We start from the raw sequence: 51,861 nt of genomic DNA on the forward strand, positions 1-51,861 counted from the left end.
TTAGAATTAAGAATCTCGAAATAAACAAAACAAATTAAGATACATATATTATGGAATTAGAATCAATTTTACTCCCAGGAGTACCCGAAAAGCGTCCGTTAGTTATTGCAGGACCGTGTAGTGCAGAGACAGAAGAACAAGTACTTTCAGCAGCCCATAGCTTAGTAGATAAGGGTATAAAAATATTTAGAGCTGGAATATGGAAGCCTAGAACTAAACCCGGTGGTTTCGAAGGTGTAGGTAGTGTTGGTTTAGAGTGGCTCAAGAGAGTAAAAGAAGAAACAGGTCTATACGTAGCAACCGAGATCGCTACGGCCAAACATACAGAAGAGGCTTTAAAAGCAGGCATTGATGTGCTTTGGGTAGGTGCACGCACAACAGCAAATCCATTTGCCGTACAAGAGATTGCCGATGCTCTTCAGGGTGTTGATGTTCCCGTATTGGTTAAGAACCCCGTAAACCCCGATTTAGAATTATGGATTGGTGCACTCGAGAGAATTCATAATGCAGGTATCCGTCGACTAGGAGCTATCCACAGAGGTTTCAGCAGCTACGAGAAGAAAATCTACCGTAATCTACCTCAATGGCATATCCCAATTGAACTAAGACGCCGTATTCCAAACCTTCCTATCCTTTGTGACCCAAGTCATATTGGTGGTAAACGTGAGTTAATTGCTCCAATCAGCCAACAAGCGATGGACTTAAACTTCAACGGACTTATTGTTGAGAGTCATTGCAACCCCGATCAGGCTTGGAGCGATGCTTCACAACAAGTAACCCCTGAGGTACTAGACTTTATCCTGAACATGCTCGTTATTCGCGAAGGAATGAGTCAATCTACCGAGAATTTAAATATCCTACGTAAGCAAATTGACGATTGCGATAACGACTTGATCGAAGTCCTTTCGAAGAGAATGCGAATTGTTCGTGAAATAGGTACTTACAAGAAAGAGCATAACATGACTGTCCTACAAACTGGACGTTACAATGAAATTATTAATAAACGTGGTGAGCAAGGTGCTGCTTGCGACATGGCAGGAGACTTTATTAAGGGGGTATTTGAATCTATTCATGAAGAATCAGTTCGCCAACAAATAGAAATTATTAATCAAAAGTTGCGATGAGAATTTTAATATTGGGAGCGGGAAAGATGGGCTCTTTCTTCAACGATGTGTTGAGTTTTGATCACGAAACAGCAGTATACGAAACGAATCCTCAAAAACTACGTTTTGTATATAACACCTATCGTTTCACCGATTTAGAGGAGATCAGAGCCTTCAAACCCGAACTGGTTATTAATGCTGCAACCGTAAAATATACTATTGAAGCATTTAAACATATCATCCCAGTAATTCCAAAGGAGTGTATCTTGAGTGATATTGCTTCTATCAAAAACGGACTCAAAGATTTCTATAAGGAGTGTGGGTTTCCATTTGTATCGACCCACCCGATGTTTGGCCCTACTTTTGCGAGTTTGTCGAACCTTGGTAACGAGAGTGCGATTATCATTAGCGAAAGTAATCACTTGGGTAAAACCTTTTTCAGAGACCTGTATAGCAAGCTGAAGCTAAACATTTTTGAATACTCTTTTGAAGAGCACGACGAAACTGCAGCTTATTCGCTCTCTATTCCGTTTGTTTCTTCTTTTGTTTTCTCGGCCGTAATGAAACACCAAGAGGCTCCAGGAACAACCTTTAAGAAACATATGGCTATAGCTCGAGGGGTACTTGGAGAAGACGATTTTCTGTTACAGGAGATCTTGTTCAACTCTAAAACACCCAATCAGATAGAGAATATCATCAATGAATTGAAAATATTACAAGAGATAATTCAAGAAAAAGATGCTACCGAAATGGGGAAATACCTAACCAAAATAAGAGAGAAGATTGAATAATCTTCTCTTTTGTTTTATTGACTAATCTTATGGGGTGGATCCAACTAAAACGAGTATTTTTGTCTGACTAATAGAGGAAACATAAAATGATAGACCAAGGAACCATAGACCGTATTATTAATGCAGCTCAAATTGTTGATGTCGTGTCAGAATTTGTAACACTTCGTAAAAGGGGTGTCAACTACATTGGTTTATGCCCTTTCCACGACGAACGGACTCCATCGTTTAGTGTGTCACCATCAAAGCAAATCTGCAAATGTTTTAGTTGCGGTAAAGGTGGAAATGTGGTGCACTTCATCATGGAGCACGAGCAGCTCAACTACTACGAAGCACTCAAGTTCTTGGGTAAGAAATACAATATCGAGATTCAGGAGAAAGAGCTAACACCCGAGCAGATGCAAGCACGAAGTACGCGTGAGAGTATGTTTGTGGTCAACGATTATGCTCGAGATTATTTTTCTAAGATTCTACACGATCACCCTCAAGGTAGAGCTATCGGGCTTGCTTATTTCAAGCAAAGGGGATTCCGCGAAGATATCATAACCAAATTTCAATTGGGTTACTCGACCGAGTCAAACAATGCTTTTGCTAACGAGGCTCAACTGAGAGGATTTAAGAAAGAGTTTATCGTTAAGACTGGATTATGCTACGAAACGGATCAGCACGAACTGCGAGATCGATTTTGGAGCCGTGTTATATTCCCTGTTCATACACTATCAGGAAAGGTTGTTGCCTTTGGAGGACGAACACTCAACACAGAGAATAAGCGAATTGCTAAGTATGTCAATTCACCCGAATCGGATATCTACACTAAGAGTAATGAGCTATACGGTATTTATTTCGCCAAGCAAGCTATCGTAAAAGCTGATAATTGCTTTCTTGTCGAAGGCTACACCGACGTTATCTCTATGCACCAGGCAGGGGTAGAAAACGTAGTATCCTCATCTGGAACAGCTCTCACTACGGGGCAAATCCGACTTATCCATCGCTTTACCGATAACATCACGGTTCTATACGATGGTGATAAAGCGGGTATCCATGCCTCTATAAGGGGGATCGACATGCTTCTCGAAGAGGGCATGAATGTAAAGGTGGTACTACTTCCTGAAGGAGAAGACCCCGACTCTTTTGCCCGAAAACAAAATGCAACGAGTTTCCAAGCCTACATCAAACAACATGAGACCGACTTTATTCGCTTTAAGATTGGCCTACTTATGGATGAAGCAGGTGAAGACCCAATTAAAAAAGCCGAGCTTATTGCCGATATTGTTAAGAGTATTGCTGTAATCCCTGAAGCCATAATCCGCTCGGTATACATTAAAGAGAGCAGTCAACTGCTACATATTTCTGAAACGGTATTGGTGGCAGAAATCACGAAGATTAAGCGTGAGGAGTTGCAAAAGAGAAAAAACCTCTTACGTAGGGAGAAAGACAAACTTGCTCAAGAAACTCCAGAACAAGCAGCAAAGAGGGCATCTTACATACCCAAGATTGGTCAGGAAGGACAAGAGTTCTATCAATTTGAAAGACTCATTGTACAAACCATTGTGCGATACGGTAATCTACCCTTATGCACCGTTGTCAACGAACTAGGCGAAGAGACCGAATTAAGTGTGATAGAATATATAATAAGAGATTTAAGGCAAGACGAAATCGAATTTTATAACCCACTACATCGCTCTCTACTCGAAGAGAGTAAACAGTTTTTACTCAATCAACAGGAAGGTGAGATTAGCAGATTCTTTTTATCTCACCCTAACCCAGATATTAGCCGATTAGCAGCAGATTTGGTGAGTGATAAATATCAACTAAGCAAGTATCACACCAAGGGACAGACTATAATTACAGACGAAGAACGACTCGACGAGCTTGTGCCAATGCTACTAGTCAATTTCAAGAATGCTCTCTTATTGGCTGAGGTCAAGCATATTCTTCAGGCACTAAAAGATCCGGGCATCATGAACGATCCCGAAAAATGCAATGCTGCAATGGAGCAGTATATGGAGCTAAAAGAGATACAGAGTGTGATGGCAAAAAAACTAGGTGATAGAGTAATTATACCACCAAGTTTGTAATTAACGAGTACGGATTAGATTCATAAACTCTTCACGCGTCTTAGCTTGCTGAAAAGCACCTGTAAAGTCGGATGTTGTGGTAATGGAGTTTTGCTTCTCTACACCACGCATTTGCATACACATATGTTTTGCTTCAACGACAACCATAACACCCAAGGGGTTAAGTGCCTCTTGGATACACTCTTTAATCTGAAGGGTCATTCGCTCCTGAACTTGCAAACGATGAGAGAATATATCGACTACACGAGCAATCTTACTAAGCCCTGTGATGTAACCATTAGGAATATAGGCCACATGTGCTGTACCATAAAAAGGAAGCATGTGATGTTCACAAAGTGAAAAGAAATCGATATCCTTCACGATAACCATCTGGCTATAATCCTCTTTAAAACGAGCACTCATCAACACCTCTTTAGGATCCATATGATAACCACGAGTAAGGGTAAGCATAGCTTTGGCTACACGTTCGGGAGTTTTAATTAAGCCTTCACGTTCAGCATCTTCACCCAAAAGGTTTAATATAGCTTTATAATGATCTTTGAGGCTGTCAATATCCGTATCAAACGGCTTGGTAATATCTTGATTTTGCATTTTATCTATTAATCTAATGGTATTTGAATTAATTCACGGACAATCGAAACTTCTCTAAATTTATTAGTCGAGCGCAGTTCTCGAAGTACAGCATCTGCCTCTTCAATACTCCTAAAGTCACCTACTCTACAAATCCAGCGAGGAGATATAAATGAAGTATAAACTGATAGGTCTGGGAAAAACTCAGACACCTTTTGCCCAATCTCCATAGCATGGCTTCTAGCTTCTCGGGTATTATTACCAGCATAGACTTGAATCCGATAACCACTAGAGCGAATCACACTCTTGTCCCCCGTTTGCACTATTTCAGCTGTAGAGCTATTAAGCAGCGCCTCAATCCGTGGATCTTGGAAAACTCGTACTTTTCCTTGCCCTGGCTTATTAGTGGTCAAGTCGTGGACAATATCTTTCTTGTTCTGTCCTACTGCAAATGTAGAATAGAGCAAGAAGCTAGCCAACAGTAATATATTATTTCTCATTACACACAATTCCGTTACTACAACAAATAAAATAAGGCCCTAATCTAAAGAATTAATAATTAGATTAGGGCCTTAAATGGATATTTAATTATGCTTTAAAGCCATCAATAACGCCTTTAAAGTCTTCAGCTTTCAATGAAGCACCACCAATTAATCCACCATCAACGTCTGGATTAGCAAATAGTTCTTTAGCATTAGAAGCCTTACAGCTACCACCGTAAAGGATAGAGCAGTTATCAGCAACTTCTTTACCGAACTTGTCTGCAACTACTGAACGGATATATTTGTGAATTTCTTGAGCTTGCTCACTTGATGCTGTTTTACCAGTACCAATAGCCCAAACTGGCTCATAAGCAAGAACTAATTTTGAAAAGTCTTCTGGCGAAAGGTCGAATAAAGCTTCAGAAATTTGAGCTTTAACCACTTCGTTTTGTTTGTTAGCTTCACGCTCTTCCAATACTTCACCAATACAGAAGATTGGGGTAAGTTTGTTTTCTAGAGCTAGTTTTACTTTATCTTTAAGAGTTTCTGAAGTTTCACCATAGTAAGAACGACGCTCAGAGTGACCCAATATAACATATTTAGCACCAGTTGAAGCAACCATAGCTGCTGAGGTTTCACCAGTATAAGCACCAGAAGCCTTATCAGCACAGTCTTGAGCTCCCACACCAATCTTAGCAGAATCTACTAAAGATGCAACAGAAGCTAAGTGAATAAAAGGAGTACAAATGACAACATCACAGTTCGGTGTTTCATTTGCTAGAATAGCATTTAAATCTTTTGCTAAAGTGATACCCTCTTGTAGAGTATTGTTCATTTTCCAGTTTCCTGCAACAATTTTTTTTCTCATTATTATTTGTATTAAAAGTTAATTTATAAAAGAGTTATTTCGTTTTTCTACGTCTATAAAGCAAGTCTAGCCCGAAGAGCATAAACATCGGTGCAAAATACCAAAATATTACGTAAAGAATCTTTTTAAAGTCACTATGATCAGTGATTTGCCCTAAAGGTAAACGATCTAAAGAATCTGATAGATCATACTCAGTAGGTAAGTTATGATAACTCCACTTCTGAATGATCACCCCATCTTTTAGTAAAATCAAACCAGGGTTAGCGCGAACCATAGTTTTGAGCGTAATCTCATCAGTGAAATAAAATGGATACTCCGCTCCAGTTCGATCACTCCAAGATTCTATATCTTTTTCTTGAGAGGCCGTAAGGCAAACAAAAGGATATTTATGATCTACACTATAATCGTAAATTTCATTAAGCAAGTCTATCTCACCATCATCTGCTTGGGTCAAATCTCCAGCAATCATTAAGAATGAATATCCTGAATTTGCCAAAAAATCTTGTGCAATATCTTCACTAGATTCTAAATCGAGCATATGGAAGTTTTGAATGGGTGGCACATAACCTTTGGATATCAACTTAGTTTGAGTATCTAAATAAGTCCAAGTACTATCTGGGTAATTATTCAAATCAAATAACTTCTCTTGACCATCTTTTTCCATTAGAACATAAGTTTCAAACACAGCTTCTTCAGCCCCATCTGGCATCTCCATAGCCGAGAGCATATGAGTACCAATTTTGAACGGTCTAAAATCAATTATGGGAAGGTATCTATAACTATAGATAAAGAGCCCAGCAACAAATACAGCTGTATACAATGACACAATCCAATGTGTATGATTCGTAAATAATGATAAAATACCTCGGCGACGTCTATACAAAGATATAGACAGACCCAACAATATAATATTCTTAATAAAAGTCTCCCAATTGGTGAGTATTAATGCATCGCCAAAACATCCACAATCCGATATGGGATTTGTTAAGGCCAGTACGAGTGTTAAGGGAGTCATTATAGACATCAGTACCAAAGCCGTAAATGTCGAAATAGTCCGACGAACTCCAACGAAAAGCAACAAGCCTGTTATTAACTCAATAGCTGCCAATAAGACTCCTAGGAGGAGAAGCAAGAAATCAGGAACCCAGAGTGCCCCAAAAGCCAGTGCATAGTCTTGTAGTTTATAAAAAGAACCCCAAGGGTCTATAATCTTAGCAAAACCAGAAAACACAAAAACTGCCGCTAAAACAAAGCGACATAAATTAGTCCATATACTTTTAAATAATTGTATATGCTTATTCTCCATACTCTAGTTTAATTAACCCAAAGATAGCATAATTAATCATATCCATGTAATTAGCATCAATACCTTCTGAAACCAAAGTTTCACCCTCAAGTGCTTCAATCTGTTTGGTACGATGAATTTTCATCAGAATAAGGTCAGTATAAGAAGAGATTCTCATGTTACGCCAAGCTTCATCGTAATCGTGATTCTTTATTTTAAGCAATTCTAAAACAGTATTCACATGCTTATCGTAGAGTTTCAATGCATCAGCTTCGGTTAAGTCATCGGTATCAGCATAACCTAGTTCTAGTTGAATTAAGCCCATAACACCATAATTGACAATTCCGATAAACTCCGACTTAGCACCCTCACCAACAAGATTAACACCTTTGGTTTCGATGCTACGGATGCGATTGACTTTAATAAAAATCTGATCGGTCACAGATGACGGCCTTAAAATGCGCCATGCTGCCCCATAATCGTGAAGCTTGCTTTTGAATAGATCTCTACATTGACCTACTACATATTCAAATTGTTTTAATGTCTCTTCCATTCTCATTTTTTATACCCTACAAATATAATCAATTATAGACGAAAAATAAAGGGTACCCTAGATAATACTAAGGTACCCTTATTAAAGAGATTATATATATAATTTTAATATAGTCTTAATTGTTGACCAGGACGTAAAATCGAGGTTGTCTTAATGCTATTAAGTTGGCATAAAGATTTAATTGAAACGCGTTTAGATGCAGCAATACCAGAAAGCGTATCACCTTTTCTTACGCGGTAGTATGAACCTGCTCCAGCAGATGCAGTACTTGTAGCAGCACGACTAGCTTTACGTTTAAATACAAATGTGTCAGTTACAATATCTTGATTTTCGAAATCAAACATCAGTGCAGGGTTAATTGCAATACCTAAGAATCGAGTTTCAAAATGCAAGTGAGAACCAGTTGATCGACCAGTATTACCACCCAGACCAATTACATCACCTGCTTTAACCACATCACCCTCTTTTACAAGTTGTTTTGATAAGTGACCATAAACAGTTTCAAGACCATTATAGTGACGTATCACCACATATCTACCATAACCTGATCGCTCATATTTTACCATTCTGATTTTACCATCAAAAGCCGAACGAATAGTATCTCCCACATAAACCTTTAGGTCAAGACCGTTGTGCATTCTTCTCCAGCGATAGCCGTACTTAGAAGTCACCTTTCTGCTTTCTGTTGGCATATAAAAGCCAGTTAAATCTACCTCATAGGTATCAGGAACTGGGACTCCACGGTAAGCATGAACAGATGTGTTTGTCCATGTTGGGTATAAACTCAAAGCAGGGAACTCTTCTCTTTCAACATCAATTTGCTTTTGCAAAATCAGTGAATCAATTGTTTTTAGCTTTTTATCAATGGGCGGCTGACGGGCTATTAAGTCTTGTGCATTGGCTGAACTCATACCCATACAGGTAATAAAGACTACAGCTAATAGAGTTTTAATCTGACTACAATTCATTGGTCTATTTTTTGATACTCAATTATGGTTTTAATATCAGTAGTTTATAAGCTACTATCCACACGATCAAGTATTAATATACTTAAAATCTAATTAAGATTTAATTACTATTTCTAATTTATTTACCTCACTCAATTAAACAGTGAGATTTTTTTCGCCTTGCATATTATAAATTAACCGCATAACGAGAGCTAAGTTTTGGGAATTAAATGAATTCAAAGGGTCAAAACACATAATTCCATTACAATACAACTACAATAAAGATGAATTAACAATCATCTAATGGCAAAGATGCAACTTTAAAGATTGAAGTATATTCAAGCATGATAATTCATTAAGACATTCTAATGACTCACGATTAAGTGAACCTAAAACTAGTCGTCTTTAACCTGCTTAATAAGTGAATATACCTATTAAAAAGTTTTTACATCATTTCCAAAGATAATATAAAAAGGGGTATACCAGCAAATAATTGCTATAAATATAGCTCTAAAAAAACATAATATCGACATTTTTAACTTATGGCAGACCAATCGTTCTGATTTTTACGCTGCTTTTGAAGCTCAAGCCAAAGTACCTGATTAACAGGACTGTTTCGATGAGGGTCGGCTTCAATTATCTCTGAGGCAATACCACGAACATACTGAAGAAGCTGCCCATCCTTTCCAATATCGGCAATTTTGAGGTCAAAAGCTACGCCACTTTGTTGAGTACCTTCCAAATCACCTGGCCCACGGAGCTTCAAATCAGCTTCGGCAATTTCAAAACCATCGTTAGTATCAACCATAATTTCGATTCGCTTACGAGTTACCTCTGAGAGCTTATAGCTTGTAACCAGGATACAATAAGATTGATCCGCACCACGCCCAACACGACCTCTAAGCTGATGAAGTTGCGATAAACCAAACCTCTCGGCATTTTCGATTACCATAACTGAAGCATTGGGTACGTTAACACCAACCTCAATAACGGTCGTGGCCACCATAATATGAGCTTGCCCCGAAGCAAATAGGTTCATCTGCGCATCTTTTTCAGCAGGTTTCATTTTGCCGTGAATCTTCACGACCTCATAACCAGGGAAATCTTCTTTAATCCACGCATAACCCTGTTCGAGGTTCTTCAAGTCTATCTTTTCACTCTCTTCGATAAGAGGAAACACAAAATAGATTTGCCTACCCAGGGTAAGCTGATCGTTAATCATCTTATAGAGTGACTTTTTACGATTATCAAAAAGGTGAATGGTTTGAATGGGTTTTCGACCAGGGGGTAATTCATCAATTACTGAAACCTCTAGGTCGCCATAAAGTGTCATGGCCAAGGTTCTCGGAATTGGTGTAGCCGTCATCACCAAAATATGAGGCATACTTTCATTCTTCACCCAAAGTCGAGCACGTTGAGCCACACCAAAACGATGTTGTTCATCTATTACAGCCAACCCAAGCAATTTAAAAACCACCGTATTCTCGAGTAGCGCATGTGTTCCTAAGATAATCTGAACCTCCCCTGAAGCTAGCCCCGACAAAATGCGCTCTCTATCTTTCTTCTTAGTGGAACCTGTCAATAACTCAACACGGATATCCATGCCCTCTAGAAACTCCATGATTGTTTCGTAATGCTGGGTAGCCAAAATTTCGGTAGGAGCCATCATGCATGCCTGATAGTTATTATCTAGAGCAATAAACATACTCATTAGTGCTACCAAAGTTTTACCACTCCCTACATCGCCCTGAAGCAAGCGATTCATCTGAATACCTGAGCCCATATCTTTGCGAATCTCTTTGAGAACTCGCTTTTGAGCACCAGTAAGTTCGAAAGGTAGGTGATTGTGAAAAAAGTCATTGAAGTGATTGCCTACTTTAGAAAATAAGAAACCTCTATATTTAAGTTGTCTCTCCTTACTATAGGTCAAGATATTGAGTTGGATATAAAACAGCTCTTCAAACTTAAGACGGTATTGAGCATTTCGAAGCTCTATGGCATTGGTCGGAAAATGGATGCAACGAAGAGCCTGTTGAAGAGGCATCAACTTATATTTAGCAATAATATAATCTGGCAAGGTTTCAGGAATGGGGTATTGCAGGAGATCGACCGCTGCTTTCATCAGACGTTCAATGGACTGGGAGTTCATTGATGTCCGCTTCATCTTCTCTGTGGTGTTATAGTAGGGTTTTAAGCCTAAAGTAGAGAGCTGAACCTCGGTGGCATCCTCCATATCAGGATGAGCCATGTTGACTTGACCATTGAAAACCGTAGGCTTACCAAAGATGATATAGTCGTGTCTGACTTTAAGGCTGTCTTGAACATACTTTACGCCACGAAACCAGATCAGGTCAATAAAACCAGTCCCATCAGTGAACCGAGCAACCAACCGTTTCTTACGTCCCTCTCCTATGCTACTGATGTTAATAATTTGTCCCTTGAGCTGCACAAAAGGCATACTTCCCGATAGCTCAGCTATCGAGTAAATTCGACTTCGGTCAACATATTTGTAGGGAAAATAATAAATCAGATCTTGAAGAGAATAAATCTTCAATTCCTGATTTAACGTTTTTGCCCGAGCAGGACCTACGCCTGAAAGGAATTTTATATCACGTGTTGATAAGTCTAACATTTACAATAAGGCCTCTCCTATTTTAAGATCAAAAGGGGTTGTTACTTTTATATTTTCTCTGTTACCAGCTATACACTTAACTGAAATGCCTAAAGCCTCAACAACTGAAGCATCGTCGGTAAAACAAGCATTATAAGCTTGCCTATAAGCTTTTTTTAGTACGTCTGCACTAAATACCTGTGGAGTTTGAACCAGTCGGTATTGACTCCGATCTACCGTATGCGAGACATCACCATCAAAATGTCTTAATGTTTCAAAAACATCGATCGTCGGAATTACAGCCTGGTATCTACGCACTAAATCGAAGCAAGATGCAATGACTTCTTGACTTACAAAGGGTCGAACCCCATCATGAACTCCAACCCACGCAATATCAGCAGAGACTTTAGCCAATCCGTTGCTGACAGAGTGAAAACGCGACTCTCCGCCACAGGCTAGTGTAAAAGGCACATCAAATTTATATTCCGAGCAAAGCGTATTCCAATACTTATGCTCTGATTCGGGCAAAACCAAAACAATCTGCAAATGCGGGTCATAGGCATGAAACAAGCTAAGGGTATGCATTAAAATTGGTTTATCACCTAGCACTAAAAACTGCTTGGGCAAGGAAACACCCATACGAGTACCCTTGCCCCCAGCAACTATTATTATAGACTTCTTTTTGTCTAGCATTCTACACACATTCCGAGTTTAATCTCATCAGCAACTTCCTTACCAGCAAGCTTCTGGGCAAGAGCCAACGCAAAAGGCAAAGAGGCAGCAGGACCTTTGCCCGTCAGGATATTCCCGTCAACAACTACCAATTCATTTTTAATCGTTGCACCCTTAAGGTACGACTCAAAACCAGGATAAGCTACAGCTTGTTTGCCTTCAAGAAGTCCGTTTTGACCCAATACCATTGGAGCGGCACAAATTGCTGCAAGTACAGTAGTAGTGTTATTATGTTGTTTTAGCAAATCGACTAAGCCCTGATGTTTTCCTAGAGTCTCTGCTCCAGGCATACCACCAGGTAGAACTAAAGCTTGAACTTGCTCAAATTTACAATCCTCAAAAAGGGCATCTGCAATGACCATAATTTGGTGAGCACCACGAACGATTAAATCGCCCGTAACACTGACAGTTTGCACATTGAGATTGGCACGTCTAAGTACATCAACAGTTGTCAAAGCTTCAGACTCTTCGAATCCATCAGCTAAGAACAAATAAGTAGTTTTCTTCATAGTTATTTCAAATTAAAATAATAGGTTATAGTACCCATCTGATTATCAACTCTATTTATTCTATTAAATTGAGCCTTACGAGCAGCCTCTTCAGCGGCTTTTCTTAGTACAGTATTAGCAGTATTTGTTTGAGGATTTGGAGTGACGGATATCACCTTACCTGCAGGATTCACCGTTATATTCACCACAACTTTAACCTCTTCGGCCATATTGTAAGCAGGAAGAGGTAATTTACCGTCACCGGCTACCGAACGACCACGCAAATCGAAGGTACCATAACCCGATTGTCCACTAACAGAAACCCCTGTAGTCGGCATACCATCGAAAGCATCCTTGACCTTTTGAGTCGATAAGTCTTCACCATCCATTTGGGCACCTTTACCAAAAGCTCCTGCCACACGCAAACGTGCAGCGGCTTCAGCCTCTTTTCTCTCACGCTCTTTGCGTTCAACCTCACGTTTTTTGGCCTCTTCAGCTTCTTTACGTTGACGCTCTATACGCTCTTGCTCTTTTTTCTTGGCATCAAGAGCTTTTTCTTCTGGTGATTTTTCTTTGGGTTTCTTAGCCTCAACTTTCGGCTCTACTTTTGGCTTCTTCTTGGTCTCTTTCTTGGGTTCGATAACCACAGTCTCCTCTTCGACCTGTGTTATAATCTCTTCCTGGGCTTCAGTGGGTAATTGGGGAGCCGGCTCAATCTTAGGTTCTGCTGGCATTACCTCAACGTCAACATAATGTGCCACCTTCTCGCCACCAATAGCATAGTCAACCTCTCCCATAAGGATAGGCACACCACTTTCTTCTTCTGGTTCGGGAATCAAAATCGTCATCCAAACCAGAAAACCTATTAGCAAGGCATGCACAAGCAAAGCCCCAATAGCTCCTATTAATTTACCTTTATCTCTTGTCTTCATTCTTTATCTTCCTTCTGGAGGGCGAGTTGCCAAAACCATCTTGAACTTATTCTCATTTGCGATATTAAGCACCTTAACAATTTCTCGGTAAGGCACAGTTTCATCGGCATAAAGAGCAATATACATTTCTGGTTCCTTCAACGCACTCTCTTGTAAAAAGACAGGTAGATCTATAATATCCAACGCAACCTCTTTTTCGTTACCAAAGGCTGCATAAAAATTAAGATCTTTATCGATAATCACACGAGTCAACGGTTTGGCAGAGGTTTGTTGCTTACCTTGAGGCAGCAAAACCTTAATCGCATTGGGCGACACTACGGTTGATGTAATCATAAAGAAAATCAACAATAGAAAAATGACGTCAGTCATCGAAGCCATACTGAAGGTCGGAGATATTTTTGTTCTTCTTTTTAACATTATCTTCTCTAGTTTCTATTATAACTTAGCCGCAAACCTACTTCGCAGGTTCATTAAGCAAGTCCATGAAAGCCATTGTTTTGGCCTCCATATTATTTACAATACCATCAATTAAGCTAACTAAGTAGTTATAAGCAAACATAGCAATAATACCTACTACAAGACCACCGATAGTGGTAATCATAGCTTCGTAAATACCACCAGAGAGCAATGTTATATCAACATTATTACCAGCGTTGGCCATTTCGTAGAAAGCCTTAACCATACCAGTTACTGTACCTAAGAAACCAATCATTGGTGCACCTCCAGCAATAGTAGCCATGAAGTTTAAGCCTTTCTCAAGTTTAGCAACCTCCATGTTACCTACATTCTCAATGGCAGCTTGAACATCGTTGACCGGTCTACCCAAGCGGGTTATACCTTTTTGAATCATACGAGAAGTTGGCGAATTCTCAACCTCACAATAGTTTAATGCAGCAGGAATGTCTCCTTGAAGAATAGCAGCCTTAACTTTCTCGATAAATTGGGGATCACCTTTACGGGCATTACGAATAACGTAAATACGCTCAAAGAATATATAGAAACAGATTAATGACAAGATTGCCAAAACAATCATTATCCAACCACCCTTAGCGGCCATAGCGAAAAGATTCATAGACTCGGGTTCTACAACTTGTCCCATGGCAGCACCAGACATCAATGTATCTACAGGGTTCACAGCCACTTGGGCTACAGCTAATAAAGTATTCATCATCATTCGGATAAACATTTTTTGTACTCCTGAATGGTTTTCTCTAGTCCCAGATATAAGGCATTGCTAATCAATGCATGTCCAATAGAGACTTCATCCAACCACGGAATGTTGTTATAAAGATAATTTAAATTGTTTAAGTCTAAGTCATGACCAGCGTTAAGCCCCATGCCTAAGCTACGTGTAAGCTTTGCCGCATCAACAAAAGGTTGAACAGCTCGCTCTGGGTTCTTAACATATTTCAGTGCATAAGGTTCTGTATAAAGTTCAACTCTATCGGCCCCAGCTTTGGCAGCATATTCGATAGCCTCTTTCTCTGTGGATACAAAGATCGAAGTACGAATACCAACAGCTTTGAACTCATCTAAAATCTCACTCAAAAAGTCGCAGTGTTTTTTAGTATCCCATCCTGCATTTGAGGTCAGTTGCTCAATAGTATCGGGAACCAAAGTAACCTGATGAGGTTTAACACTAATGACCATATCCACAAATTCACGAGAAGGGAAACCTTCAATATTAAATTCTGTTTTGATAATAGGTCTCAAGTCGTAAACGTCTTGACGCGTAATGTGACGCTCATCAGGGCGTGGATGAATAGTTATGCCGTCAGCACCAAAGCGTTCACAGTCGATAGCAACTTGAACAACGTTGGGCACAATACCACCTCTAGAATTTCGTAGCGTGGCAACTTTGTTTATATTAACACTTAATTTAGTCATATTATTAATCCTTGTTCTTTACGCAAATTTACAAATATAAGTGACAACCCCGTAGAATTAGGAAAAAAAAGAGCACTTTTGCAAGAGTATTCAACATTGTTTTTATATGGAATTCGCAATCATAGGAAATAACTACCAAGCCGAAAAGGCTGTTCATACACAAAGACTGCTTCAGTTTCTTTATCAAAGAGGAGCAACGGTCAAGATAAATCGTAGCTTTTATAACTTTATTTTACCTTATATAGGGAAGCTAGAATTTAAACCCATTCTTTTTGATGAACAGGATTTTACTGCCGATATGGTTGTGAGTATGGGAGGCGACGGAACTTTCTTAAAAGCTGCCCGACTTGTTGGGAATAAGAACATTCCTATCATAGGAATCAATACGGGCCGTTTGGGTTTTTTGGCCGACGTATCGTATAACCATATCGAAGAGACTTTCACTGATATACTACTGGGCAATTATGTACTCGAAAAGCGAAGCTTGTTAAAACTTAAGAGCAATATTCCGAATATAGAATATCCCTACGCCCTAAACGAAATAGCCATCTTAAAGAGAGATCATGCTTCAATGATCACTATTCACACACATATAGACCACTCCTATTTGGCAACTTATCAGTCGGATGGATTAATTGTAGCAACACCTACAGGCTCTACAGCCTACTCATTAAGTGTTGGAGGCCCCATCATTGAGCCAACATCAAAGACCTTAGTCATAAACCCCATTGCACCACACAGTCTTAATGTTCGCCCGTTTATTATTCCTGATGCCGTAACGATTCATTTGAAGATCGAAAGCAGAAGTCACAACTTCTTGATTTCGGTTGATGGGAGGAGTTATAAATGCAACGAAGAAACTGAGGTTTGTATCTCTAGGGCTGAACACTCTACTATAATCGTCAAACGTCAAAACCACCACTTCTACGACACGCTCCGTGAAAAACTCATGTGGGGTGCTGATAAAAGATAAAAAAACTAAGGCAGACATCACTAACTTACGCTAGAGATATCTGCCTTAAACTTAAACCAAGAATTATAATTCTTAATTACTCGATAGAAGCACCCGTATTTTCTACAGTCCACTTCATAACCTTAGCACCAACAACAACATCTGCCTGAGTAGTAGATGGACTAGTACCACCGTCACCGTTTTTATCAGGATCGTATGCATCATTATCATCTACAGTGCCATCACCATTCCAATCGATTTTATCAAAGAAAACCTTATAGATCTTACCTTGCTCATAAAACTTTGAAGCATTTGCATCAATCTCATTACCATTAGCACCACTCATACTAGCAAACTTGACCATATTGAAATAACCAGCTCCTTGCTCAACTGTAGAGTAAGTATCAAGTTTAGGATCATCAGCTGCAGCAGTTGCTGATTTAGTATACTTCTCACCATTGAACTGCAACTCACCATCTGCCTTTTTTGTTAAAGCATAATATTTATCACCATCTTTAATATAAAGAGTCGTCGTTACATCTTCAGAACCTTCTGCTTTCCCTGTAGCTTTGTATACATAAGAATCAACTACCACATTAGAGCTATTAATAGGCAACACTCTATTTCCTTGATCATCTTTAACCACATCGTAAATAACAGCATTCATTCGGAAAGCAATTCTCTTCTCATCACCATTGAATAGGTGATTAGCTACTACTTTACCACCAGTTGTTATATCTGCGTAAAATCCAACATTAGCCAACACACCTAAATTATCTTTCACACGTTTATCAGATGGATTAACCGTGTTGCCTGTAGATTGAGCCATAAATCTATCAACAGCTCCAAAAGTTAACGAATAGTTATTAGGAGTCATCTCAGTCACTTCTACACTCTTTACCAGTTTATCACTAGATTTGACAGCGCCACTCACCTCAACACGTGAAGCTTGAGGTTTTAACTCCATATTATCTAATTTATACTCTGTTTTATTTTTATCAGATGACTTTATAGCAGATGACAAATTAGCATCATCAAAATAATAAATAGCTGCAACATTATCTTTTCCATCAATGCTACTAGACTGAATATCACCCACTTTATAACCCTGAGGAGTAACTACATCTTTACCTGTATAGTTGTTTGCCGAAACTACTACTCTCTCTGTTCCATTCAATGAAATATCTCTAAATATAGCAGCATATTTATCATCAGAACCCGATTTAGAGAGTTCTAATTTGGCTACTTGTGATGTCCCTCTCATTACATAAGCAAAAATATTACTCAAGTTTGGAGCTATATCGTTTGCAACTCCATCCTCAATTACCCCACGACCAACTGCAGTCGGGATAGATACTCTCACTTCTAAATCATTAGAACCGTTAAAACTATTATTTCCGTCAACGTCGTCAGACGAACAAGAAGTAAAACCAGCTACAGCAATTGTAGCAACTAATAAACTAATAAACTTTTAAATTTCATATTTTTATTATTTTATAAATTCAACATATTTAAGAGATACTCAATACAACAGTATTACCTAATTTTCAAAACCAAAACTCTCAATCCTATATCTATAACTTTTTGAACCAAATACACAAAAACCAAACAATCAATAAAACCAACTCTCAAGAGATGCCATTCTAGACATGTATCACACTAACACCAATAAGTCAAAGCATTACGTCTTCATTTCTTTTACAATACAAACATAATACATTTTTTAGATGAGTCACAAATACAAAACAATTAATTTATATTATATAACAATAATTACTCTAATTCAACCTCAACAAAGTGGACAAACAAAGAAAAATAACAACATCCAATAAATCAAGCAGTTACAAGTAATAAGATAGTTCTTAACACTAAATTAATTACACAAAACTCACGAAATAAGCTAATACTAGAGACTTAAAAAAAACGAGACAAAGGGTGTGTATTATTACATTAATATTTCACTATGCCGCACACTTTGAAACACATATTAAGAAAACCCAACATAAAAACTTTATTACTTTTTGGCCTTCACAACAAACTCCATCAACTCGGCACCATCGTAGTGCATTTTTACACGAAACTCTTCAACAAACGCAGAAGTTGCTGTATTATGAATAAAACCTATTTTATATAAATCTTTATTGTCTATACCGCCACTACTCTTCACACGACCTACAAAAACATAATAATCAGCAAATGGCAACGATTCAGAAACCTCCAAAACTGGTATTGAGACTCCATCATGCGTAAAAGTCAAACCTTTTTTCACACCGGCATTAGGCTTGAGCTTTTTTTCCTTTGACTCAAACCCAATATTAGTTTGAATATAAGTACTAAATTCAGAAGACATACCTTTAGGTGCATTCACAAACTTCTTTCCAACACCAAAATACCTATCTTGCCTCACATACCCCTCTCGAATTCGATCATCCCACTCCACAACAAGACTAGTCGAGAGTTCTTGACCTACAGCAGCCTCAGCTTCGGTCTCATAACCCTCACCACTAAGCTTAGTAAAATTTATGGTATAAGACTTGTTTCGAGCGACCTCTATATTTGATATACGTGAAGAGAAATATTTAAATTGACCTGAGGAGTTTCTACATTTCAAAACCACCAACAAATCTTTAGCTTGCTCGGCAGCTACCATATAATCTCCTGTAACATAAGAGTTCGAAGAAGTAGATAAGATAGAATTGGTGCCCACTAGTTTTATGGGTTTAAGTAACGTCGTAGCGGGCTTCACGGGAGTTACTACCGGCTGACCAGACTCGTCAACATTATACGCGCCACTAGCAACTCTTGAGTATCCATAAAGAGAAGCTTCAATAAGCTCATAATTATACCTAGAGGTCAGCGATACTTTAAACTTTGATATTGGCCGAACCAAACTCGCTGTCAAATCGATCAACTGAGCTTTATCTGCATAAAACACGGAGGTTAACAAATTCGACTCTGCTTTTCCATACAGTTGAGCATCCAGCTGAAGTAAGCTATATGATTGAACAAACTTATCGAAATTGCTGATATTCTTCATTCCTGCTTTGACTTCAAGAAGACTTTTTTCAAGATTAGCCACTACCACCACCTTAAATTTATCCACATCTTTAAGGGAGTTTTTGTCAAAAGCCACAAAAAACCTTGTTGAACCTGCGGCTGCACCAGGTTTTCTTTCAATACTCTGCTCTACAGCTCGGAAACTACTTGATTCATCAAACAAAAATACGAATATATCGCGAACCTCTTTATCTTCAATCCCTACAGCTCGAGTTTCAATGGCCTCCTTTTGCTCTTGAGATAAATCGAGATGCAGATTCATTATAATTTTATTCTCATCAGACAAGATATCAGAGTCTGAGCTTAATCCATCTTCGTGGACACAACCCGATAAAACAAATATGTAAAACCACAATTGGTAATCCTACCCAACAACCAAAAAACTTGGCTATATATATTTTTATTGTTTTCATAATACTATACTAACATTCAATTATTCAAGTTACTTATCTACCTCCTGCAACTTTCTCAGGTCGCAGACTCTTCATATTCTGATATATATACAGGGGGACTCTATGGTTATCAAATTCTAGGAAGTCTTTTACACTAAATAAGATCGAACGATCTATTGCTGAAACTGTAATTTTCCATAAGTTCTCCTCTGTACTATCCAAAACCTCCTCAACAAATAATTTAAATTTATCGGTCTCAAAAGACTTCGGAATAGCACCACCATAGATGTAAATTTCTTTCACAACAACACTACTTGCACCAAGATCAAAATCACTAAGCCTATGATAGTGCTCTGTATCAGCATTAAGTGCATCATCCTTCCATTTAAAACCTGGATAACCACCTTGACCTCCAACTTCAATATCCTCTTCAATCCAGTCTACAACGGTTATAGTAGTATTAAGATCTGCTTCACCTTTGAGTGCCTCATCAGGAGTTCGATACCCATCTCCTATAATTTCATTTATACCAATAACTATTCGCTTATTACGAGATAAAGATTCGTATGAGAGCTCTCCATCAATTATTTTACTTCGATTCACTTTATAGTAACGAGTTTTATCCACTCCTTGAAATCCCTCATTATATACACCAACCACAAAAGTAGTTACCGTTTCATCACCATCAATTGAGCGAGCTCCTTTGTTCTCGGGCAGATAGATCATGCGTTTTACAGGGTTCGCAGTTGCTTTTGCCAATTTCACAACATAGGGTACATTCGACACCTTAGGTGAATTGGAAATATTCAAGCGCTCTGCTTCAGGAGCTACAACAAGACCATTTTCTGTGATCCTATACACATAAATACTATTGATTAAATATGCCTTACCATCAAAAATATTAGCATTATCTGGCTGCACTTCGGAACCATCAGAGTTTACCGAATAATTAAATCCGATATCTACTCGAGCTACAGCACGACACAAACTAATATCTACACTTTTAAGCTTTTCAAAATCAGCAACATTCATATCAAGAGCTGCAGATATAGGCAATGACTCCGAATCAAGAGTAGATTGTTTGGTCATATCCCAAATGTACGTTGCTTGGTTAAAGGCTTTGAATTCAATTTCCGATGATATATCAGTCAGGGTTTTATTTTTGAACCCCTCAACATCTAATCTCTTAGGATTGGCAACAAACACCAGCTTAACTCTTTGAGAATCGTGAGGCACATTTACCTTTAAATTAAAATCCGTAGCTTTTTTAATTTGAGAGTAATTTAAGTTCGACACATGGGCCATGTTATAGAACAGCAAGTTATCTGAATCATCGAGCCCTCCTGCATTATCTCTGGGCAGAAAAACCAAAACATACATAGTACTTAGCTTTGACTCAAAGTCAGAAGAGTTATCATTCAGCCCATAAACTCCGCCATCTTGAAGTACATTTACTACTTATCCAAATGATATAAGAAACTTATCCAAACTGATAAACAAACTTATTTATTATAGCATGTATTTGATAAACAAACTTATTTGTTTACATTCGCATATGAGTAAGAAACTATCAAGTCAAACACAAGTTACTTATCCATTACAACGCTAAAAAAAATAAATATGAATAGTAAAAAGAAAGGATTATCAACTCAAACCAAACATGAAACAAATCCTTTTATGATTGAATTAAAAGGTAAAATGTATCTCCAGCCTCGAGCTAATACAATAATAGCTCGAGGAGAATCAATAGTAGACACCTCAACAGGTCAAATAGTAAATGATACTGTTTTAATGGGGAGAAGAAAAGTAGTAGACAAAAGTCAATTTGCCAAGATATATGCTTCCGAGATTGGTAGCTTATTCGATTTATCAAGAAGTGCAATTAATGTTTTTATGTATCTAACCAAAGTAATGGACTATGATCAAAGAGCTTACTTTAATTATTTCAAGGAGTATGCAAAGGTTGGATACAAGTCATTCAATCCATGTTATAAAGGGATATTGGAGTTAATCAATAATCAAATTATCGCACTTGATGTAAGAGAAAATACATACTGGCTCAACCCAACCATCGTTTGTAAAGGAGAGCGATTTGCTATTTATACAGAATATATCACAAAAGAAAAGGCTGAATCTATAGATGCTGAAAAACTGCTGAAAGCCAATCAAAGAGATAATGCTCCAAGCTATGATAATCAGACTCAAAAGAAAATTGATGCTATGAATAAAATTCAAGAAGATAAATATCTATTAGAAGAACAGAAAAGAATAGAGGAATGGGAAAAACGACAAACAGAACTTCCTTTCGATTAAAAGAAAACGAGGAATAGTATTTACTATTCCTCGTTTTTTTAGAGCAAAACAGCTCTCGTATAAAGGTCGTCAAGCGCTCGAGTTGTACCTCTACATTGCTCTATCCTCTTGACCTAACAAAGATACAAAATAGAACCTAACTAATCAATTTTCCATGCTTAAATTTGAGTGATTAATTAATGAGTTTATAGATGGATGAGCGAACGAATGGAGAGGGAAGTAGAGGAGAGAATGGATGAATCGAGAAGAGAATCGAGAAGAGAATGAAGAAGGGAAATGGAAGGGAAATGGATGAATGGGGATTAGGATTTTTTTTTGATATTTAAATTGGTTTCTTTATGAATTCAAATCTAGTTATAGCACACTATAACTAGTAAACTAGTTGTGTGCAAGGGGACACCCCTTGACCCCACATTCTCAAACGATAAATCTTATTGATAATGGCAAAGACAAGCATAAACATTCAACCTGTAAAGGGTGGTAGTGAACAACATAATCATAGAGCTAAAGAGCTTGATTATGTTCGTCCAGAACTTTCTATTAAAAATGAAAGTTGGATATCCGAATCTATTTCGGATAGGTTGAAATTTATAAAAAAGAACACCAAGGAAAAAACAGGAAGATCCCTGCAGAGTAAAGCTACTCCAATTCGTGAAGGAGTAATTGTAATTTCAGAAAAAACAACTCTGAAGGACTTGCAAAAATTTGCTCAAAAAGCCGAAGATAAATTCGGAATAAAGGCAATACAAATTTACACTCACAAGGATGAAGGACACTACAAAGACCAAGAGAAAAAAGAGTGGAAACCAAATCTTCATGCTCACATAGTTTTTGATTGGACTAATCACGAAACAGGAAAAAGCATAAAGCTTAATCGCCAGGACCTGGCACAAATGCAAACCCTATTAGCCGACACCCTCGATATGGATAGGGGAGTTTCTTCAGATAAAGTTCACATACAGTCGCAGCAATTTAAAAATGAAGCCGAATTAAGGCGATTACAAGAACTTTTGCTTGAGAAAGAGGAAAACGTACACAAAGCCAAAGAAGAGCTTAAAAACGTAAAATTAAAAACTAATACAGGCAAAACTATTGATCGTGCAGTAGGCAAACTCTATGAGTTACTTGGGGAACAAAAGGGGAGAAAAAAATAATCGAGCTAGAAAAGAATAATTTAAAGCTCAATCAGGAGCTTCAGGGAGCAAATAAAACAATCAGCAATCTAAGCGAAGAATTGAAAGTAACCAAGCAAGAAGTATCCAAAGTTGTAGAAGAAAATCATACGTACCTAAACGCGTTAAGAGATCTAAGAGTGAAGCTAAATAGCTCTTTAGAGGAAACCGAAAAACAGACTATTGTAGTCTTCAAAGACCTTACAAAGATGTTTAGTGAAGGCTTAAATGTCGAGCCATTCAATAACACCCATATAGCAAGAATATTCAATACAGGTAAAAAACTAAGCCAGGAACAAGAGCATAAAGAACAAGAATCACAAAACAAACGAAGAGGTAGAAGTATCTAACCCTAACTATCATACACTTGTGTATTTTATAATACACGTTGTGGAGTATACTTCTTGCTCAATGTTTATTAAAAAATACTTTTCTAAAAATCGGCTTTTTTGAAGTTTAAATCACTCGTTTTTCGACAAGATATTCTTGATGTATAGATTAATTTTAATAACGGGAGATAGATTAATTAATTTATCTCCCGTTATTAAAATTAAAATCAGACTTGTATTTACTTGTTTTTATTTTGTTTCCTTAATTCCATTATAATAAAACAAACAAATAGTAGAAATTCAACATGAAAAAATAATTCCACCCAATTGCTTGGCATTAGTTGGAACATATTATTTACATACAAAACAGTAAAAACAATTCCACATATAATCATTTGTATTAACATATCATCTACACATTAAAGCTGATACAACCCCCCAACATACAGCAAATCCAATACTAGCACCAAGTGTCATAGGAGCAAATGCAGCTCCAACTCCTCCAGCTACTCCCATTCCTATACCACACCATTCTGATCCAGAAGCTCTTGTTTGAGAGTTGTACAATTTAACTAAATGTATTTGCTCTTTCTTTAAATCTAGCCTAACATCCGCTACAGGTTCATTAGAACTATCTATTAAAGTATATAAATCTCCATTTTTTACAAATGTAAAAAATGTAATTATTACATCTTTAGCTGTACTACAACCTCCTAGTATTTTATTAGGATCGTTTTTATCAAAAACCATATAACAATATATAGAATTACTAGGGGAACTGAATTCTACCATATTTTCAAAATCCCATTGTTCGTCTTTAATAGAGCGAGTAAGCTTATTTTTTGATATAAACTCATTAAATTGAACTCTAACAGACTCATCAATAGATGGACTTGTTTTTATTAAAACATCTTCGATTACAGTATTATCTTTAACTTCTGTTTCATTCATATTCTCATTAGAACAGGAATATAATACAATACAAAATGGTACTACTAGGAAGTAAAAAGATACTTTTTTAAATGATTTAATTAAATTTGTTTTCATATTAACGCAATTTAAAAGATTTATATATTAAATATCTATTAGTGAAATAACATATAAATAAAACATAAAACAAGTATTTTTAAGTTTTATTTTAAAAAAAAGAGATTACAGAAATTTAAAAACTATATATCAGTAAGTTTTTACACTCTCGGCAAAGGTCAAAAGCGTAAAACCTTGGGGGTCTTAGGGGGCAAAGCCACCTAATAGAAAAGTTCTTGTTTTTTCTTACGGTAAACAAGATATAGAATGCCAATTACTAATACACATACCTAACTAATTAATTATCAGTTAATTACAGTACATTTACTACTATAGTCTTATCAACAGTCTCACTCGACCAATTAGGGCTAAACTCATTATTGGAGTTACAACTCGAAAGCAAAGTCAACAAAAACGACACAGACAAAATCAAAGCCGAGAAGCTAAACAGGTTTGTCACCCACCGATTTACTCTAAATAAAGGACACATATATAAATTCATAGATTTCAATTAATAGTTTAGGGAAAGACTCGTGATTAATCAATTACAGAACCCGTATTATCATCTACATCCCAGTTTGGAACAGTTACATTTATACCCAGATTTGAGAATTCAAATAATACTTCGATTTTAATCTCCTGAGTCTTAGACATACTTATTTGAGGATAATGCATAGCAATAAAATCTTTCAGACTCACTTCGTGACGCTCAAGAGTAGAGGTCGTCATAGTCAGCTTACTCTCTAGAAAGCCAGCCTGAGGGCGAAGAACATTGAACTGACCTCGAAATAGGTTTGGCTTGTCACTTTTCTCTAACACGGGGTTAAATCCGACTAAGTCTCCTTCGATTATATTCATATTCATATCAAAACCCTGAACTTGATGACTGATATGTAAAGAAGGCATTTCTGCGAGTCCCTTAACAGTAACATCAAATTTAACGTGAGCAGACTTTAACAGTAAATCAACAGAGTTATTAGAGATCTCTTTGATATGAACATCCCCTCTAGAAAAATAAAGCCGATCACTTGATTTCAGCCCTTTTCCTCCAGACACCTGATTTATCACACCTTGACCAATATTACCAATACCACCCACTTCAGAATAACTAGATAAGTTACCCCACACAACAAAACTATACGTTCCACCAGGGAGATGCTTGAGTTCCATTTTAGTTTTCGACTTGTCGTCTAAAGTAATTTCTCGAGTTTCAAACAAATCTCCTGTCTATTTATCATAGATAAAAACAGTCAAATGGTCAACATACTTAAGAATGACATCTTGATCTCCATTGGCCAGATACTTAAAGTTGACCTTAGTGGTGTTTATGATACAACCCTCAAGGTCTTCGCTTATGCACCCCGTAAGAGAGAGTGACACAAACAGACTAATAAGCATTGTAATATTTTTTAAAATCATAACTAGATTTAATTTAAATTGTCGCGTTAAATAAATTAGAACATTCACACCGTCCCTTTTACATTACCATGTCAACAAAGCGGCATAACGAAATACTAAATACATACTCAAACACTTAATCTTGTAACTATTAAGACATAAAACCCTATTATTAAACTATTCTACCTGTATATAAAAAGGGGTAGAAGATAAAACAATCAAACAAACCCCATCACAGTCGAGGTAGTAGAATAAATAAAGAGCTATAAACTAAGCGTATAGACCTCTAATAATTTCATAATGCAATTATAATACATTTATTTGATATCTGCACAAATATGAAACAATAGACTACATTTATATAACAATCATTAATCTAAAAAGTAGAATTCAAATAAACTAGAAGACGCATAAAGCACTTTAAAAACAAATTAAGAAACTTTTAATACTGAGTACATTTTTTGCAATTACCTACAAGAACAACAAATAGATAAAACACTGTAAATCATAGCGATAAAAACACAGACACATCATAAATCACTTTTAAAACCAACACTCTTATCCGATAAGCTCAAGGCATTAGTTAATCAACTTTAAAAGCATTTTACTATCATAGATACGAAACACCATTACAATTCATTCATTTCAAAACCATTACAATTAATCATCAGCATAATACAAGGAGATAAGAACACAGATAAGACAAGTCAGTAAAAGAACAAATCGTAACAACTTACTCGTTTAATAGCTCCCACCTACTGACTGCAGCCAAACGAGTAAGTCGTTTAATGTTTAGAGTATGTAATCATTCTAATACTGCAAATAGATTAATCACATTTGGATTATTGGGTACTAAGCAGATCAAGCTAAGTAGCCTCCCAAAAAACAACTCAAAAATCAAGTAACAGATCTGATTGGAGATATTACAAATCTCCATAACTGAAAAACATTTTAAGTTGGTAAAAACACAAAAAAGGCCCTAAGTAAACTTAGAGCCTTTTTTATGTCGATTCAGTTATTCTTTACAGATTACATAAATAAATATAATATAACATAGGTATTATCATTATTGTCAGAAATTAATAAAGAGCCTTGACTCAGTTTTTTCCTTACACCAACATACAAGTTCGCAGTCCATTCTTCAAGACGGGTATTCGTATTGAACATTTCACTACTCTTTTCTATGTCACTGTAATATTGAAAATCTTTATCATGAGCCCAGATTCCCTTCATACCATAAGTTAAATTCCATTTTCGACTAAGTTTATGCTCCATATCAGTATATAAATTAAGTCGCGAAATATTTTGCCCAGCATTAACATTGAATGAGTTGAATTGGTCTTGGTTAGATATATTACTCACAAAACTATTACTTCTATTCATGTATGCGGAGTAATCTGCTCCTATACTAAAACCCATTTTAGTTTTATATCCAATAGCTATGTTGTGTAATGCATTGTTTCCTGATTTATTTGTTACGGTGTTTAATAAAGAACCATCAGATTTAGATGTAGACCGAATTGCAGGAGTTATTTCACCATTATAAACAATATGTATAGAGCTGTTTTCAGAGGGTGTATAATCAAATGCAGTTCTTATATTATGCAAATCACCTCTCGCTTTTATTCTCTGAACTTGCTCTATAGATATCAGATCATCACCAATTGTATGCTGTGAATAAATATTTGACTGCTGTGGCGAAAAGAAGTTTTCATAGCTATAAATAGCTTCTGTAGACCATTTAGGAGTAGATATCACCATACTAGCCCCAGTTATCCAAGTATCTTTAAACTGATTAATATAACTATTACGCACTTCTCCTGAATAGGAATTGTCTTTAGTCTGCTCTAGAATAAGATCTATTACTGCTCCACGAACATTATATTGTGGTGGTGCACTATATAAAACATCAGCAAATTTAACTCTTTCAATGGGCATAGAGCTTAGAAGACTCTTTAGTTGAATAGGGCTCATTGAGGTTGGCTTTCCATTTATAATTATGGTTAAAGTTCCTATACCAGCCAACTGCAACATATTGTCTTTCTCATCGACTCCTGGTAATTTACTGATAGCTTCATATACATTGGTTGCAGTTGTTCCATTCGCTATTTGTTTTATATCATAGATTAGTTTTCCTTCTTCAACTTTAACAATAGGACGATATGCCTCTACTACGACTTGATCTAGTTCTAAAATAATAGATTCTAATACAACTTCTCCCACATCAGGATTATCAAAATTCTCTCTTTTGCGTTTATACATAATATGGTCAAACTGCAGAATTACAGGCATTAAAGTGAGATGTATAGGTAGCTCAAATAACCCATCTTCAGTTGAGACAGTTGTTGCTAAGTATTTTGAGTTAGCATCATACATGGTGATAACTATATCAATAGCAGGTAAACCATCCTGGCCTACAACTTTCCCAAAAACTTTATCCATTTGAGCCAATGTCGAAAAGTTTACTACAAACAAGAGTAGCCCAACAAAAAATAATCTCACTTTCAATTTACTTTGCATTAACACTTATTGAATACTATTTAAAACAACTTAACACAACTGTAAATAAAATAATTGTTTATATAAAAACAAACACCTCGCCATATCGTTTTCATTAACTAACATTAACACAGACAGCAATATTAAGTAGTAATTTTCTGTCTTCTGTTAACTAGAAGCTAAGATTGATGAAACAGAAGCTGGGAAATAACTAATCAGTATGCATAAAAAAAAGGCCCTAAAGTAAACTTAGAGCCTTTTTTGTGTCAATTCAATTATTCCTTACAGAACACTAAATTATAATTTCAATCCTGCATTAACTTTACGTACAGCTTCTGCACTTGCTTTGAAAGCAGCTTTTTCTTTATCGTTAAGTGGAAGATTAATAATTTCTTCGATACCGTTGCGACCAAGAATAACAGGTACACCACAGCAAATATCAGTTTCACCATATTCGCCTTCTAGAGCTACAGAACATGGGATCATTTTACGTTGGTTGTGAATGATTGCCTCAGCTACATAAGCACCTGCAGCACCTGGAGCATACCAAGCTGAAGTACCTAGTAGACCAGTAAGAGTTGCACCACCAACCATAGTTGCTTTAGCTACCTCTTCTAATTTTTCTTCTAAAAGGAAGTTTGATACTGGGATACCTTTGTAAGTTGCAAAACGTGTTAGAGGAATCATTGTTGTATCACCATGACCACCAATAACCATACCTTCTACTTCGTTAGCGTTGCATCCCAATGCTTCTGATAAGAAATATTTAAAACGAGAGCTATCTAGTGCACCACCCATACCGATGATACGGTTTTTAGGTAAGCCTAAAGATTTCAATGCTAAATAAGTCATTGTATCCATAGGGTTAGATATAATAACAAGGATAGCGTTTGGAGAAAACTTCAACGCATTTTCTGCTACTGTTTTAACGATACCTGCGTTAACACCTACTAGCTCTTCACGAGTCATACCTGGTTTACGAGGAATTCCTGAAGTAATAACAATAACATCAGAGTTTGCAGTTTTAGCATAATCGTTTGTGCAACCCACTAATCTTGAGTCAAAACCCAAAAGTTGAGCAGTTTGCATCATATCCATTGCTTTTCCTTCCGATACTCCTTCTTTAACGTCAAGCATTACTACTTCATCAGCTACTTCATTGAAAGCTAATACATTGGCACATGTAGCACCTACGTTACCTGCACCTACTACGGTTACTTTTGACATAATATTTTAATTTTATTTGTAAAACTATATTTAAAGATAGTCTTTAAAAACTATTCTTACTTATCTTGTTCAATACAAAAATAACATTAGTTATTTGATTGGGGAATTATTTCCTTAATATTTTTATAAGAAAGTAGCTATACTATATGTTATAAAACACTATTTTTGTGTAGTATAGAAGTTAATAACTAAGAAGATGAAAAAGAGCCCTAAAACACTGATTATTTTGATGGTCATACTTGGCCTAATTATGCTGGTATTTATGTTTCTGTTTGTCTCAGAAAAAAAGACAAACTACGAACTTATTGAAGGCTTTGAACTCGAAAAGCAAGACCTTGAAAATGAATACAGCAGTTTTGCTAAGCAATATGATGAATTACAACTCACCATATCTAACGACTCCTTGGCTGAACTCTTGGAAAGAGAGCAAACAAAAACTCAGCGTTTACTCGAGGAGTTACGTACCGTTAAAAGCAGTAATGCTTTAGAGATTCGTCGACTTAAAAAAGAGCTATCAACACTACGTAAAGTGATGATAAGCTATATCAACCAAATTGACTCTTTAAACAAAGTAACACAAGAGCAAAGAATAGTAATTGATGAGGTTACTAAAAAATACAATACTGCTTCTCGTCAAATTAGTACACTGGCCAAAGAAAAGAAAAAACTGAATCAACAAGTTTCACTAGCTGCTCAACTTGATGCAAGTAATCTCTGGATGAAGGCTAAAAACAGAAGAGATAGAGATGCTAAAAAACTCAAGGACGCTACGAAATTTCATATTGGCTTTACACTAGCCAAAAACATCACGGCAGAAGCTGGAGAGCGTACACTGTTTATCAATATAACCAAACCAGATCAGTCAATACTCACTAAGGATGCTAGCCTAACTTTCGATTATGAAAACAAAAAACTCCCCTATTCAATCAAGAAATATATTGAGTACGATGGAGAAGAACAAAACGTAACGGTATATTGGGACATCGAAGAGTTCTTGTATGCAGGTACCTATAGAATTGATATTTTTGCTAATGGACTTCTGATTGGTAGTAAAAACTTCAATTTTGATAAATAGATTTGATTACTAATATATTCCTACTGCTATATAAATGTTATATTTAGTACCATAAAACTACATCCATGAGAAAGATACAATGTGTATTCATCCTGTTAGCCACTACTATTTGTGGACTATTGAGTAGTACACCAAGTCGGGCTCAAGAATTACTTACATTAGAGGATTGTCGCTCCTTAGCCAAGGAGCATAGCAAACAACTCCACATTTCGTTAGAGAAGATAAATGCCGCTCATTATTCTAAAAAGGCTGCACATACAAAATATCTTCCGCACGTTTCGGCAAAAGGAACTTACCTAAGAAATCAGAAAGAACTTTCTATTCTTAGTGATCGTCAGAAAAATGAAATCAGCAATTTAGGTCCCAATGGACAGGCACGAATCAACCAATTGGCTGATATCATAGGCGAGCAACTCCCCACGCTCAAACCACTAATTCAGTCGCTAGGTCAAGAGGCTTTTACAGAACTCAACCAGTTTAGCGAAGCCCTGATCGAAGGTGTGCGAACTGATACGCGCAACATGTATGTTGGGGCAATCACCCTTACTCAACCCTTGTATATGGGTGGTAAAATACGAGCATACAACAAAATAACAAAGTATGCTGAGAATCTTGCCAAAGAAGCACACAACTTACAGCTACAAGATGTTATATTGAGCGTTGACCAAGCCTATTGGCAAGTCGTATCACTCGTAAACAAAGAAAAATTAGCCTTGAGTTATCTGGAGCTTCTTCAAAAACTAGATAGCGATATCAATCATTTTATCGACGAGGGTATGGCTACTCGTGCCGACGGATTATCCATCCGAGTAAAAGTCAATGAAGGGGAGATGACGCTTACAAAAGTACAAGACGGATTAGCCCTGTCACGAATGCTACTTTGCCAAGTTTGTGGTATAGACATGCAAACCCCCATCAAGCTCGCCGACGAAAACATCACAGATTTACCGGTCAAGAGTTTCTACACAAACTTTGACCTTCAGAGAGCCTATTTTAATAGAACTGAGATAAAAAGCCTAGAGCTAGCAACTCAAATTTACGACCAGAAGATTAAGCTCGCTCGATCAGAGCACCTTCCTCATTTAGCTCTAATTGGCAACTATATGGTAACCAACCCTGCCTTTTACAACGGCTTTGAGAAGAAATTCAGAGGCATGTGGAATATCGGCGTAAGCCTATCAGTACCTATTTGGAGCTGGGGAGAGGGGTATTACAAAACAAAAGTAGCCAAATCGGATGCACAAATTGCTCGCCTAGAACTTGCTGAAGCTAAAGAAAAAATAGAGCTCCAAATCAATCAATCGGCATTTAAAGTTAATGAGGCCAATAAAAAGCTCAAGATGGCATCGAGCAACCTAGATAAAGCCAACGAAAACTTAAGTTATGCGAAGTTCGGCTTCGAAGAAGGAGTTATCCCCGTGAGCAATGTACTCGAAGCTCATACGGCTTGGCTCTCGGCTCAATCGGAAAAAATAGATGCTCAAATCGATATTAAACTTACGGAGATTTACTTCAACAAAGCCTTGGGTAAATTTACGGAATAAACTGGATTCAAAATGGTAACAGAGAAAGAACAAAAAAGTAATATCCTAATTGCACTCCTGGCATTAGTTAGCATTATTGCTATCGTAATTATTGTAGGTTTCTTCATGCTTAAAACGGGTCCCGAGATTATCGAAGGGCAAGCAGAAGTAACAGAATATAGGGTTTCGAGTAAGGTTCCTGGCAGAATCCTTGAGTTTAGAGTAACTGAAGGTCAGAAGGTTCAAGTAGGTGATACACTAGCTATTCTGGAAGCACCCGATGTTTATGCTAAGCTTGAACAAGCTAAGGCAGCAACAGCTGCAGCCGAAGCTCAAAATATAAAAGTAATGATGGGAGCTCGTAAAGAGGTTATTCAATCGGCCTTTGAGATGCTACAAAAAGCTAAGGCGGGCAAAGAGGTTATGGATAAAACCTATACACGTGTCAAGAACTTGCACGAGAAAGGTGTACTCCCCACTCAAAAACTTGACGAGGCTGAAGCTCAGTATCACGCAGCTTTGGCTACCGAAAAAGCTGCTCAATCGCAATATGACATGGCTGTAAATGGGGCACAATGGGAAGATAAAAGCTCAGCAGCCGCACTTGTTCTTCAAGCACAAGGAGCAGTAGCCGAAGTCGAATCATACGTTAACGAGACTTATCTTATTGCGCAGCTAGCAGGCGAAGTCGAAGAGATTTTCCCTCAACTTGGCGAACTCGTTGGTAGCGGTGCACCCATTATGAATGTGGCTATTATGGACGATTTATGGATAACTTTCAATGTTCGTGAAGATCTACTTTCGGGTCTCAATATTGGTCAAGAATTCTCAGCTTTTATACCAGCTCTAGACAAAAAAGAGGTTACACTCAAAGTGACACATATGAAGGATGTTGGCACTTATGCTGCATGGAAAGCAACCAAAACAGCAGGACAATACGACTTAAAAACCTTTCAGGTTAAAACTAGACCAACAGAGCGCATTGAGAATCTACGTGCAGGTATGAGCGTTATCAGCCTAAAAAAACAGTATGACTAAGAATTATCAAATAGGATTAGGAGCCACTATCAGAAGAGAGTTTAAGCGACTTTACAGTCGCCCACTCTATCTCTTTTGCATGATTATAGCACCACTATTTTGTACATTCTTCTTCACCACACTTATGGCCGATGGATTACCGAGTAAACTGCCCATCGGTGCTGTCGATCTAGATCACTCATCAACATCACGCAACTTGCTTAGAAACCTGGATGCATTCCAACAAGTCGATATCATTCAGCAATTCAATTCGGTTCAAGAGGCTAAAAATGCCATGCAACGAAACGAGATTTATGGATTCTTCTATATCCCCGAAGACTTTGCGAGCAATGCACAGAGTCAGCGCCAACCTACACTTTCGTTCTATACTAACGATGCATTTTTAATTGCTGGATCACTACTATTCAAGAACATGAAGACAATGGGTGAAATGGCCTCAGGAAGTGCTACACTTTCGGTATTATTGGCCAAAGGTCTTACCAAGGAACAAGTACAAGCTGTAATTATGCCCATTTCCATTGATAGCCGCCCACTAAACAACCCTTGGTTAAACTATTCGGTATATCTTTCAAATACCATACTTCCAGGGATATTATCGCTGATGGTACTCATGATCACGGTTTTTTCGATTGGCAGTGAGCTCAAAGAAAACTCATCTAGGCAATGGCTTCGCACAGGTAATAAATCTATTTTTACGGCATTATTAGGCAAACTTATCCCTCAGACTGTCATTTGGCTACTGGTAGGCGGCTTTATTTTAGTCTATATGTATGGTTATCTTTCGTACCCTTGTAATAGTGGAATTCTACCCATGTTTCTGGCTATGACCTGTTTGATATTGGCTTCGCAAGGGCTAGCAATCTTTATCTATGGTGTGGCACCAATACTTAGATTGGCCTTGAGTGCAGTTTCACTTTGGGGTGTACTTTCTTTTTCGATTAGTGGATTCTCTTTTCCAATTATGGCAATGGATCCTACCTTGCAAGTAGCTACCGATTTGTTCCCACTTCGTCACTACTTTCTAATTTACGTCAATAGTGCTCTAAACGGCTACTCGATTGGCTATGCTTGGACCAATTATGCAGCCCTACTTATCTTTATGTTACTACCATTACTGGTTTTGAGAAGGCTCAAAAAAGTACTCATCTATTTTAAACATATCGACTAATGAAGGGCATAGGATTTAGAAAGAAAATTTCTGAAGGGATATTCGACCTATTCTACATTTGGAAAGGCGAACTAAAAACTATTTTAAAAGATCAAGCAATCTTAACGTTTTTGGTCGTGCTCCCCATTATGTACCCTCTACTTTATGCTTTTATCTATACCAACGAAGTAGTAAGAGAGGTACCAGCAGTAGTTGTCGATAAGTCGAATACCCCCAACAGCCGAAAATACATTCAGCTGGTTAATGCAACCCCAGATGTAAATATCATAGCGCATTGCACCGATATCCCCCATGCTCAAAAGGTGCTCAAAGAACGAGGAGCTTATGGTATCATCTACATACCCGAAGACTTTAACAAAAACTTATCAACAGGTAAAACCACACAGATTACACTTTTCTGCGATATGAGTGGACTACTTTATTATAAAGCATTGGTAATGGCTAACACAGCTGTTTCCTTGGATTTTAATAAGGATATCCGAATGAAACTATCCAAGAGTACCACGAATAGGCAAGCCGAGATTTCCGCCTCACCTATTAAGTACGAGGATGTAAAGCTATACAACCCTACTAATGGGTTTGCATCCTTCTTGATTCCTGCGGTGCTTATTTTAATTATCCAACAAACTCTATTACTCGGAATAGGTACTGCTGCAGGGACAGCTCGAGAGAAACATCGCTTTAAAGACTTGATACCTGTCAACAAACATTACGATGGTACCTTACGCATAGTTTTCGGTAAGGGATTAGCCTACTTTATGGTTTATATCCTACTTGCACTTTATGTGGTTTGCGTGGTTCCCAAAATATTTACACTACCTCAAATTGGTGCAGCAGGCAATCTCATTCTCTTTATTGTGCCCTACCTTGCTGCTTGTATATTCTTTGCTATGACTTGTTCGGCAGCTATTAGAAACAGGGAGACAAGTATGCTTATATTTGTTTTTACATCCATCCCACTACTATTTATTTCGGGGATATCATGGCCTGGTGCTGCCGTACCCGAATTTTGGAAGTATGTATCTTATATTTTCCCATCAACATTTGGTATCAACGGTTATGTAAGGCTAAGCAGTATGGGAGCCAGCCTAAACGAGGTTGCTTTCGAATATAAGGCACTTTGGATACAAACGGGAGTATACTTTACGAGTACCTGCTTCGTCTATCGACATCAGATTTTGATTGCACGCAAACACATTATTCAAGAGTATAAATCGGCTAAGCAAAGAAGAGCTACCGATAAAGAGTTATAATAGAGAGCACACGACTAAACATAAAAAAAGAGCACATTCAACGATGTTGAATGTGCTCTTCTTGATTTGGGAATGTCCCTAATCTATTTTGTTGTAATCTCTACAATCTTTGTTGGGTCTTGTTTGTCATTACGCTCTTGAACTTGTTGTACAACCTCTTCAGCAATGGCTTTAAAGGCTGCCCCAGTAACAGAGTCTTCGTTTAGCGCAACAGGTTCCCCCTTATCTCCACCCTCACGAATGCTTTGAACTATAGGCACTTGACCTAAAAGCTTTACACCCATTTCTTCAGCTAGTTTCTTTGCTCCGTCTTTGCCAAAGATATAATATTTATTCTCAGGAAGCTCAGCTGGAGTAAACCACGACATATTCTCAACCAATCCAAGAATAGGAACAGCCACCTTATCGTTAGTAAACATATTGATACCCTTTCGAGCATCAGCCAATGCAACATCTTGTGGTGTACTTACCACAACAACACCCGTAAGTGCTAAGGTTTGAACAATAGTCAAGTGAATATCACTAGTTCCTGGAGGCAAGTCGATAAGTAAGTAATCTAAATCACCCCAATTGGCATCTCCAATAAGTTGTTTAAGCGCATTACTAGCCATTCCACCTCTCCATAATGTAGCTTGATCAGGATCCACAAAGAATCCAATTGAAAGAAGCTTAACACCATATTTTTCGATAGGAGCAATAAGTTCTCTTCCGTTAACTTCGACCATCACGGGACGTGCATCTTCTACCTGAAACATTTTGGGCATGGATGGGCCAAAAATATCAGCATCTAGTAATCCCACTTTGTAGCCTAAGTTAGCCAATGCTACAGCTAAGTTGGAAGATACTGTCGATTTACCTACCCCACCTTTACCCGATGAGATACCCACAACATTTTTCACTTGAGGCAACAACTTCCCTATTTCTGGGCGAGGGACCTGCTTACTGTTTACACTAATATTACCTACAATATCAACATCTTTGCCCACATAGGTAAGAATAGCCGCTTCAGCCGATTTAATCACCGACTTAATAAACGGATCAGTGGGTTTTTCGAAGATGATGGAGAGTGATACTTTATTCCCCTCGATTCTAATGTTATCATCAATCATCTCAGCCTCTACCAAGTTCTTTCCATTGCCAGGATAGCGAACATTGGTTAGTGCATCAAGAATTAATTTAGGATATAATGTCATAATACTATTTATTTACTGGTTTGTAAACCGCTACGTTTACTTCTGTTATAACTTCTATAGCTATCTAGTTCAATTTCTACATCGGGCTCAATAAGCTCACCCAAACGAGGCAGTTGAAACTTGATATACTTTATGGTCAAACCTCGATCCAACCATTGTCTCTCATAATAGGTTTGGATACCTAGAATATCATCAACAATATCTGAGTGATAAAGATCATCAGTAACAAAAGCCACTGGAAATTTATTCTCCTCAATCATATAGTTGGTGTAGGTAAATAGAAAGTCGCTATCTGTTTTGAGATGAATCAGTCCATTGTCTTTAAGAAATTTACGGTAACGCTCCATAAAGAACGTAGAAGTTAAACGCTTTGTTGCCTTCTTCATCTGAGGGTCCGAAAAGGTTAACCATATTTCACTAACCTCATTCTCACCAAAGAAGCGATCGATAATCTCTATATTCGTCCGTAAGAAAGCCACATTAACCATTCCTCTTTCGAGTGAATCGGTAGCACCAGTCCACATTCTAGAACCTTTAATATCTACACCAATGAAGTTTTTATCGGGGAACTTTTCGCCAAGACCTACAGTATATTCACCTCTCCCACAACCAAGTTCAAGGACTATAGGGTTGTCATTCTTGAAAAACTCTTGATTCCATTTACCTTTCATCTCGAAAGGAACCTCCTCTGAGTACCTAAAAGGATATTCAAAAACATGCGGATATGAAGCCATATCCGCAAACTTTTCTAATTTATTTTTAGCCATTTCAATCTAAACTCTTTGTTTTAAGTCGAAGTTAATCAATAAAAGTGATCCAACCGTATTTATCGGCTTCGTCACCATACTGGATAGCTCGTAGCTTATTATATAGCTTAGTACTAACTGGACCAGCCTCACCATTTTTACTGATGACATAAGATTTATTTAAGTCCAGATCGTCTACTCTTTCAACAGGACTAATAACAGCAGCTGTACCACAAGCTCCAGCCTCATCAAATGTAGCTAATTCATCCTCCAGAACAGGACGTTCTTCAACAGTCAGACCAATTTCTCGTGCAAGTGTCATCAAGCTATTGTTTGTTATTGAAGGGAGTATTGAGTCTGATTTAGGAGTAATGTAAGAGTTTCCTCTGATTCCGAAGAAATTGGCAGGACCGCACTCATCCAAGTATTTTTTCTCTTTTGCATCTAAGAATAGAACCGCAGAGTAACCTAATGATTTAGCATGCTCACCAGCAAGAAGAGCTGAAGCATAGTTACCACCAACTTTAAATCGACCAGTTCCTAGTGGAGCAACACGATCGTATTGACGCAGAATCGCATAAGGACTAGGTTTGAATCCCTCTTTGAAGTAAGGACCTACAGGACTAACCATTACTACAAACATAAATTCTGTACCTGGGTGTACACCAATTTGAGCACCAGTTCCAATTAAAATTGGACGAATATATAGAGAAGCACCACTTTCGTATGGCGGAATAAAACGCTCATTAAGCTTTACTACTTTTTTAATAGCATCAACATAACGATCAATAGGCAATTTAGCCATACAAATACCCTCACAAGAGCTTTGTAACCTTTTCGCATTTTCTTCAATACGGAAGATTCTGATACGACCATCTTTACCTTTAAAGGCTTTCATTCCCTCAAAAGCTTCTTGACCGTAGTGAAGACAGGTAGCTGCCATGTGAATATTTAAATTCTCATCACTACTAATTTCTAATTCACCCCAACTACCATCACGATAGTTAATTCTTACATTATAGTCTGTTCGGATATATCCAAACCCTAATTTCGACCAATCTATTGACTTCATTTTATCTGTATTTAGTGAACGATAATATTTTATTCTTTCTCTGTTGTTTCTTCTTCTAACAAACTCTCTATTTCCTTATTCACAGCATCAAGTTTTCCTGAACAAAACTTGATTAATGAATTGGCTTCTTTTATATATGTAGCAAGTAAGTCGATCTCTAAATTCTGCTCTTCTATAGCAAGAATAATCTCTTCCAAACGACTAATTGCCGTCCCATAACTTGCGGGAGACTTATGCTTCATGATTCTTTATTTTATATTTAACAGTGGTAACCAGCTCTCCATCACCAAGACGAAGAACTAATTCATCTTTCAAACTCACATTATCAACCGAAGATACAATTTTACCTTCAGAAATGACAAGTGCATATCCTTTTTTAAGGATTTCAAAGGGTGACACACTCTTTACTTGTAATGCAATTTTATCTAGGTCGTGTTTTTGTCGTGTCAAAAGAACTTGTGTGCCATGCTTCAACCTGCTACGCATACGCTCCAATCGATGACGCTCGTCTAAAAACACAGAACGAGTTATCGCTGGGATTTGAGCACAAATAGAATGGAAGCGTTGCTGTTCCGCTCGGATCACTCGCACCGAAGAACGGTTAAGTCGAATCTTTAGCTCTTTAAGCTGTCCGTAAACTGCAACCATTCTATCTATGAGAAACTCTGCCGCAGCAGTTGGTGTTTTGACTCTAGTATTGGCTACAACGTCGAGCACAGTATCGTCTCGCTCATGCCCTATACCCGTAATTATAGGCAAAGGGTATTGAGCACATGAAGCAGCAAGCAAATAGGTATCAAACCCACTTAAGTCTGAACTTGCACCCCCACCCCGAATAATAACAACAACATCAAAATCATCACCACGCTCAAGAATAGCGTCGAGTGCATTTAGAATTGTCTTTTCGACTTGATCACCTTGCATAATTGCAGGAAAGAGCTCGGCATAAAAAGGTATCTCCCATTTATTATTCTTTAGCTGATTACAAAAATCATCATAACCAGCTGCAGTAGCAGAAGATATGACAGCAATTCGCTGAGCTAATATAGGCATTTCCAGCTCTTTATTGAGTGTCAAGACACCTTCATTTTCAAGCTGTTTAATGATTTTCTGCCGTTGCTGGACCATATCGCCCAACGTGTAGGTGGGATCAATATTGTGAACAGTTAAGCTATAACCATAGAGTTCATGAAAATTTACTGACACCTCAACCAATACTTTAAGGCCAGAGTGAAAGGTTTGCCCTGTCAGCTCTTCGAAATAAGGTTTAATGAGTCCAAACACATTAGACCAAATAATACCACGGGCTTTGGCCAACATAGAAGAGCTTCTCTCATCCTTCTGAACAAACTCTAAGTAGCAATGACCTGTAGCATTTGTACGGACATCACTAAGCTCTGCCTGCACCCAATACGTGTCGGGTAGACAAGACTCTAAACTGCGACGCACAAGGCTATTTAACTCAACTAAAGAAATTTTATTTTCTGTCATCTACCATTTTTGTTTGTTGATATGCTTGCCAAACATTGGGAATGCCAAAACCATAAATATTATCTGGATGAGCTGAGCGATCACCTACGGAGCGCAATAAATCAATAAGTTCTTTTGCCGTAAGCTCAGGTAATGCTTGCCAAAGACAAGCAACTAATCCTGTCATGATTGGAGCAGAAAAAGATGTCCCATTAGCTGTTGATATCTTACCATCGGTACCCATCACACTAGCTTGGAGGCCCACTGCAACAACATCGGGTTTTATTCGATTATCAGCAGTATTACCAATTGAAGAGAAGGGTGCTAAAACTCCTGATGAATCAATCGCTCCAACAGTAATAATATCACGAGCATCTCCAGGTGCAGTAAGCTTTTTCCAAGAGCCCATCCCCGAATTTCCAGCGCTACAAACCAAAATCAGTCCTTTATTAGCTGTTTTGGATGCTTGTCGTGACATTAAAGCATACTCTCCATCGAGGTGATAATATTCATAATTCTTAGACTTGTCGTCAAATTCATTATAACCTAAAGAGGTACTAATTATATCAACCCCAACGCTATCAGCAAACTCAACAGCCGCTGACCAATAATCTTGCTCAACCAGATGTTCTGAATTATCATCTTCACTTCTGAGCAACCAAAATGAAGCTTTTGGAGCAGTTCCAACCATGTAATGAGGTTTATTCATCGCTATACAAGACAGTACTGCCAGACCATGGCTATGCTCTGCATAGATATCGCTACAGGGGTTTACAAAATCTTTAATACCCAATACATTAATATTATTCATCCCCCCGATTTGATCCATATTATGAAAACCAGCATCAATAACAGCAATAACCATATCTTCTCCTTTAAAGCCTTCTGCATGTAGCAAATCACCCTGACTTATGGCTATTTGATTTTTGGCTGTACCATAATAATCCTCCTGCCAATCCATCTGGTTCATAACTGAATCACGAATTAAGGGTTGAGGATTAATATCTTTATCCGATGCCGACCATACAAGCTCTACTCCTCTTACAAATGGTAAGTCACGGATAGTAGAAATAGCAGTAGTGTCATTGCACGAAACTGTGACAAAGTTATCCCATTTACCTGTTAAGATAATACGTAAACCCAGTTGCTTAATCTGCTCAACATAAGTTGGAGATACAGGCAAATCGGTTTCATCAATTGATATACCTTGTTTGACGCGTCGTTCAATAGCTTTTGCTGACAAAAAGGCTTCAGGTTTATCTATTTGATAAGGCGTACCATCCTTATCAGTGAGTGATATTCTATACTTGAGTGTATCTATTTGAGCTAAAACATTACTTGAATACCCCAGCAATAGAATTAACAGTGAAAGTAGTAGTTTATGCATTTTGTTTTTCATTAAATTGTTCGACTATCCAATTAATGCCTTTTTGAGATGAAATAAAAGCTCCACCCAAAACCCGATCACTATCATAAAACACAGCAGACTGACCTGGTGTAATAGCAGATGCCTCCTCCAAGAACTGAACCAAAACAGCACCCGATTCTAGCTTGAAAGCTTTGCAAGGGATCGGCTTACTCCGGTATCGAATTCGAACTGTAAGATTGGTATTGGTAAAGATTTCATCGCCATCAACAAGTTGCAAATCATCTAAGAGCATATAGCTGGCTTTAAGTTGATCAACATCGCCAAGCATAACCGTATTTTTATCGGCATTGATTCTTAATACATAAACAGGCTTACCCAGAGCAATATCGAGTCCTTTACGTTGACCGATAGTATAGTAAGGTGCTCCCTTGTGGGTTCCAAGCTTTTTGCCTGCAGTATCCACAAAACAACCCTCCCCAAACTCGTTGTCAATATTTAAATCGTGCTCTTTTAGGAAATCTCTATAATCACCTTTAATAAAGCAAACCTCCATACTCTCTCCACCTTTTGCCTTATGCTTAAATCCTTTTTTGTCGAGGTAGTCACGCACCTCTTCCTTAACAAAATTACCCAAGGGGAATAAACAACGCTGAAGGGTAGTTTGCCCAAGTTTCCATAAGAAGTAAGATTGATCTTTTTTTTGATCACGACCAGCCACTAAGTAGGTGTTACCATCCCGCTCCTCTAAAAGTGAATAATGACCTGTAGCAATAAATTTACAGTTTAACTTATCAGCCCATTCTTCGAGAATTCTAAATTTAAAGAGTGGATTGCATTTCACACAAGGATTAGGAGTCCGACCTGACTTATATTCATTAATAAAATCAGCAATAATTACGCGTTTAAAATCGGATCGCTCGTCAACAATATGGTGTTCAAGACCTAATCTATCAGCCAACTCCTTAGCCTCAGGAGGCGCTTCACCCCAAACTTGCATTGTTACTCCAACGGGAGTGTACCCTTGCTCTAGGAGCATCAAACAGACAGCCGAGCTATCTATTCCACCACTCAATCCTACAAGAACTCTTTTATCTCTTTCCATCATTCTCTACTAATAAGACCTAAAATACAAATATAAACCATTATTACTAACACACACACAATAAAAAAGAGCCTTAAGTACAACTTAGGCTCCTGAAATATATGTGCACAAGGTTGCCTCCTATTTTGATATTAAAACAGTTGCATAGGCGGCAATACCCTCTTGACGACCAACAAAACCTAGTTTCTCAGTCGTAGTTGCTTTAATAGACAAGTCATCTTCATCTATACCCATAACCTGGGCCAAGACCTTTTTCATCATTGGAATATGCGGATTAAGCTTAGGCTGTTCAGCACATACTGTTGCATCGATATTGCCAATGGTATATCCTTTTTCTTTTAAAAGTTCAACTGTACGAGAAAGCAGTATTTTACTATCAATATCTTTATACTCTCCTGCTGTGTCAGGAAATTGAAAACCTATATCACGTAGATTAGCAGCACCTAGCAAAGCATCACAAAGTACATGTACCAATACATCAGCATCAGAATGCCCTTTAAGCCCTAGGGGGTAATCAATTAAAATACCACCGAGCCATAAGGGACGGTTACTTTCAAACTGGTGAACATCGTAGCCAAATCCTACACGAATCTTCATAATTGTCTATCTAATATCTATATCAAATACTTGTTTATCTTCTAAAAAGCCTTGTAGCTTTTGACCTACCTGTAAAGTTCTAGCCACTTGAGGTGCACCAGCATAAATCAAGTCACCAATCTTCAAGGTATAGAACTGGCTAACGTAAGCAACAATCTTATCTATAGACCAAACCTGATCGGTAGAGTTACCACGTTGCAATACATCATTACCCGAACGTACAGAAAACCTCAAACTCGTAACATCAAGATTGTCTACAGGTATAAATTCACCTAAAAGAGCTGAGCCATCAAATCCTTTAGCCAAATCCCAAGGTAAACTATCTTGAATTTGAGAAGAGAGTAAATCTGTAGATGCTATATCAAGACCAACGGTTACTGCATCATAATAGCGATGCGCAAAGCGCTCAGATATATTTTTACCCAATCGATTAATATGAAAAACTAGTTCTCCTTCATATTCGAACGATTTAGCAAAATCTGGAATAAAGAAAGGTTTGTTGTCTTTTAAGATCGCAGAATCAGGTTTTAAAAAGACAATAGGCTCTTGAGTATTCTCTCCCTGAGCATTATGAGATTGGGTATAGTTTCTCCCTAAACAGATAATCTTCATAAATTATTTACTCATTAAATTTCAAACGATTAAACATCACTGCAAGATGGGCGTAAAGAGAGGTATTTTGAACTACAATATTTTCGGGTACACGGATTCTAAAAGGAGTAAAGTTCCAAATCGCAGGAATTCCTCCCTTAACCATATAATCGGCAATCTCTTGAGATATTTCGATAGGAACTGTCAACACACCAATATTTACACCGGAGTCTTTCATCCGTGTCAAAAACTCGTCAGTGTGATAAATGGGTACACCATTAATTTTCTTACCAACAATATTGGGATTGATATCAAACCCTCCAATAATTTCTAATCCAAAATGAGTTAATCCTGTGTCCCGTATTAATGCACTACCCAAACTCCCTACACCAAAAAGAAAAGCTTTATGTATACGCGTAAAACCTAAGAAATCATCAAGTACGGTAATTAATGTATCTACCTCATATCCAACTCTGGTTTTGCCCGTAATATCAACATAAGACAAGTCTTTGGCTATTTGAGAAGAATCTATACTAGTCTCCTTAGAGAGCTGTGTCGATGAAACATATTTCTCACCACGTTTATTCATCAACCGTACATTAGATAAGTACCAAGGTAGCCTCCTTAGTGTCGGCTCAGGAACTTTAACTTTTTTACGATACGGTATCTGATCACTCATAGCTTGTTTTATTAATTTACTTATATACAAAAATACATTAAAATATTAAGAAAGGTCGGGGATAAATGGAAAGGTTAACAATCTTTCTGCCAAAAACTTGATATATTTACATCAAATAGTGTAATTAAAGCATTTTAAATTATGAAGAACAACGATTGGAAGAAGCGACTAGATGTTGTTTTCTCGACAAACCCAGACTTTCAGTATGCAGAAGACCAGCAAGATGATATAGAAACTCTTATACCAAAGCAACAGAAGCTTAGGGTTGAACTGGATCGAAAAAACCGTGGAGGAAAAGTCGTTACATTGATAACAGGCTTCAAAGGGTCTGAAGAAGACTTAAAAGAACTTGGCAAGACGCTCAAAAACAGATGTGGTGTTGGAGGCTCAGCCAAGGATGCCGAAATCATCATTCAAGGTGACTTCAAGACTAGAATAATCGATTTGCTTAAAGAACTAGGATACTCACAAACAAAACCAAAGGGATAATAACCTTTTAACTACATAAAAGAAAATAGCCTACTGAAAACAATCAGTAGGCTATTTTTATATCTCTAAATCTATAGAAGAAATTAATCCTCGTTAAGAGTTACACGTTTAAATGCAGTAACAGTAAGTCCTTTGCTAGATTTATCTAGGAATTGACCAATGTTCATGCTTGGATCTTTAACGTAATCTTGCTCAAGAAGACAAACTTCTTTGTAGAATTTACCGATACGACCTTGAGCAATACGCTCAATTAAGTTTTCTGGTTTACCTTCTTCACGAGCTTTATCAGCAGCGATTTCTTTCTCACGCTCTAAAACGTCAGCAGGAACGCTAGCTGCATCAACAGCGATAGGGCTCATTGCAGCAATTTGCATAGCAACTTCGTGAGCTATTTCGTCTGTAGTGTCTTGGTTGAAAGATACAATAGTCGCTAGTTTGTTACCTTGGTGGATATAAACCGTAGTTTTTTCACCTTCAACAACACCAAAACCATCGATTTCCATCTTTTCGCCAGTGATACCACTTCTTACAGCTACAGTTTCAGCAACTGTTGAATCTCCCATAGGAAGAGCTAAAAGAGCTTCTGTATCAGCAGGTTTATTAGCAACCGCTATATCAAGAACATCTTCAGTTAATTTTATAAAGTCTTCATTTTTAGCAACGAAGTCAGTTTCGCATTTAAGAGCTAAGATAACAGCATATTTACCTGTAGACTTAGCTAATACACAACCTTCTGATGCATCACGATCAGAACGTTTTGCAGCAACAGCTTGTCCTTTTTTGCGGATAATTTCTACTGCTTTATCAAAGTCACCTACTGCTTCTGTCAAAGCATTTTTGCAATCCATCATACCAGCACCTGTCATTTTACGAAGGTGTGATATATCTGCCATAGTAACAGCCATAGTAAAGTTATATTAAGTTTTTAATTCCGATTTCTTTATATCAATAAAAAACAAGGTGCTAATTAAACTTCAAACATTTTCTCTATAGGTAAGTACAGAGAAAATACATGAAGCTTAACAGCACCTCATTAATAGTTTTATTAAGCTTCTTCTTCGTTAGCAACAGATTCAGATACAACAGGTGCATCATTTTCATCTTTGTCTAAGCGAGCTTTAGTTGCTTTTCTTTTTCCTTTTGATTCAGATGCTTCACCAGCTGCTTCCATATCAACTTTCTCAGCTTTTCTTTCTTCAAGACCTTCTTTGATAGCTGAACAACAAGCATCTAGAATTACTTCAATAGATTTTGTTGCGTCATCATTTGCTGGGATAACATAATCGATATTATTAGGATTCGAATTTGTATCAACGATAGCAAAAACGGGGATACCTAAACGATTAGCTTCACGAACAGCGATATCTTCTTTCATAACATCAATTACGAAAAGAGCAGCAGGAAGACGAGTCAAGTCAGAGATAGAACCTAAGTTCTTTTCAAGTTTTGCACGTTGACGTGAGATTTGAAGAACTTCTCTTTTTGAAAGGTTAGAGTAAGTACCATCTTTAGTCAAACGATCAATTGTAGTCATCTTTTTAACTGCCTTACGAATAGTAGGGAAGTTAGTAAGCATACCACCTGGCCAGCGCTCGATTACGAAAGGCATGTTAACCGCTTCTGCTTTTTCAGCAACGATTTCTTTTGCCTGTTTTTTAGTAGCAACAAATAATACTTTCTTTCCAGATTTAGCTAATTCTTTCAAAGCTTCAGCAGCTTCGTCAATTTTAGCAACTGTTTTATGAAGGTCAATGATATGAATACCATTGCGTTCCATAAAGATATAAGGAGCCATTGCTGGGTTCCACTTTCTTCTAAGGTGTCCGAAGTGTGAACCTGCTTCTAATAATGATTCAAAACTTGTTCTTGACATTTTTTCTTTTTTAAATTCGTTTACTTTCTTTTTTGTTTTCTAAACCAACTGCCGGGTAGCCTATATCACTATAGAGTCCCAGTAGTTTAGATACTAAACGTGATAGCTTCCAGAGATAACTCCAGTAGATATTAACGTTTACTGAATTGGAATCTCTTACGAGCTTTTGGTTGACCTGGTTTTTTACGCTCAACTGAACGTGGGTCACGAGTAACAAAACCTTCTTTACGAAGAGCTGCTTTGTCTTCTGGGTTAATTTTAACCAATGCACGAGCGATAGCTAAACGTAAAGCTTGTGATTGACCAGTGAAACCACCACCGTTTAAATTAACTTTAATATCGTATTTATCAGAAACACCTAATGTTTCCAATGGTTGTTTTACAACATATTGTACTATGCTAGATGGAAAGTATTCAACAAGATCTCTCTTGTTAATAGTAATCTTTCCAGTACCTTCGCTTACGAAGATGCGAGCAATAGCTCGTTTACGTCTGCCTAATGCGTTTACTACTTCCATTTTTATTATTTAAGTGCGTTTATATCAATTAATTTAGGATTCTGTGCGTCCTGTTTATGTTCTCCATTAGAGTAAACATAAAGATTTCTCAACATTTGAGCTCCTAGTTTATTTTTAGGCAACATACCTTTGATGACTTTTCTTAATAGTTTTTCATCACCGTTAGGTTTAGCTTGCATTAGGGCTGGAGTAATTTCTCTTTGACCACCTGGATATCCAGTGTACGAAAGATAAATTCTTTGGTCCCATTTGTTACCTGTCATTTTCACCTTATCAGCATTGATAATAATCACATTGTCGCCACAATCTACGTGAGGAGTAAAGTTTGGTTTATACTTTCCTCTTAATAGTTTTGCAACTTTCGAACCTAAACGCCCCAATACTTGGTCTGTAGCGTCAACTATTACCCATTCTTTGGTAACGGTTGCTTTGTTTGCAGAAATGGTCTTGTAACTTAAAGTATCCACTCTTAATTTATTTTAAATTGTTACTACTAAAACAATTCACCATGTGCTAGCCCTCCCCGGACAAAGGAAGAATAAAACATGCTGAACTTTTGATCTCTATTATTTAATGTAATCGAGATAATAATCGGCTTGCAAAATTACTTATTTATATTTGAATCTACAAACTATAAATCCTATTATTTGCCTTAAATGAAGGCACAGTCAAAACCTTTCAATAACTATCGCTGAGTCAATTATCCAATTAAGTACCTTCAACTCCCACTCAGACGGCCTATATCTAGACTATGTCGAGCATAAAGAGAAGCTCACCAAAGCATCTTTAAAACTAAAGTCTCGAAAAGAACCTTGCAAGAAATAACTCACAATTAATAAAAATATTTTTCAATCAATAAAAGCTACATTACTAAACACTTAAGTTCAATTGAGTTCTAATAGCTAGTATAAATATGAAAACAAGATTTTGATTTTAAAATATTATGGTTTATCTTTGCACTCGCTAAACAATAGCAACGCGATGATTCGTTAGCTCAGTAGGTAGAGCACAACACTTTTAATGTTGGGGTCCTGGGTTCGAGCCCCAGACGGATCACGAAAAAAGGAAGACTAGAAACAGTTTTCCTTTTTTTTATGCTACTATCTAATCCCAACAATCAACACGAGATCAGCCACTCTCCCATTATACTGCCGACTCAATTTATTAACACCAAATGAATCAGACTTACATTGTACTAGACAGCTGGACAGAAAGTTATGAAAACCCCATTTCTATTGAACAAGGAGAGGAAGTGATTGTGGATCCGTCAGTCATAGAGCCCGACCCTGAATGGGCAAATTGGGTCTGGTGCATTGCAAGTAACAATAGAGATGGATGGGTCCCCATACAGATATTAAAGATTATGCCTTCTAACACCAACGATAGATATAATTCAATGGCTCTCGAGGATTATTCTGCCTATGAACTAACTGTTAAAACGGGAGATTTTGTATATGGAAATCGGATATTAAATGGCTGGCTTTGGTGCTCAAAGGAAAATGATAACAAAAAGGGATGGGTACCACTCCGAAATCTAAAGTTAATACCTTAAGGAACCTATTGGTAGCTTGAGTATAAATATTTTTGTGATTTATTCCATTCCCAGTAACTCTTTACCCCATTCATTTAGGCCCCATAATACTTTTACAAGGCTATCACCTCTATCTGTTAAGGTGTACTCAACCCTTGGAGGTACTTCATTAAAAGATTTTCTAGTTATAAGCCCATCTTTTTCCATCTCTTTGAGTTGCTGATTCAATACCCTACGATCAAGATTTGTTAGCTCTCTTAAGAACTCACTTGGCCGCTTATTGCCTTGATTCATTTGCCAAATAATCGGGATCTTCCACTTGCCACTAATGGCATTAACAGCAAATTCTAGTGGACAAACTTTATTCTGTATAGCTCTCGGTTTAGCATCCATCCAATTGTGATATTTATGTCCCTATGCCATAAGTATATGCGGTATTGTATAACCTAAAAAGAATACTGATATTTGGGACGATTTCAAATTAAATACAATAGACTTAAATGCCAAATTTACAAAAACAAATCGAGAACTTGATGATAGAAATGTCATCTCAAGTACCTCAAGCTATATTAGATATCTTCCAACGCTCTATTGAAGAATTAAAAGAAGATAATATAGGCAAAAACAGCCTACTAGTAGGCGAGTTAATGCCTTCTTTCAATTTTAAAAACACAAATGAAGAAGAAGTGAGCTTAGATAAATCCTTAGGAGAAAACAAGAAGCTGATTATTGCGTTTTTTAGAGGTAACTGGTGTCCATTTTGCAGTTTAGAATTACAAGCTTTAAATAAATCGTTTGATAAGTTACAAAGCAAGGGTTTTGGATTGATAGCTATCTCACCACAAACCACACAATATAATAAGGAGATAAAAAAGAACCTAAAACTAAATTTTGAAATCTTGTCTGACGCAAAAAGTCAGTATACCAAGGAGCTGGGAATAGACTTCACATTGCAAGACTACGCAGTACCTCATTACAAAGCTTTAGGCATTGACCTAAAAAAATTAAATGCAGACGATCAAAATCGACTTCCGATTCCTGCGGTGTTTGTTATTGACTCCAACAAAGTAATTAAATACAAGTTTGTCGATTCTAACTATATGAACAGAGTCAATATTGAAGAGCTATTTACTATAGAATAAGCCCTTTTACAACCTAATTTAAATCCCTGAAAGCTTATTAGTTTTCGGGGAATTTTTTTTTGTAAATTAAAGGCAAAGCCCTAAAAATATCCAACTGTCTCTAGTAATGTAATTGCAGTAAATTTAGAGAGATAACACTTTTCTTAATATCTTTGTGTATAAACAAAGATTAAGCGTATAATGTCTCAAAATAATAAGATAACTATTCCGGCACAACGGGTTGCCAATCTTGTTCTTGACATGGCAACCTATCTACTGGCATCGGGTGCACACTGTGGACGTGTGAATCGCAACATCAACCGCATGGCCAATGTTTGGGATTTCGATGTACACCTTCAGCTCACATTTAAAGGAGTACTAACCACCGTAAAAGATAGGCACAACCTCACCAATGTAGTAACTAGATATAAAGAAGCACCCACCCACAGCATTCACCTCAATATAATTTCAGAAATATCAGCTCTTTCGTGGCGTGTACACGATGATATGCTAAGCTTTGCTGAAGTAGAAAAGCAATATGCACAGATTAAGGAGATTAAACCCTATAGCACACTCATTGTAACATTTGCGGTTTCTCTATCCTGCGCAGGTTTATGCCTATTTGCCTCAGGTGACTATCTAAATGCTTTAGTAGCATTTGCAGGAGCATTCTTAGGCTACTCTGCACGTACATTCCTGGCCAAAAGATCATTCAATGCAATGATTTATATAGGTGTTGCAGCATTCGTAACCACGTTAATCACAAGTATTGGTGCAAAACTCGGTATTGGAGTAAACCCCGAAGCTGCAATAGCTACAGCTGTACTTTACCTTATTCCTGGGGTGCCACTAATAAACTCTGTGATAGACCTTATAGAAGGTTATCTGACCTCTTCTATGAACCGAATAGTATTTAGTGGATTTACACTACTGTGCATAGCTGCTGGCATGACACTTTGCATCACATTTTTTGGAATCGATCACTTCTAAAAGAAAGACAAAACAATGGAACTAACCATATTTAATATATTACTAGATTTTGCAATCGCCTTTGTTGTAGGTTTCTGCTGGGCTATCCTCTTTGGGACCTCACGAAAGGTATTATATGTTGCTGGACTACTTGGCGGAATGGGACATGCCCTGCGATTTGTGCTCATACAACTCGATTGTGGATTAATCTTCGCCACCCTAGCTGCCTCGATATTAATAGGTTTGGTTGGAATTTTCGCAGCTCATAGGGTAAACCAGCCTCCTGTTGTCTTTACGATGCCTGCCTGTATCACTATGATTCCAGGAATGTATGCCTATAGAACCATGATTGCAGGTATTAAGAGTACAGATTACGACTTTGTACTGAGCAACCCCACAGTACTTCCTGAGATGGTTCACAACTTTATGCTCACAATCTCATTACTATTTACACTAGCTATAGGCATCAGTATTGGTGTACTACTATTCCGAAAAGAGAGCTCTAGACATATCTCTATAAAAGAGATGACGAAATAAGAGATAAACCAAACAACTGGACTTGCTAACTTTACCCGCACAACTAGTTAAGGGATAAAAAACTATCTTTATCCAATGAAACAACGAAAAGTATACAACCGAGAGTTTAAAGAAAATGCAGTCAAGTTGAGTTATGAAAGAGATAACTTAAGTCAGTTTGCTCGTGAGTTAGGAATCTCAGTCAAGCAACTCTATAGTTGGCGAAGCCAATACAAGATTAAAGGATCAGAGAGCTTCCCTGGAAATGGTAATACGGCA

At 37.4% G+C, this 51,861-nt stretch carries 55 protein-coding genes and 1 tRNA gene (1 of these 56 cut by a window edge); 20 read left to right on the plus strand and 36 right to left on the minus strand.

Translation table 11 applies throughout. The features are described 5' to 3' along the window. From B091_RS0102035 to dnaG, 4 genes are all read left to right on the plus strand, one after another. Window positions 1-38, plus strand: the 3' end of a protein-coding gene (locus B091_RS0102035) for a pyridoxal phosphate-dependent aminotransferase (protein WP_018108342.1). Its footprint begins 1,159 nt before the window's first position; the window shows 38 of its 1,197 coding nt (coding positions 1,160-1,197); its start codon lies beyond the left edge, outside the window; its stop codon occupies window positions 36-38. 12 nt (window positions 39-50) lie between these two features. After that, window positions 51-1,124: a bifunctional 3-deoxy-7-phosphoheptulonate synthase/chorismate mutase type II gene (locus B091_RS0102040; RefSeq protein WP_018108343.1), complete on the plus strand. Its 1,074-nt coding sequence runs from the start codon at window positions 51-53 to the stop codon at window positions 1,122-1,124. Further along, the gene (locus B091_RS0102045) at window positions 1,121-1,894 is read left to right on the plus strand and encodes a prephenate dehydrogenase/arogenate dehydrogenase family protein (RefSeq protein WP_018108344.1); all 774 of its coding nucleotides are present in this window, start codon (window positions 1,121-1,123) and stop codon (window positions 1,892-1,894) included. Before B091_RS0102040 ends, B091_RS0102045 begins: the two co-directional genes overlap by 4 nt. 86 nt (window positions 1,895-1,980) lie before the next feature. Further along, the gene (gene dnaG, locus B091_RS0102050) at window positions 1,981-3,969 is read left to right on the plus strand and encodes a DNA primase (RefSeq protein WP_018108345.1); all 1,989 of its coding nucleotides are present in this window, start codon (window positions 1,981-1,983) and stop codon (window positions 3,967-3,969) included. Here dnaG and folE read toward each other — a convergent pair whose 3' ends face one another. The 13 genes from folE to B091_RS0102115 form a co-directional block, all read right to left on the minus strand. Beyond that, entirely contained in the window at window positions 3,970-4,560 is a 591-nt protein-coding gene (folE, locus tag B091_RS0102055; RefSeq protein WP_018108346.1) for a GTP cyclohydrolase I FolE, read from the minus strand. 8 nt (window positions 4,561-4,568) lie between these two features. Then, a complete protein-coding gene (locus tag B091_RS0102060) occupies window positions 4,569-5,039 on the minus strand; it encodes an SPOR domain-containing protein (RefSeq protein ID WP_018108347.1) in 471 nt (156 codons plus the stop codon). 88 nt (window positions 5,040-5,127) lie between these two features. Then, window positions 5,128-5,889: a triose-phosphate isomerase gene (gene tpiA, locus B091_RS0102065; RefSeq protein ID WP_018108348.1), complete on the minus strand. Its 762-nt coding sequence runs from the start codon at window positions 5,887-5,889 to the stop codon at window positions 5,128-5,130. A 34-nt stretch (window positions 5,890-5,923) separates the two neighbouring features. Then, complete coding sequence (locus B091_RS0102070; RefSeq protein ID WP_018108349.1) at window positions 5,924-7,195, minus strand: BT_3928 family protein; 1,272 nt, start codon at window positions 7,193-7,195, stop codon at window positions 5,924-5,926. After that, window positions 7,185-7,727, minus strand: a complete 543-nt coding sequence (locus tag B091_RS0102075) for a DUF1599 domain-containing protein (RefSeq protein WP_018108350.1) — start codon at window positions 7,725-7,727, stop codon at window positions 7,185-7,187. The genes B091_RS0102070 and B091_RS0102075 overlap by 11 nt, the downstream gene beginning before the upstream one ends. Window positions 7,728-7,831: 104 nt before the next feature. Further along, a complete protein-coding gene (locus B091_RS0102080; protein WP_026166287.1) occupies window positions 7,832-8,695 on the minus strand; it encodes a M23 family metallopeptidase in 864 nt (287 codons plus the stop codon). A gap of 514 nt (window positions 8,696-9,209) precedes the next feature. Next, entirely contained in the window at window positions 9,210-11,306 is a 2,097-nt protein-coding gene (gene recG / locus B091_RS0102085; protein WP_018108352.1) for an ATP-dependent DNA helicase RecG, read from the minus strand. Continuing rightward, the gene (locus B091_RS0102090) at window positions 11,307-11,978 is read right to left on the minus strand and encodes a 2-C-methyl-D-erythritol 4-phosphate cytidylyltransferase (RefSeq protein WP_018108353.1); all 672 of its coding nucleotides are present in this window, start codon (window positions 11,976-11,978) and stop codon (window positions 11,307-11,309) included. After that, on the minus strand, window positions 11,972-12,526 hold the full coding sequence (locus B091_RS0102095) for a DJ-1 family glyoxalase III (RefSeq protein ID WP_018108354.1): 555 nt from the start codon (window positions 12,524-12,526) through the stop codon (window positions 11,972-11,974). The genes B091_RS0102090 and B091_RS0102095 overlap by 7 nt, the downstream gene beginning before the upstream one ends. Before the next feature lie 2 nt (window positions 12,527-12,528). Further along, window positions 12,529-13,437, minus strand: a complete 909-nt coding sequence (locus tag B091_RS0102100; RefSeq protein WP_018108355.1) for a TonB family protein — start codon at window positions 13,435-13,437, stop codon at window positions 12,529-12,531. 3 nt (window positions 13,438-13,440) lie between these two features. Then, complete coding sequence (locus tag B091_RS0102105; protein WP_018108356.1) at window positions 13,441-13,854, minus strand: ExbD/TolR family protein; 414 nt, start codon at window positions 13,852-13,854, stop codon at window positions 13,441-13,443. A gap of 37 nt (window positions 13,855-13,891) precedes the next feature. After that, on the minus strand, window positions 13,892-14,605 hold the full coding sequence (locus tag B091_RS0102110) for a MotA/TolQ/ExbB proton channel family protein (protein WP_025069384.1): 714 nt from the start codon (window positions 14,603-14,605) through the stop codon (window positions 13,892-13,894). Between the two features lie 2 nt (window positions 14,606-14,607). Beyond that, window positions 14,608-15,324, minus strand: coding sequence for a pyridoxine 5'-phosphate synthase (locus tag B091_RS0102115; protein WP_018108358.1), 717 nt, complete (start codon window positions 15,322-15,324; stop codon window positions 14,608-14,610). Between the two features lie 106 nt (window positions 15,325-15,430). On the opposite strand from B091_RS0102115, the gene B091_RS0102120 reads away from it, so the two are divergent. Further along, complete coding sequence (locus tag B091_RS0102120; RefSeq protein ID WP_018108359.1) at window positions 15,431-16,297, plus strand: NAD kinase; 867 nt, start codon at window positions 15,431-15,433, stop codon at window positions 16,295-16,297. A gap of 76 nt (window positions 16,298-16,373) precedes the next feature. Here the strand turns inward: B091_RS0102120 and B091_RS0102125 are convergent, their stop codons facing one another. The 3 genes from B091_RS0102125 to B091_RS0102135 form a co-directional block, all read right to left on the minus strand. Next, on the minus strand, window positions 16,374-17,639 hold the full coding sequence (locus B091_RS0102125) for a hypothetical protein (RefSeq protein WP_018108360.1): 1,266 nt from the start codon (window positions 17,637-17,639) through the stop codon (window positions 16,374-16,376). 651 nt (window positions 17,640-18,290) lie between these two features. Further along, window positions 18,291-19,688, minus strand: coding sequence for a hypothetical protein (locus B091_RS0102130; RefSeq protein ID WP_018108361.1), 1,398 nt, complete (start codon window positions 19,686-19,688; stop codon window positions 18,291-18,293). Between the two features lie 91 nt (window positions 19,689-19,779). After that, window positions 19,780-21,105 (minus strand): hypothetical protein, encoded by a 1,326-nt coding sequence (locus B091_RS0102135; protein WP_018108362.1) that lies wholly within the window; start codon window positions 21,103-21,105, stop codon window positions 19,780-19,782. Between the two features lie 240 nt (window positions 21,106-21,345). Between B091_RS0102135 and B091_RS0102140 the strand changes: the two genes are divergently transcribed. The 3 genes from B091_RS0102140 to B091_RS12290 all read left to right on the plus strand — a co-directional run bounded on the left by B091_RS0102140 (window position 21,346) and on the right by B091_RS12290 (window position 23,560). Further along, window positions 21,346-22,038, plus strand: a complete 693-nt coding sequence (locus B091_RS0102140; protein WP_018108363.1) for a hypothetical protein — start codon at window positions 21,346-21,348, stop codon at window positions 22,036-22,038. Window positions 22,039-22,478: 440 nt separating this feature from the next. Continuing rightward, complete coding sequence (locus tag B091_RS11640; RefSeq protein WP_018108364.1) at window positions 22,479-23,192, plus strand: relaxase/mobilization nuclease domain-containing protein; 714 nt, start codon at window positions 22,479-22,481, stop codon at window positions 23,190-23,192. 80 nt (window positions 23,193-23,272) lie between these two features. Then, window positions 23,273-23,560: a hypothetical protein gene (locus B091_RS12290; protein WP_018108365.1), complete on the plus strand. Its 288-nt coding sequence runs from the start codon at window positions 23,273-23,275 to the stop codon at window positions 23,558-23,560. A gap of 387 nt (window positions 23,561-23,947) precedes the next feature. On the opposite strand, the gene B091_RS0102155 is transcribed toward B091_RS12290, so the two are convergent. The 5 genes from B091_RS0102155 to mdh all read right to left on the minus strand — a co-directional run bounded on the left by B091_RS0102155 (window position 23,948) and on the right by mdh (window position 29,689). Beyond that, entirely contained in the window at window positions 23,948-24,586 is a 639-nt protein-coding gene (locus B091_RS0102155) for a hypothetical protein (protein ID WP_025069382.1), read from the minus strand. A 516-nt stretch (window positions 24,587-25,102) separates the two neighbouring features. Further along, a complete protein-coding gene (locus tag B091_RS0102160; RefSeq protein WP_018108367.1) occupies window positions 25,103-25,783 on the minus strand; it encodes a FimB/Mfa2 family fimbrial subunit in 681 nt (226 codons plus the stop codon). Window positions 25,784-25,792: 9 nt separating this feature from the next. Further along, a complete protein-coding gene (locus tag B091_RS12555) occupies window positions 25,793-25,984 on the minus strand; it encodes a hypothetical protein (RefSeq protein WP_018108368.1) in 192 nt (63 codons plus the stop codon). A 1,008-nt stretch (window positions 25,985-26,992) separates the two neighbouring features. Then, window positions 26,993-28,465 (minus strand): TonB-dependent receptor, encoded by a 1,473-nt coding sequence (locus B091_RS0102170; RefSeq protein ID WP_155888231.1) that lies wholly within the window; start codon window positions 28,463-28,465, stop codon window positions 26,993-26,995. 294 nt (window positions 28,466-28,759) lie between these two features. Continuing rightward, entirely contained in the window at window positions 28,760-29,689 is a 930-nt protein-coding gene (gene mdh / locus B091_RS0102175; protein ID WP_018108370.1) for a malate dehydrogenase, read from the minus strand. A 196-nt stretch (window positions 29,690-29,885) separates the two neighbouring features. On the opposite strand from mdh, the gene B091_RS0102180 reads away from it, so the two are divergent. The 5 genes from B091_RS0102180 (at window position 29,886) to B091_RS0102200 (ending at window position 35,746) form a co-directional block, all read left to right on the plus strand. Further along, window positions 29,886-30,764 carry a coiled-coil domain-containing protein gene (locus tag B091_RS0102180; RefSeq protein WP_018108371.1) on the plus strand — a complete coding sequence of 293 codons (879 nt, stop codon included), beginning with the start codon at window positions 29,886-29,888 and terminating at the stop codon, window positions 30,762-30,764. Window positions 30,765-30,829: 65 nt separating this feature from the next. Beyond that, window positions 30,830-32,308, plus strand: a complete 1,479-nt coding sequence (locus B091_RS0102185; RefSeq protein ID WP_018108372.1) for a TolC family protein — start codon at window positions 30,830-30,832, stop codon at window positions 32,306-32,308. A 12-nt stretch (window positions 32,309-32,320) separates the two neighbouring features. Next, window positions 32,321-33,325 carry an HlyD family secretion protein gene (locus B091_RS0102190; RefSeq protein ID WP_018108373.1) on the plus strand — a complete coding sequence of 335 codons (1,005 nt, stop codon included), beginning with the start codon at window positions 32,321-32,323 and terminating at the stop codon, window positions 33,323-33,325. Then, window positions 33,318-34,493: an ABC transporter permease gene (locus B091_RS0102195; protein ID WP_025069381.1), complete on the plus strand. Its 1,176-nt coding sequence runs from the start codon at window positions 33,318-33,320 to the stop codon at window positions 34,491-34,493. The genes B091_RS0102190 and B091_RS0102195 overlap by 8 nt, the downstream gene beginning before the upstream one ends. After that, on the plus strand, window positions 34,493-35,746 hold the full coding sequence (locus B091_RS0102200; protein ID WP_018108375.1) for an ABC transporter permease: 1,254 nt from the start codon (window positions 34,493-34,495) through the stop codon (window positions 35,744-35,746). The genes B091_RS0102195 and B091_RS0102200 overlap by 1 nt, the downstream gene beginning before the upstream one ends. An 83-nt stretch (window positions 35,747-35,829) precedes the next feature. Here B091_RS0102200 and B091_RS0102205 read toward each other — a convergent pair whose 3' ends face one another. From B091_RS0102205 to B091_RS0102250, 10 genes are all read right to left on the minus strand, one after another. Next, a complete protein-coding gene (locus B091_RS0102205; RefSeq protein ID WP_018108376.1) occupies window positions 35,830-36,939 on the minus strand; it encodes an Mrp/NBP35 family ATP-binding protein in 1,110 nt (369 codons plus the stop codon). An 8-nt stretch (window positions 36,940-36,947) separates the two neighbouring features. Then, entirely contained in the window at window positions 36,948-37,706 is a 759-nt protein-coding gene (trmB, locus tag B091_RS0102210; protein WP_018108377.1) for a tRNA (guanosine(46)-N7)-methyltransferase TrmB, read from the minus strand. 31 nt (window positions 37,707-37,737) lie between these two features. Then, window positions 37,738-38,790, minus strand: a complete 1,053-nt coding sequence (locus B091_RS0102215; protein ID WP_262482549.1) for a branched-chain amino acid aminotransferase — start codon at window positions 38,788-38,790, stop codon at window positions 37,738-37,740. Then, entirely contained in the window at window positions 38,787-38,999 is a 213-nt protein-coding gene (xseB, locus tag B091_RS0102220) for an exodeoxyribonuclease VII small subunit (protein ID WP_018108379.1), read from the minus strand. The genes B091_RS0102215 and xseB overlap by 4 nt, the downstream gene beginning before the upstream one ends. Beyond that, complete coding sequence (gene xseA / locus B091_RS0102225; RefSeq protein ID WP_018108380.1) at window positions 38,989-40,248, minus strand: exodeoxyribonuclease VII large subunit; 1,260 nt, start codon at window positions 40,246-40,248, stop codon at window positions 38,989-38,991. The genes xseB and xseA overlap by 11 nt, the downstream gene beginning before the upstream one ends. Further along, a complete protein-coding gene (locus B091_RS0102230) occupies window positions 40,235-41,614 on the minus strand; it encodes a S8 family peptidase (RefSeq protein ID WP_025069380.1) in 1,380 nt (459 codons plus the stop codon). The genes xseA and B091_RS0102230 overlap by 14 nt, the downstream gene beginning before the upstream one ends. Beyond that, window positions 41,607-42,701 carry a tRNA 2-thiouridine(34) synthase MnmA gene (gene mnmA, locus B091_RS0102235; RefSeq protein ID WP_018108382.1) on the minus strand — a complete coding sequence of 365 codons (1,095 nt, stop codon included), beginning with the start codon at window positions 42,699-42,701 and terminating at the stop codon, window positions 41,607-41,609. The genes B091_RS0102230 and mnmA overlap by 8 nt, the downstream gene beginning before the upstream one ends. 117 nt (window positions 42,702-42,818) lie before the next feature. After that, complete coding sequence (ispF, locus tag B091_RS0102240) at window positions 42,819-43,295, minus strand: 2-C-methyl-D-erythritol 2,4-cyclodiphosphate synthase (RefSeq protein ID WP_018108383.1); 477 nt, start codon at window positions 43,293-43,295, stop codon at window positions 42,819-42,821. A 6-nt stretch (window positions 43,296-43,301) separates the two neighbouring features. Next, a complete protein-coding gene (locus B091_RS0102245; protein WP_018108384.1) occupies window positions 43,302-43,907 on the minus strand; it encodes a fumarylacetoacetate hydrolase family protein in 606 nt (201 codons plus the stop codon). A 7-nt stretch (window positions 43,908-43,914) separates the two neighbouring features. Continuing rightward, complete coding sequence (locus B091_RS0102250) at window positions 43,915-44,565, minus strand: redox-sensing transcriptional repressor Rex (protein WP_018108385.1); 651 nt, start codon at window positions 44,563-44,565, stop codon at window positions 43,915-43,917. A 141-nt stretch (window positions 44,566-44,706) separates the two neighbouring features. Here B091_RS0102250 and B091_RS0102255 point away from each other — a divergent pair, with 141 nt between their 5' ends. After that, a complete protein-coding gene (locus tag B091_RS0102255) occupies window positions 44,707-45,054 on the plus strand; it encodes a translation initiation factor (protein WP_018108386.1) in 348 nt (115 codons plus the stop codon). Window positions 45,055-45,137: 83 nt separating this feature from the next. On the opposite strand, the gene tsf is transcribed toward B091_RS0102255, so the two are convergent. The 4 genes from tsf to rplM all read right to left on the minus strand — a co-directional run bounded on the left by tsf (window position 45,138) and on the right by rplM (window position 47,912). Continuing rightward, window positions 45,138-45,959, minus strand: a complete 822-nt coding sequence (tsf, locus tag B091_RS0102260; protein ID WP_018108387.1) for a translation elongation factor Ts — start codon at window positions 45,957-45,959, stop codon at window positions 45,138-45,140. A gap of 140 nt (window positions 45,960-46,099) precedes the next feature. Beyond that, window positions 46,100-46,927 (minus strand): 30S ribosomal protein S2, encoded by an 828-nt coding sequence (gene rpsB, locus B091_RS0102265; RefSeq protein WP_018108388.1) that lies wholly within the window; start codon window positions 46,925-46,927, stop codon window positions 46,100-46,102. Window positions 46,928-47,058: 131 nt separating this feature from the next. Next, entirely contained in the window at window positions 47,059-47,445 is a 387-nt protein-coding gene (rpsI, locus tag B091_RS0102270; protein ID WP_018108389.1) for a 30S ribosomal protein S9, read from the minus strand. A gap of 5 nt (window positions 47,446-47,450) precedes the next feature. After that, entirely contained in the window at window positions 47,451-47,912 is a 462-nt protein-coding gene (rplM, locus tag B091_RS0102275) for a 50S ribosomal protein L13 (RefSeq protein ID WP_018108390.1), read from the minus strand. A gap of 516 nt (window positions 47,913-48,428) precedes the next feature. On the opposite strand from rplM, the gene B091_RS0102280 reads away from it, so the two are divergent. Beyond that, window positions 48,429-48,501 (plus strand) — tRNA-Lys (locus B091_RS0102280). A gap of 118 nt (window positions 48,502-48,619) precedes the next feature. Then, window positions 48,620-48,997 carry an SH3 domain-containing protein gene (locus tag B091_RS0102285; protein WP_018108391.1) on the plus strand — a complete coding sequence of 126 codons (378 nt, stop codon included), beginning with the start codon at window positions 48,620-48,622 and terminating at the stop codon, window positions 48,995-48,997. A 39-nt stretch (window positions 48,998-49,036) separates the two neighbouring features. On the opposite strand, the gene B091_RS0102290 is transcribed toward B091_RS0102285, so the two are convergent. Further along, the gene (locus tag B091_RS0102290) at window positions 49,037-49,369 is read right to left on the minus strand and encodes a winged helix-turn-helix transcriptional regulator (protein ID WP_018108392.1); all 333 of its coding nucleotides are present in this window, start codon (window positions 49,367-49,369) and stop codon (window positions 49,037-49,039) included. A 107-nt stretch (window positions 49,370-49,476) separates the two neighbouring features. On the opposite strand from B091_RS0102290, the gene B091_RS0102295 reads away from it, so the two are divergent. From B091_RS0102295 to B091_RS0102310, 4 genes are all read left to right on the plus strand, one after another. Next, window positions 49,477-50,118, plus strand: a complete 642-nt coding sequence (locus B091_RS0102295; RefSeq protein WP_018108393.1) for a peroxiredoxin-like family protein — start codon at window positions 49,477-49,479, stop codon at window positions 50,116-50,118. Between the two features lie 180 nt (window positions 50,119-50,298). Further along, on the plus strand, window positions 50,299-51,087 hold the full coding sequence (locus tag B091_RS0102300) for a threonine/serine exporter family protein (protein WP_018108394.1): 789 nt from the start codon (window positions 50,299-50,301) through the stop codon (window positions 51,085-51,087). 15 nt (window positions 51,088-51,102) lie between these two features. After that, on the plus strand, window positions 51,103-51,603 hold the full coding sequence (locus B091_RS0102305) for a threonine/serine exporter family protein (protein WP_018108395.1): 501 nt from the start codon (window positions 51,103-51,105) through the stop codon (window positions 51,601-51,603). Window positions 51,604-51,678: 75 nt separating this feature from the next. Then, on the plus strand, window positions 51,679-51,861 hold a 183-nt coding region (locus tag B091_RS0102310), incomplete at its 3' end, for a transposase (protein ID WP_018108396.1).

Source organism: Bacteroides propionicifaciens DSM 19291 = JCM 14649 (assembly GCF_000375405.1).
GTDB classification, from domain to species: Bacteria; Bacteroidota; Bacteroidia; order Bacteroidales; family Bacteroidaceae; genus Bacteroides_E; species Bacteroides_E propionicifaciens.

What these genes read in the sequence shown, in the direction of transcription:
- B091_RS0102040 (WP_018108343.1), top strand. Translation starts at nt 51, where the DNA reads ATGGAATTAGAATCAATTTTACTCCCAGGAGTACCCGAAAAGCGTCCG.
- B091_RS0102045 (WP_018108344.1), top strand. Translation starts at nt 1,121, where the DNA reads ATGAGAATTTTAATATTGGGAGCGGGAAAGATGGGCTCTTTCTTCAAC.
- dnaG (WP_018108345.1), top strand. Translation starts at nt 1,981, where the DNA reads ATGATAGACCAAGGAACCATAGACCGTATTATTAATGCAGCTCAAATT.
- folE (WP_018108346.1), bottom strand. Translation starts at nt 4,560, where the DNA reads ATGCAAAATCAAGATATTACCAAGCCGTTTGATACGGATATTGACAGC.
- B091_RS0102060 (WP_018108347.1), bottom strand. Translation starts at nt 5,039, where the DNA reads ATGAGAAATAATATATTACTGTTGGCTAGCTTCTTGCTCTATTCTACA.
- tpiA (WP_018108348.1), bottom strand. Translation starts at nt 5,889, where the DNA reads ATGAGAAAAAAAATTGTTGCAGGAAACTGGAAAATGAACAATACTCTA.
- B091_RS0102070 (WP_018108349.1), bottom strand. Translation starts at nt 7,195, where the DNA reads ATGGAGAATAAGCATATACAATTATTTAAAAGTATATGGACTAATTTA.
- B091_RS0102075 (WP_018108350.1), bottom strand. Translation starts at nt 7,727, where the DNA reads ATGGAAGAGACATTAAAACAATTTGAATATGTAGTAGGTCAATGTAGA.
- B091_RS0102080 (WP_026166287.1), bottom strand. Translation starts at nt 8,695, where the DNA reads ATGAATTGTAGTCAGATTAAAACTCTATTAGCTGTAGTCTTTATTACC.
- recG (WP_018108352.1), bottom strand. Translation starts at nt 11,306, where the DNA reads ATGTTAGACTTATCAACACGTGATATAAAATTCCTTTCAGGCGTAGGT.
- B091_RS0102090 (WP_018108353.1), bottom strand. Translation starts at nt 11,978, where the DNA reads ATGCTAGACAAAAAGAAGTCTATAATAATAGTTGCTGGGGGCAAGGGT.
- B091_RS0102095 (WP_018108354.1), bottom strand. Translation starts at nt 12,526, where the DNA reads ATGAAGAAAACTACTTATTTGTTCTTAGCTGATGGATTCGAAGAGTCT.
- B091_RS0102100 (WP_018108355.1), bottom strand. Translation starts at nt 13,437, where the DNA reads ATGAAGACAAGAGATAAAGGTAAATTAATAGGAGCTATTGGGGCTTTG.
- B091_RS0102105 (WP_018108356.1), bottom strand. Translation starts at nt 13,854, where the DNA reads ATGTTAAAAAGAAGAACAAAAATATCTCCGACCTTCAGTATGGCTTCG.
- B091_RS0102110 (WP_025069384.1), bottom strand. Translation starts at nt 14,605, where the DNA reads ATGAATACTTTATTAGCTGTAGCCCAAGTGGCTGTGAACCCTGTAGAT.
- B091_RS0102115 (WP_018108358.1), bottom strand. Translation starts at nt 15,324, where the DNA reads ATGACTAAATTAAGTGTTAATATAAACAAAGTTGCCACGCTACGAAAT.
- B091_RS0102120 (WP_018108359.1), top strand. Translation starts at nt 15,431, where the DNA reads ATGGAATTCGCAATCATAGGAAATAACTACCAAGCCGAAAAGGCTGTT.
- B091_RS0102135 (WP_018108362.1), bottom strand. Translation starts at nt 21,105, where the DNA reads ATGTATGTTTTGGTTTTTCTGCCCAGAGATAATGCAGGAGGGCTCGAT.
- B091_RS0102140 (WP_018108363.1), top strand. Translation starts at nt 21,346, where the DNA reads ATGAATAGTAAAAAGAAAGGATTATCAACTCAAACCAAACATGAAACA.
- B091_RS11640 (WP_018108364.1), top strand. Translation starts at nt 22,479, where the DNA reads ATGGCAAAGACAAGCATAAACATTCAACCTGTAAAGGGTGGTAGTGAA.
- B091_RS0102155 (WP_025069382.1), bottom strand. Translation starts at nt 24,586, where the DNA reads ATGAAAACAAATTTAATTAAATCATTTAAAAAAGTATCTTTTTACTTC.
- B091_RS12555 (WP_018108368.1), bottom strand. Translation starts at nt 25,984, where the DNA reads ATGATTTTAAAAAATATTACAATGCTTATTAGTCTGTTTGTGTCACTC.
- mdh (WP_018108370.1), bottom strand. Translation starts at nt 29,689, where the DNA reads ATGTCAAAAGTAACCGTAGTAGGTGCAGGTAACGTAGGTGCTACATGT.
- B091_RS0102180 (WP_018108371.1), top strand. Translation starts at nt 29,886, where the DNA reads ATGAAAAAGAGCCCTAAAACACTGATTATTTTGATGGTCATACTTGGC.
- B091_RS0102185 (WP_018108372.1), top strand. Translation starts at nt 30,830, where the DNA reads ATGAGAAAGATACAATGTGTATTCATCCTGTTAGCCACTACTATTTGT.
- B091_RS0102190 (WP_018108373.1), top strand. Translation starts at nt 32,321, where the DNA reads ATGGTAACAGAGAAAGAACAAAAAAGTAATATCCTAATTGCACTCCTG.
- B091_RS0102195 (WP_025069381.1), top strand. Translation starts at nt 33,318, where the DNA reads ATGACTAAGAATTATCAAATAGGATTAGGAGCCACTATCAGAAGAGAG.
- B091_RS0102200 (WP_018108375.1), top strand. Translation starts at nt 34,493, where the DNA reads ATGAAGGGCATAGGATTTAGAAAGAAAATTTCTGAAGGGATATTCGAC.
- B091_RS0102205 (WP_018108376.1), bottom strand. Translation starts at nt 36,939, where the DNA reads ATGACATTATATCCTAAATTAATTCTTGATGCACTAACCAATGTTCGC.
- trmB (WP_018108377.1), bottom strand. Translation starts at nt 37,706, where the DNA reads ATGGCTAAAAATAAATTAGAAAAGTTTGCGGATATGGCTTCATATCCG.
- xseB (WP_018108379.1), bottom strand. Translation starts at nt 38,999, where the DNA reads ATGAAGCATAAGTCTCCCGCAAGTTATGGGACGGCAATTAGTCGTTTG.
- xseA (WP_018108380.1), bottom strand. Translation starts at nt 40,248, where the DNA reads ATGACAGAAAATAAAATTTCTTTAGTTGAGTTAAATAGCCTTGTGCGT.
- B091_RS0102230 (WP_025069380.1), bottom strand. Translation starts at nt 41,614, where the DNA reads ATGCATAAACTACTACTTTCACTGTTAATTCTATTGCTGGGGTATTCA.
- mnmA (WP_018108382.1), bottom strand. Translation starts at nt 42,701, where the DNA reads ATGATGGAAAGAGATAAAAGAGTTCTTGTAGGATTGAGTGGTGGAATA.
- ispF (WP_018108383.1), bottom strand. Translation starts at nt 43,295, where the DNA reads ATGAAGATTCGTGTAGGATTTGGCTACGATGTTCACCAGTTTGAAAGT.
- B091_RS0102245 (WP_018108384.1), bottom strand. Translation starts at nt 43,907, where the DNA reads ATGAAGATTATCTGTTTAGGGAGAAACTATACCCAATCTCATAATGCT.
- B091_RS0102250 (WP_018108385.1), bottom strand. Translation starts at nt 44,565, where the DNA reads ATGAGTGATCAGATACCGTATCGTAAAAAAGTTAAAGTTCCTGAGCCG.
- B091_RS0102255 (WP_018108386.1), top strand. Translation starts at nt 44,707, where the DNA reads ATGAAGAACAACGATTGGAAGAAGCGACTAGATGTTGTTTTCTCGACA.
- tsf (WP_018108387.1), bottom strand. Translation starts at nt 45,959, where the DNA reads ATGGCTGTTACTATGGCAGATATATCACACCTTCGTAAAATGACAGGT.
- rpsB (WP_018108388.1), bottom strand. Translation starts at nt 46,927, where the DNA reads ATGTCAAGAACAAGTTTTGAATCATTATTAGAAGCAGGTTCACACTTC.
- rpsI (WP_018108389.1), bottom strand. Translation starts at nt 47,445, where the DNA reads ATGGAAGTAGTAAACGCATTAGGCAGACGTAAACGAGCTATTGCTCGC.
- B091_RS0102285 (WP_018108391.1), top strand. Translation starts at nt 48,620, where the DNA reads ATGAATCAGACTTACATTGTACTAGACAGCTGGACAGAAAGTTATGAA.
- B091_RS0102290 (WP_018108392.1), bottom strand. Translation starts at nt 49,369, where the DNA reads ATGGATGCTAAACCGAGAGCTATACAGAATAAAGTTTGTCCACTAGAA.
- B091_RS0102295 (WP_018108393.1), top strand. Translation starts at nt 49,477, where the DNA reads ATGCCAAATTTACAAAAACAAATCGAGAACTTGATGATAGAAATGTCA.
- B091_RS0102300 (WP_018108394.1), top strand. Translation starts at nt 50,299, where the DNA reads ATGTCTCAAAATAATAAGATAACTATTCCGGCACAACGGGTTGCCAAT.
- B091_RS0102305 (WP_018108395.1), top strand. Translation starts at nt 51,103, where the DNA reads ATGGAACTAACCATATTTAATATATTACTAGATTTTGCAATCGCCTTT.